This window comes from Longimicrobium sp. (assembly GCF_036388275.1).
Lineage (GTDB): Bacteria > Gemmatimonadota > Gemmatimonadetes > Longimicrobiales > Longimicrobiaceae > Longimicrobium.
Genome location: NZ_DASVSF010000051.1, coordinates 115,344 through 169,534, shown reverse-complemented (window position 1 = coordinate 169,534; position 54,191 = coordinate 115,344). Strand labels below are relative to the sequence as shown.

Below are 54,191 nucleotides of genomic sequence, written 5' to 3'. Positions count from 1 at the left end.
CGCCCGATGAGGCGGCCGCTTCCGTAACTATCTGCGCTGTGCTATCTTAGGTCCGGCTCGCGCCAGGGTATGGCGCGTGCATCCAGGGTTGCTGCTGAAGGGCAGCAATCTCTCGAGGTCATTCCGATGCGAAATCTACAGAAAGTCGCTGGCGCGGTGCCGGCCGAAGCATATGCCACCGACGCCGGCGCGGCGCTCGAGCAGCCCGGCGCGCCACGGCTGTCGCGCAGCGTGGCGTTCGTGTGGGGCGGCGAGGCGGCGCCTGCGCCGTCGCTGCCGTTCGGGCGCTGGAAGCCGGGCGCGCGCGCGGCCTGAGCGCCTCAAAATTTCGCGTTGAAAACGCCTCCCGGGGCGACTACGGCGGGTGAGCTGAACGCGGCTCACCCGCCGTTTCGTTTGTGTACCACAGAAAAGAAGGTCTCACGCAGAGACGCGGAGACGCAGAGAGAGACCGTCGATCCTCTCTGCGCCTCCGCGCCTACGCGTGATCCCCCGACGGAGCAAGGAAACCGATCAGACCGCGTCGGAGAGGGACGTGAAGGTGAAGTCGCGCGCCTTGATGGCGGGCACCATCACCGCGCCGCCGTCTCCGTCTTCCGAGGCGCTGACCCGCACCGGCTCGCTCATCGCCTCGATGTTGTTCAGGAGGAAGATGGGCGACTCGTTCCAGCGCAGGTTCTTGACGGCGGTGGTGATGCGGCCGTTCTCCACCAGGAAGGTGCCGTCGCGGGTAAGGCCCGTGAACAGGATGGTGCGCGGATCCACCGGGCGGATGTACCACATGCGCGTCACCAGCAGCCCGCGCTCGGTACCGCGGATCATCTGCTCCACCGAGGTGTCGCCGCCCGACATCAGGTAGGTGCCCGGGTTGCCCGTGGGCTCGCGGTTGCTGCGCTGCGCCCAGAAGCGGTTGTACGCCAGGTTGCGCAGCGTGCCGTTCTCCACCCACACCTGCCGCCGGTTCGGCAGCCCCTCGTTGCCGAACGGGTTGGCGGCGATGCGCGGGTCCGCCGGGTCGGAGATGATGGTCACCCGCTCGTCCAGGAACTTCTCGCCCAGCTTGTTGCCGCCGCCCTGCTTGCTGAAGAACGAGCGGCCCTCGTCGGCCGTGCGGGCGTTCAGCGCAAACGCCATCAGGTTCACCATGTTGGCCACGGCGGTGGGCTCCAGGATCACCGTCCACTCGCCCGGCTCCACCGCGCGCGGGTTGCGCGACAGCTCGGCCTTGCGGATGGCGCGCTCGCCCAGGGCCGCCACGTTCAGCCGCGACCAGTCGTTCTCGCCGCCGCCGGCCCAGCCGGAGCCGGTGCCGTCGGGGGTGCGCACCGTCGACGTCAGGCTGACGCCGGTGGAGCGGGCGTAGGCGAACAGGCCGCGCTTGGTGGCCACGGCGTTGCTGCCCGTGGAGTGCACCAGGAACCCGGTGGAAACCAGGTTCTGCCGCGCCGCGGGCCCGGCGATCTGCATGACGGCGCGGGCGCGCTCTTCGGGGGTCAGGTTGGCGGTGGCGTCGAAGTACGGCTCCGACTGCACGTACTGCTGCGGCCCCAGCTCGCCCAGGTACTCGGGGTCTTCGGGAACCAGCCGGGCCAGCCGCTCGGCCGTCTGCACCACCTGGCGAAGCCCCTCGTCGTCGAAGCGGTTCGTGGTGGCCGAGGCCACCTTCTTTCCGAAGGCGGCGGTGACGGTGACCGTGGCGTCGTACGAGTCGCCCGAGGTGCTCACCTGGTTCATGGCCCACCGGGTGTTGCCGGTGGTGGAGCTGTTCAGGTTCACCCGCGCCTCGTCGGCGGTGGTGAACGAAAGGACCTTCTGCGCCAGCGCCTCGGCGTCGGCGCGCGACAGGTAGCGGGGTTCGGCCATGCTCAAGCCCTCCGACCGGTGTTGATGACGTTGACCCCGCGGAAGCGCGCGGCCGGACAGCCGTGCGACACCGCGTTGACCTGGGAAGGCTGCCCCTTGCCGTCGAAGAAGGAGCCGCCGATGAAGTACGTGCTTTGCCCGCCGATCAGGTCCATCCCGTTCCAGAACTCGGGCGTGCGCATCTGGTAGGCGACGTCCTTCAGGTCGCCCACGATGCGGCCGTTGCGGATTTCCTTGAACACCTGCCCGCCGAACTGCGCGTTGTAGCGCTGCTGGTCGATGGAGAACGAGCCGTCGCCATCGATCAGAATGCCGTTCTCCACTCCGCCGATCAGCTCGTCGAGCGGCACGTCGCGCGTGGGGTGGGGAAGCAGGTTCACGTTGGGCATGCGCTGGAACTGCACCACGTTCCAGTTCTGCGCGTAGCTGTTGCCGTGGCTGCGCACGGGCTTGCCCGTCTGCCGGTACCAGTCGGCCAGCATGGGCGCCTGCTCGCGGGTGGTCTGCAGGTCGTTCAGGATGCCGTTCTTCACGATCAGGTACTCGTCGGGCTTCACCCCTTCGTCGTCCCAGCCGATGGACGACAGGCCGCCGGGGGTGCTGCGCTCGCCCTGGATGTTCATGAAGTCGCGACCGTAGCGGAACTTGCCCAGGAAGTCGGCCACCGGGGAGATGAACGACGTGCCGGCGTAGTTGGCCTCGAACCCCATGATGCGGTCCAGCTCGGTGGGGTGCGCGATGGACTCGTGGATGGTCAGCCACAGGTGCGTGGGAAGCAGCACCAGGTCGTACCGCCCCGGCTCCACCGGCTTGGCGGTGAGCTTGCGCACGGCCTCTTCGGCCCAGCGCCCGGCGTTGCCCGGCAGGTTGGCGTCGCGGACGTGCTCGTACCCCATGGCGCGCGGCGCCACGTCGGTGCTGGCCCGGCTCTGGAAGTCGCCGTCGGCGCCCACCGCGGTGATGTTCATCTGCGGGTAAGAGCGGTACAGCGTCTGCTCGATGTACGACCCGTCGGTGGACGCGAACGTCTTGTCGATGCGCAAGAAGTTCATCGACGAGGTGACGAACCGCGCGCCGTTCACCTTGAGCGCCTCGGCGTTGGCGCGCAGCAGCAGGTCTACCTTCTCCTCGATCGGCACGTTGAACGGGTCGATCTCCAGCGGCGACGACCAGCGTCCGTTGGGCACGGCGTCTACCGGGGCCAGCTCCAGCGGGCGCTGGCGGGCGGCGGAGTTGGCGCGCGCCTGGGAGGCCGCCTGCCGGGCCACCCGCACCACCTCGTCGGCGTTCACCTCGCGGCTGGCGGCGAAGCCCCAGGCGCCGTTCACGATCACGCGCACCCCGAAGCCGGTGCTTTCGGCGTCGTTGAAGAAGACGATCTGCCGCTCGCGCGTGCCCAGCGCCTGCGAGCGGTTGCCCGAGATGCGGACGTCGGCGTAGCTGGCCCCGGCGGCGCGGGCGGCCTCGAGCGCGCGCATGGCCAGGTCGCGGCTGACGGCCGGATCCATGGGATCGATGGGCGCGGCGGCCGCCAGCCGGGGCAGAATGGCCGATCCCGCGCCGAGCGCAGCCGTCGCGGCGGCGCCGTGCAGGAGGAACTCTCTCCGCTTCATGGGTTCTCCGTCATGGAGGTGGTTGGGATGACCGGCAAACTAGAACGAGCGTCCGTACGCCGCAACGCCGCGCGGGCGCGGGGGTTGCGGATCGGGAGCACATGAACGGACCTCGATTCGCCGCCGCCGTCGTGGGCGCCGGCCCCGCCGGGCTGGCCGCCGCGCTGCGCCTGCAGGGGCTGGGCGCGGCGGTCACCGTCTTCGATTCCGCGCCCGCCGCCGGGGGGCGCGCCTGCACCGACTCCGTCGCGGGCTTCCACGTAGACCCGGCCGTCCAGCTGCTCAGCTCTGGCTACGCCTCCACCCTTCGCGTGGCCCGGGCCGTGGGCGCCGACCGCCTGCTCCAGCGCTCGCCTGGGCGCGACGCGCTCTGGCGCAAGGGGCGCGCGCACGAGGTGGTCTACGGATCCCCCGCCAGCATGCTGGCCTCGGGCGCCCTTCCGCTCGCCCTGAAGCTGCGGATGGGTGCGCAGTACCTTCCCTTCCTGCAGCGCCACGGGTCTGCGTTGGACCTGGCGGCGCTGGAGCGCGCTGCGGGCGCCGGGCTGGACGCCGAGTCCGCCGCGGCGTGGGGGCAGCGCGAGCTGGGGTCCGACTTCGTGGACCTGCTGGTCGCTCCGCTGCTGGCCACGCTGTACGGCACCGGCGCCGACGAGGCCAGCGCCGGCTTCTACCACGCCCTCGCTCACCAGGGGATGAACCTGCAGGTGATGGCGCTGGCCGGCGGCGTCGGCGAGTTCGGCCGGGCCTGCGCCGAGCGCATCGCCAGCGGGGCGGGGTCCCTTCGCCTCGGTACGCCCGTGCACGCGGTGGAGACGGACGGCGCGCGCGTGCAGCTCTCCGGCGACGGGTGGACGGAATCGTTCGATGCGGCCGTCCTGGCCATGCCCGCGCCCGCCGCCCTGGGCGTTGCTAAATTTCTGACACCCCAGGCCGCGGAAAGGTTGGCGCGGGTGCGCGTGCGGCCCGCGGCGTCTCTCGCGCTGCTCTTGGACCGCCCCCTGGGGGTGCGCTGGTTCGGACTGTCGTTCGCGCGGGGCGAGTCGCGTGTGGCGGCCGCGCTGTGCGCCGAAGAGAACAAGGTTTCCGGGCTGGTGCCTCCCGGCAAGGGGCTGCTGGTGGTCTTCGCCCAGCCCCGCACCGCCGAGCGCCTGGCCGGCGCCGACGCGGCGGAGGCCCTGCGCGAGCTGATGCCCGACGTGGCTCGCGTGTTTCCGCGCATCGAGAGCACGGTGCAGGAGACGCGGCTGTACACCTGGAGGCACGGGTGGACGGTGTTCTATCCTGGCCACCTGGGCGCCCTTCCCGCGCTTCGCAGTGCCGCATTCGACGCCGCCGGCCGTGTGGCGCTCACGGGCGACTATCTCTATGCGCCCACCGTGGAGGGCGCCGTCACCTCCGGCCTCGCCGCGGCCGAGCGCTTGGCCTCGCGTATCGTTCCGAATCCCTGACAGTCCTGAGTTTCACACGGAGGGCACGGAGGACACGGAGGAACAGAGGGAGGGCTCCTCTGTGACCTCCGTGCCCTCCGTGTGAGACCCGCAGTTTCGGCGCAGGGAACGCGGGGCTACCTTGTCGCGCCTTCGTGACGATGTTTCCCGGCCCGGATGCATGATGGAGTTTCCCGAGCTTTTCGACCCGGACCTGTGGTGCCCGCTCACCGACCGCGAGCGCCGCGACCGGCTGGCCGCCGCGCTGCTCGCCGAGCTGGGCGATGCCCCCGGCGTGCTGGACACGCGCATCGAGGTGGGCACCGTCGACCGGCCGTACGACTACACGGGCGTGGTGGAGACGGACGTGGGCGACATGAAGACGCCGCTCTGGTCCCACGCTCGCGCCACCGTGTTCTGCGATCCGTCCATCCATTCCGCCAACCGCAAGCAGCTCGCGCCCGGGCTGGAGGTGCAGCGAGCCGCCGTGCGACTTCGGACGCGGCTCGACGTGCGGTTCGCGCTGGAAACCCGCGGACTGACGCTGACCCTCTCACCCGAGCCGGGAGTGGAGCGCACGTGGACGGCGGAAAAGGCCCGCTTCCGCGACCGGACCGCGGTCACGCGCGAGGACGTGATCGCCAAGGCGGGCGACGTGGACCTGCGCGACCTGCTGGCCCACTTCTACACGGGCCCCTCGCTGCGCGTGGTGGGAGAGGACGGCGCCGCGTTTCTTCTTCCCGCCGCCAGCGAAGAGGAAGGTCGTCTGGTGACTCTCTGCCCGGCCTGCCAGCACTGGCGGGAAGGGTCGACCGCCACGTGCGAGAAGTGCGGGGCACCGGCGGATACGGTCCTGGCTGCCCGGCCAGGGCGACGGTAGGGCAGGGGCGAGGTTCGAGGATGAGGTGAGGCCTCGGCCCTGCTGGGGCGGTTGAAACCGCGGCAACAAAGGCCCGAAGTCCGCCTTCGCGGACTGCATCCGCGGGGTTGGTGAGTTCGAGCGAGAATCGCGCATTCCGCCACTGGGGAGGAACGCATGCGAAGCCCTTGGACACAGCTGTACCTGCACTTCACTTGGGCTACGTGGGACCGGTATCCTTTTCTGACCGCGCCCGTCCGCACCCGAGTGTACCAGTGCATCCAGGCCGAGTGTGGTCGGATGGGTGCCGAGGTGATCGCCATCGGGGGCATCAAGGATCACGTTCACCTGCTGGTTCGGGTTCCGGCCACGCTGGCGCCCGCGAACCTCGCGAAGCAGGTGAAAGGCGCGTCGTCGCACCTGATGAACCACGAGATCGCCCGCGGCGAGACGTTCAAGTGGCAGGGCGGATACGGCGTCTTCAGCGTGTCGAAGAGCGATGTGCCAAGGATTCGTGACTACGTCCTGCGGCAGGAGCAGCACCACCGGGAAAAGCGCCTGGACCCGGAACTGGAGCCCACGATGTCCGAAGCAGCCCGGCCATCGATGCACTGAACCACGTTGACGCACCGAAGCAGCCGGTTCAGTCCGCGAAGGCGGACTTCGGGCCGTAGTTGCCGCGAATTCATTCGCCCCAGCGGACTTGGCGCCCGGGCGATTCCTCAGGAATGGAGCATAGATGACTGATCCATCGAACACCGGCATCAGCGGCGCGAACACCACGTTCGGCGGGGCCACGCACCTGGAGTGCACCCGCTGCGGCGCCATGTACGAGAGCGAGGTGCTTCACCGGCTTTCGCCCTGCTGCGAAAAGCCGCTGTACCCCCGGTACGCGCTCGACCTGATCGGCGGGCGGCTGCGGCGCGGCGACCTGGCCGGGCGCTCGGCAGACCTGTGGCGCTACGCCGAGCTGCTGCCGGTGCGCGACCCCGCCAACGCCGTCCGCCTGGGCGAGGGGTTCACCCCCATGATCGACGCACCGCGGCTGGCCAGCCGGCTGGGCGTGGCGCAGTGCTGGGTAAAGGACGAGGGGCAGAACCCCACCGCGTCGTTCAAGGCGCGCGGTCTGTGCATGGCCATCTCGCGCGCCAAGGAGCTGGGCGTCACCGAGGTGGGCATCCCCTCGGCGGGCAACGCGGGGAGCGCCACCGCCGCCTACGCCGCCGCCGCGGGGATGACGGCCCACGTCGTTGTTCCCAACGACACGCCGCACCCCATCATCGAGGAGATGCGGGCGCTGGGTGCAGACGTCGAGCTGCTGGCGGGGCTGATCACCGACTGCGCCGCCCGTGTGGCCGAGGGCACGCGCGATCACGGCTGGTTCGACCTGTCCACGCTCAAGGAGCCGTACCGCGTGGAAGGCAAGAAGACGATGGGCTACGAGGTGGCCGAGCAGCTCGGGTGGACGCTGCCCGACGTCATCGTCTATCCCACCGGCGGCGGAACCGGGCTGGTGGGGATGTGGAAGGCGTTCGACGAGATGGAGCGGCTGGGGTGGATCGGCCCGGAGCGCCCGCGGATGGTGTGCGTGCAGGCGGAAGGCTGCGCGCCCATGGTCCGTGCCTTCGAGCAGGGCACCGAGTACGCCGAGCCCTGGGTAGACGCGCACACCTACGCCTCGGGGCTGCGCGTTCCCCGCGCCGTGGGCGACTTCCTGATTCTGGACGCGCTGCGCAGCTCCGGCGGCGCCGCCCTGGCCGTCAGCGACGACGAGATGCGCGAGTGGACGCGCATCGTGGGCGCCGACACGGGCGTGTTCTGCGCGCCGGAAGGGGCCGCCACCGCCGTGGCCACCGCGCGCCTGCGTCAGCTGGGTGCCATCCGCCCCGACGACCGCGTTGTGCTGTTCAACACGGGGAGCGGGCTCAAGTACGTCGTCTGAGCGTGAAACATCCGGCGTGCTCCGTCCGTTCTGGATCAACGGCGGGGCAACGGAGGTATCAGTAGGACAGCCGGCGCACGGGGCGCGGCGCAACGCGGAGACGAAGCGGTGTTCGAGTACGCCAGCGGGATCAAGAAGCCAGGCCGACGGGGAACGCTGGCGGCGGCGTTGTCCGCCGCCGCGCTGCACGTCGTGCTGGTCGCTCTCATCCTGTGGATGGGCCACTCCGGCGTGCTGCTGGCGCTGGAGCCCACGGGCACCGGGCCGGTGCTGGCGTTTCCCGAGGGTGGCGGCGGTGGCGGGGGCGGCAGCGCGGGGACGGAGCTGGTGACGTACGTCGATATCGCGCCCCCCGCGCCCACCGTCGAACCGGAGCCCGTTCCGGAGGTGGTGGAGGACGTGCTGGTGCCGCCCGAGCCCACGCCGGTGCCGCCGCCGCCCACGCCCGCCCCGGCGGAGGCGCAGCCGCGTCCGCCCGCCCCCACGCCGCCCGTCTCCGCGGGCACCGGCGGGGGAACGGGCGCGGGGCAGGGACCCGGCGAAGGGCCGGGGCAGGGACCGGGTGTGGGGCCCGGCTCCGGCGGCGGATCGGGCGGGGGCACGGGCGGCGGCATCGGGTCCGGCGTGGGGCCGGGAACGGGCGGCGGGGCGAGCCGCATCCGCCCGCCCGCCACCGACCTGCTGCTGATTCCCCCCGACAAGCCGCGTGGAGTGGCCAGCCAGGAAGTCACCATCCGCTTCCGCGTGGACGTGCGGGGCAGGGTGCGCGAGGCAAGGCTGCTGACCAGCACCGGCAACCGGGGCTACGACGAGCGCATCCGGCGCTGGGGGATGGAGCTGCAGTTCCGCCCCGCCGTCAGCCTCGACACCAACCGGCCGGTGGAGGCGGAGACGGAGATCACCATCTCCGTCTAGCACGGCATCGGCCCGAAACCAGAAGAGCCCGCCGCGATCGAGGATCGCGGCGGGCTCTTTCCATCGGTGCGCCATCCGGCTCAGGCGGCGGCGAGCACTCCGGCGCTGGACGCGTTTCCTTCCATCAACTGCAACCACACCTGCGCGTCGGGGCCGGGCTGTGCGTCGGCGGCGGGATCGTGGCGCTGGCTCAGGCGGCCGGCGTGCTCGCTCTCGCCCAGGCGAAGGAGCGCGAACACGATGCGCTCGCGGAGCGGACCCTCGCCCGCGGCGTCGAACATCCACCCCAGCTGCTGGGCGGCCATCTGCTGCTGCCCGGCCTTGCCCGCGGCCTCGGCGTACTCCCAGACGCGCGCGGCGGCCTGCTCGTGGCGGCCGGCGGCGATGTCGATCCAGCAGAGCGTGCAGCGGGCGCGAACGGCCTCGGGGTGCACGTGCAGGATCATCCGGCAGATCAGCCCGGCGGCGGCGGTGTCGCGCAGTTCCAGGTACTGGTCTACCGCGCGGCCGTACCACACCAGGGCGCGGCGGCCTTCGCCCATGCTGGCGCACAGGTCCCCGGCGCGCTTCAGCAGGATGCCGCGGGTGCGCGGTGCCGCGGTTTCCAGCGATCCCTCGATCGCCGTGAGTCCCGCCTCGAGGGCGGCCGGGAGGTCGTTCTGTCGCCGGTTGCGCACTGCTGGTCCTTCCACTTCAGGGCCTGCCGAACAGGCGGCCACCCCCTGGGGTGCGGCCGGTAGAACGGCCGTTTACCAATGCAACGCCCGTTCCACTGATGCGGACATCCGTTGCAGTAAACGTTTGTAGAATGTTGTTGCCGGCAGGGGGCAGGCGGTTACGCATCGCCACCCGGCGGGAAGGGAACTGTCCTTCAGTCGAACTCGCCAGCCGGGAGCACTTCGTCGATCACCTCGCGGATGGTTTCTCCGCCGAAGCCGCGGCGCGCGAGAAAGCCCTGCAGCCTGCGCCGGGCGGGGTCGCGCTCCTCGCCGGGGCGTGTGCGCCACTTTTCCGCCGCGCGCAGGGCCAGCTCCCGCTCGTCGGTGCCCTCGCCCTCCAGCGTGTCGCGGATGGCCTCGCGCGCCACCTCCTCGTCCACGCCCTTGGCGCGCAGCTCGCTCTGCAGCCGCCGCGCGCCGGAGGGGCGCAGGCGCACGCGGTCGCGCACCACCGTCCCCGCGAACGCCGCGTCGTCGATCATCCCCAGCTCGCGGAGGCGTTCGATGACCTCGTCCGTCACCTCGGGCTCGTAGCCCTTCATCCGCAGCCGCCGGGCAAGCTCCACCGCCGCGCGCGGGCGCACCGCCAGCAGGTGCAGCGCGGCCTCGCGCGCCTGCCATCCCCGGTCGCGCCGCTCCACCTCGGCCAGGCGCGCCTCGGTCACCTCGCTGCCCACGCGCAGGTGGGCGGCGTGGGCGATTTCCATCGACACGCCCATGCGGAACTCGCCGTCCACGAACACGCTCACCCGATCGGGATCGTGCTTCTGCGGCTCCATGGCGGTGATCTTCATCCGGCTCGTTCGTCTCGCTGCGGGCTTGTGTGGGCTGGGACGCGGGGATTATGCTAGCGCCATGCACAATCCGAAACCCGGTTGAGCCCCATGGCCCTCTCCACGGCCCCGCCGCAGACGGACTTCCGCGCGCTTCGCGACGCCGAGTTCGAGTACGTCGCCAGGTCGCCGTACCTGAACGCGGCCTCGGTGGGGCCGCTTCCCGAGCGCGCCCGCCGCGCCATCGACGCGTACAACCTGCGGCGCTCCAATCCGCACGCCCTGCGCGGCGCCGACTTCGAGCCCACGCTGGTCCGCTGTCGCCGTGCCGCCGCGGGACTGATCGGCGCGGGCGAGGACGAGATCGCGCTGCTGCCCAACACCAGCTTCGGCGTGAACCTGGCCGCGCAGTGCCTGCCGCTGGCGGACGGGCAGAGGGTGATCGTCAGCGACCGCGAGTTTCCGGCGAACATGTATCCCTGGCTGGCGCTGCGGCGGTTGCGCAACGTGCAGGTGGACGTGATCCCGGCGGACGCACGCGGCAACCCCGACGAGGCGCGCATCCTGGAGGAGCTGGCGCGCGGCGACGTGGGGCTGGTGGCGCTCTCCGTCGTGCAGTTCACCAACGGCTGGCTGGCGGACGGCGAAACGATCGGCCGCGCCTGCCGCGCGCGGGGGGCCTGGTTCGTGGTGGACGGCATCCAGGCGCTGGGCCAGCTTCCCCTGGCCGTGGCCGCGTGGAACGCCGACGTGCTGGCGACGGGCGGGCAGAAGTGGCTCTGCTCGCCCTTCGGCACGGGGTTCACGTACGTGCGGCGCGAGCTGGTCGGCCGGATGGAGCCGCGGGTGGTGGGGTGGACGTCCATGGCGGCCTCGGCAGACCTGGAGCGCGTGCTGGACTACCGCGAGGAGTGGGTGCCCGGCGCGCGCCGCTTCGAGGTGGGGGCGCAGCCGTGGCAGGACTACGCGGGGATGGCCGAGTCGCTGGAGCTGCTGGAGGAAGCCGGTCCCGCGCAGATCCGCGCGCACGTGCTGGCGCTGCTGGACCCGCTGGCGGCGTTCCTGGAAGAGCGGGGAGTGGAGATCGTCAGCGACATGCGGCCGGAGCGCCGGACGGGGATCATCTCCTTCCGCCCGGCGGACGCGGCCGGCGCGTTCCGGGCGCTGTCGCAGGCCGGCGTGGGATGCGTGCTGCGCGAGGGGGCCGTCCGGCTTTCCGCGCACCTGTACAATCAGCCCGAGGACGTGGCAACGGTGATGAACGTGCTGGATGGGTGGATGCCGCGATGAGGGCTGCGGTGGACGACGTGCAGATGCTGGTGCAGGAGGTGCGCGACCGGCACGCGCCCGACCCGCGCACCGCGGTGTTCGAGGTAGAAGTGGAGGTGCGCGGCGACGCGGTGAAGTTCCTGGGGTTCACCTCCGAGCCCGATGCCGCGCTGGAGCTCCATCGCCGCGCGGCGGAGCTTACGGCTTGGCGCGAGGTGGTGGACGCCGTGCAGGTGCTGCCCGAGGCGCACCCGGAAGAGATGGTGCACGCGCTGGTCACCTCCGCCGTGGCGCCCATGATGGGCGGACCCGCCGTCCGCAGCACGCAGGTGTCGCAGGCCGTGCTGGGCAGCCGGCTGATCGTGTTTCGCCGCGAGGGGCGCTGGCTGCAGTGCAAGGGCCCGGACGGCTACATCGGCTGGATCCACGCGGGCTACGTGGCGCTCAAGGACGAGACCGCGGCCCGCGGGTGGGAGCTGGGGGCGGATGGGGACGTGTGGATTTCGCTGGGTGCCGACGTGCTGGCCGACGACGGCGAGGTGCTGATGCGGCTGCCGTGGAACTCCCGGGTGGTCCGCGATTCCGAGGGGCTCGCGCTGCTTCCCGATGGCCGCAAGGGACACGTCCGGGGCGAGCTGGTGCCGCTGGGGGCGCGGGCGCTGGGATTTCCGGCGGACGGCGCCGCCGTGGCGGAGTCGTCGGCCCGGTGGATGGGCGTGCCGTACCTGTGGGGTGGCGTGACGATGGGCGGCGTGGACTGCTCGGGCTTCGTGCAGGCGCTGTACAAGCTGCACGGCCACGCGCTGCCCCGCGACTCCGACCAGCAGTCGCGCACAGGGGCCGAGGTGGAGCCGGGGGACGACTTCGCCAACCTGCGCGCGGGCGACCTGCTCTTCTTTGCGGAGGAGCCCGGCCGATGCACGCACGTGGCTATGTCCACCGGCGGCCCGCACATCATCCACGCGTCGCTGGGCAACGGCGGCGTTGCGCGCAACGACATGTCGGGCCGCCGCAGCTACGAGCGCGAGCTGCGCCGCATCTTCCTCTGGGCGCGCCGCATGGTGTAAGGTCGGCTTTGCGGCATCTGCCGTCCAGATGAGCGACACTTTGTCATCCAGAGGCGCGCCATCTGTTCTGCAGACGAGTGCGACTCTGTCATCCAGAGACGCCCCATCTGTTCTGCAGACGAGCGCGACTCTGTCATCCAGAGGCGCAAGCGCACCGAACCGGCCCATGCGCCGTCTTGGGCGCGCCGAAGGATCTACCCGTGGCCGCACGAAGCATGGGCGCGGCAGCGGTCACACAAGCCGAGGCCTCGGACCCGCGGGCGAATGAATTCGCTGCAACGACCACACGAAGTCCACCTTCGTGGACTGGCTTGCCTTCGTGCGAGGTCGGCATTGTGGCGCGACCGGACCTGGTGCAGTTCTCCCCCTCTCCCGCTTGCGGGAGAGGGGGCCGGGGGGAGAGGGCAGCCGGGGGAATGCACGGCCGTTCTCGAAACGCCCTGCTGCTCGCCAGGGTCCCAGCCGACGCGCGGCAGCGGTCACACAAGCCGAGGCCTCGGGTTCGCGGGCGAATGAATTCGCTGCAACGACCACACGAAGTCCACCTTCGTGGACTGGCATGCCTTCGTGCGACGGCGGCATTGTGGCTCGACATTGAACTTTCTCCAGCGTCCATGAAAGCACCTGCTCCGGAACTGCCCATCATCCTGTTCGACGACCAGGCCGCGTGGGCCGCGTGGCTCGACGAGCACCACGAGGCGTCGCCTGGCGTGTGGCTGCGGCTGGCCAAGAAGGGCGCGCCCTACGCCTCCGTCTCGTACGCCGAGGCGCTGGACGTGGCCCTGTGCTACGGGTGGATCGACAGCCAGAAGAAGATCTTCGACCAGCACTCCTTTCTCCAGAAGTTCGGTCCTCGGGGCGCCAGGAGCATCTGGAGCAAGGTGAACCGAGAAAAGGTCCACGCGCTCACCGAGGCGGGGCGGATGAAGCCGGGCGGCATCCAGGCCGTGGAAAGCGCGAAGGCGGACGGCCGCTGGGACGCCGCGTACGACCCGGCGAGCACCGCCACCGTGCCGGACGACCTGCAAGCCGCGCTCGACGCCAATCCGAAGGCGAAGGAGTTCTTCGCCACGCTCAACGGCGCCAACCGCTACGCCATCCTCTTCCGCGTGCAGACCGCCAAGAAGCCCGAGACGCGCGCCAAGCGCATCGCCACCCTCGTGGAGATGCTGGAGCGGAACGAGAAGATCCACGGATAGCGGCCGCCGCGCCGGAGCCGATCCCCGGTCAGCGCCGGAAGATCTCGCGGATGACGGCCAGGAGCGCGCGGGGAAGCTGGTCCACGCGGTTCAGGATCACGTGCCCCGTGGAGCCGAAGATCCGCGGCAGGTAGGTGCCGCCCTCCGCATCCACCGTCAGGCAGAAGGGGTGCACGCCCCGGGCGCGCGCCTCGATGATGGCCTGCCGCGAGTCCTCTACCGCGTAGCGGCCCTCGTACGCGTCGTCGTCGTAGGGCTTGCCGTCCGAGAGGATCAGCAGGAGGCGCCGCCCCGCCGGCTGTGCCACGAGGGCGGCCGTGGCGTGGCGCACCGCGGCGCCCAGCCGCGTGAATCCTTCCGGCTCCAGCGCGTCTACCCGGCAGCGGACGGCGTCGCCGTTGCGCTCCGCGAACCCCTTGATCCGGCGGATGCGCACGTTGTCGGAGGTGCGCCCGGAAAAGGCGAGGACGGCGTACGGATCGCCCAGCGCGTCCAGCGCCTCGCCGGTGAGAAGCACGGCCCGCTTTTCCACGTCCACGATGCGATCGCTCCCCACCGTTTCGGAGGTGGAGCCGCTGATGTCGACCAGCAGGAGGATGGCCACCTCGCGGCGCCGGGGAAGCACCGACGCGTACAGGCGGTCGTCGCCCCCGTGGCCGGCGCGCAGCTCGCTGAGCATGCGCACGCACGCCGCCAGGTCCAGGTCGTCGCCGCGGGTCTGGCGCGGGATGGTCACCCGCCGGGCGCGCAGCCGCTCGAACTGCTGGCGGATGCGGCGGGCAACGGCCGCGTGCGTCTCCAGCACCCCGCGCGACCACGTTCCGTCGGCCTCGCTGAACGGGTGGATGCGCACGACCGCCCCGGGGGTGCGGTACCCGCCCGCGCGGACGTCCCACTCGGGATACACGTAGTTCTCGCCCCCGGCCTGCTCCGGCGTCTCGTCCGGCTTGGTGCTGGAGTGGCCGGATGCGCTGGCGCCCTTATGTCCCTCGGCCGGCTCCGCGTCCGGCTGTCCCTCCGGCGCGTCGGGGTTCTCCGTGCCGTCTTCGGACGAAGGCGCCGGGGCGGCGTCGCTCATCGGGGCGGAGCGGGCGTTCGCGTCCGCATCCTGGGGCGCGCTGAACTGCATCGGGTCGTCGCTGGGCAGCGCGTCGGGGGCGGCGCCCTCGGCGGCCGGCAGCAGGGAGCCCCAGTGCGCCACCGGAAGAATGCCGCGGTAGCGCCCCGCCGCGCGGATCTCCGTGGCCAGCTCGCGGGCGCGCCGCAGCGAGCTGGCCGGGGTGCCGCACCCCGCCAGCGCGGGCGGGGGCGTGGCGGGCTCGGCCTCCAGCAGCTCGCGCACGAGGGCCTCCACGCGACGGTTCGCGGCGCCGCGCGGTTCGCGGGCGCGCCGGGCCCGTTCCGCCGCGCGCTCCACCGCGATGCCGGCGGCCAGGCGGGGCATCCGCTCGGTGATGGCCGCGTCCACCGCGGCGCCCTCGATCAGCAGGTACAGGTCGCGCTCCAGCGCCTCCCGGGGCGGGGGCGCGAGCCCCGCCGTGCCGCGCGCGATCCGCTCCGCCTGCTCCACTGCCATCAGCCGGTAGCGCGCCAGGGCGTCGCCGCCGCCCTGCAGGGTGGCGGGCAGGAGAATGCGCTCGCCATCGTTGGCCGCCGTCGGGGCCGTGGTCCGTCCCCACCCCCGGCCCGGGACCGCCGGCGTGATGGGAATGTGGCGGCCGTACAGGGCAGACACCACCAGCTCCAGCCTGCGCCGGACGTCCGCGAGCTGCGCCCCCTCGGCTGCGGGGGGCTGGGTGGACGCGGCGAGAAGGCGGCGGCCGCGGCGGCGGGCCAGGAACGCGCGAAGCACGTGGGTCAGAGGGTGGCGGCAACCAGGTCGGAGATGGCGGCCACCAGGTCGGGATCGTCGGTGAGGGGCGCCACGAACGCGGCCCGGCACGCCGCTTCCGCGCCGATTCCGCCCGCCATCAGCCGCGCGGTGGCCACCAGCAGGCGCGTGCTGGGAACCTCCGCCAGCCCCTGGTCGCGCAGGCGGCGCACCGCGGCGGCCAGGCGCACGAGCCGCCTCGCCACGCCCGCGTCCACGCCGCCCTCGTGCGCCACGATCTCCGCCTCGCGGTCCGCCGGGGGAAAATCGAACTCCAGGGCGACGAAGCGCTGGCGGGTGCTGGGCTTCAGGTCCTTCATGGCGTGCTGGTACCCGGGATTGTACGAGATCACCAGCTGAAACCCGGGCGCCGCCTCGATGATTTCCCCCGTCTTGTCGATGGGAAGGAGCCGCCGGTCATCGGTCAACGGATGGATCACCACCACCGTGTCCTGCCGCGCCTCCACCACCTCGTCCAGGTAGCAGATGGCGCCGGCGCGCGCCGCCGTCGTCAGCGGCCCGTCCACCCACACCGTTTCGCCGCCGCGGATCAGGAAGCGCCCCGTCAGGTCGCTGGCGGACAGGTCGTCGTGGCACGCCACCGTCACCAGCGGTCGCCCCAGGCGCCACGCCACGTGCTCCACGAAGCGCGTCTTGCCGCACCCGGTAGGCCCCTTCAGCATCACCGGAAGTCCGCGCGCGTGGCAGCGCTCGAAGAGCACCACCTCGTCGCCGCTGGGGACGTAGAAGGGCTCGGCGGCCGGGGCGGGGCGAAGGGCGCGGGCTTCTGCGGACATCGGTGGTACAGGGTGAGGGATGGATGCGCTGCGCGGCTCCAGGCGAGTGGCTATGCTACACGTCGCGCGCGGTCCGCGTCAAACGGCGGACCCAACGCACGTTTCAGAGCGTACACACCCCCACGCGCGGATCGCCAGGACGATGGATGCGCGACGAGAAGCATTCCCGCGGGACGACGATCATGCCGACTTCCCATACCGGCCGACGAGTGAAGATCTCGGGCGCCACCGCTGCCCTGGCCGCGCTCGCCGCCTGCCAGCAGCCCGGCGCGGACCCTCCCGCATCCGCATCCCGCGCGTCCGACAGCTCCGCCGCGGCGCCCTCCGACACGGTGCCGCCGTACGAGCCGGCGCTCGCCGCCGCCATCGCCGCCACCCGGCCCTACGAGGTCCCGGGTCGGCCGTGCCTCGCGAAAGTCGACTCGTGGCCCGCCATCACGCCGGACCAGCGGCCGCGGATTCGCGAGATCCAGTCTGACAGCCACTGGCTCAACCGCTACGTCCGCGAGCGATACGGCGACCGTCTGGCGTTCACCGGCCTGGATGCACGGGGAGGGCGATACCGCCACGTCGTCGCGCTGACGGGAACGGAGCCCGTCCCGCCGCTGAAGCTCGCCGGCCGCGCGGCGGACGTGCCCGTCATCATCACATACGATGCGCCGTGGAGCCTGAAGGAGGTGGAGCGGCGGCGGGTGCAGGCACACGCGACGATGATGCGGCTCGTTCCCGACGCGCAGGGCGTCGGGTTCATGGAGAGCCCGGACGGCGGGTGGGTCAACATCGATGTCTCCTCCCCCGACGGACAGCCCCGTGCGGACGTGCTGGCCCACTGCGACGCGCTCCGCCGCGCGTACCGGCTGCCCGTGCTCCTGGAGTTCAATGCGGGCAAGGTGTTTCCCACGAACGACCTCGCCCCAACGGTCGACCCCGCCCTCCCGCGACCCCAATGAACATGGAGGGGTGCACCGTGCCGCGGACGAGCGCCGCCCGAGGACCCGTCGGCGCCGTTGTCCTGCTCCTGGCTCTGGCTGCGTGCGAGCCGGCCCGGACGCATCGCGGGGAGTCGGGATCGCGCCTGGAGCGCGCGACCGCGGACACCACGCCGAAGCCGTACGCGCCGGCGCTCGCCGCCGCCATCGCCGCGACCCGGCGTCTCGAAGCGCCGGGCCGGCCCTGCCTGGCGGACGTGCGCTCGTGGCCCGCGATTACGGACGAGCAGAGGCCGCGCCTGCTGGAGATTCACGCCGCCAGCCGCGCGTTCAACCGCACCATTCGTGAGAAATACGCGGACCGGCTCGCCTTCAACGGGCTGGATCTGCACGACGGCCGGTACCGCCACGTCATCGCGCTGGCGGGAACCGACCCCATCGCCCCGCTCAAGCTCCGGGGCCGCGCGGCGGACGTGCCGGTGGTGGTCACCTACAACGCACCGTGGACGCTGCGGGAGGTGCACGAGCGGCTGCGGCAGGTGCACGCGCAAGGAACGCTGCAGCGGCTGGTTCCCGACGCGCAAGCCGGCGCCGCGTACCAGGAGAGCCCTGATGGGGGGTGGATGCTAATCACTGTCCATTCGCCCGACGGGCAGCCCCGCCCGGACGTGCTGGCCCACTGCGATGCGCTTCGCCGCGCATACCAGCTGCCGGTGCTGTTCAGCTTCACATCCACCAGGCTGTACATGGCCCCCGCCGAGGCCCGGCCGAAGACCGACGCACCTGAATGAACATCGATCGCCGCACCTTCCCGCAGGCCAGCGCCGCCCGTGCGCTCGTCCCCCGGCGCGCCACTTTGCTTGCAGTCATGCTGTTGCTTGCTTGTGGTGCGCCTGAGACAACGAATCAGAAGGGCAATGCAGTCAGGCTCGACACAGTCGCCGGCTTCAGGCTGGGAATGCTCCTGCCCGAGGCGAGATCCGTCGCGGATGTTCGGGGTGAGGGCTTGAGGTGCGAGCGTCCGGCCGAACGACTGTCGAAGCACGAGGAAATCGCCGACTCGGTGCTGCGATTCTTCTCCGCGATCGAAAACTGTTATCCTGCGGATGGCCCATACCGGTACAGCCTTCAATTCCGCAAAGGCACTCTCCACCAGGTGAGGCTGGGTATGTCGGAGGACTGGGACCTCATCCCGGTCGATACGCTGGTGAGTCGTTTTGCGCGGGTCTATGGCCCTCCCTCCGTTACGGACGAGACGGACCGGGATGAGGGAGGCAAATACTTCAACTACTACTGGGAGCGGGCCAGTTCTCCAGCGGTGCTCCAAATACGCTGCCCCGATCGCGAGCACGCGAACCAGTGCGACGTGGAGTATTATCTCAGCCGGCGCACATAGGCTTCGCAGCCGCCGGCGGAAGCCGAACCAGGCGCCGCCGGCAAAGCAGGCCGGAGCATCCCCCCAGAAACGAACCCAGTTCCGCTGCCTGACCCGATGATGAACCGACGCACTTTCCTGCAGGCCGGGGCCGCCCTCGCGCTCTTCCCCGAGCGGAGGATCTGGGCGGCGCAGCCCGGGTCCGCCACGCACGTGCTTCGCGGCGCCCTGCTGTACGACGGCACCGGCGCGCCGCCGCGCGAGGCCGACGTGGCGCTGGACGGCGCACGCATCGTGGGCGTCGGGCCGCGGCTGCAGGTGGGGCGCGTGGAAGAGACGGACCTGCGGGGGCTGGCGCTGGCCCCCGGCTTCGTCGACATCCACTCGCACACCGACCTGAACCTGCTGGTGAACCCACGCGCTGAGAGCAAGGTGCGGCAGGGAGTCACGACGGAGGTCACCGGCCAGGACGGCGGCTCCATCGGCCCGTGGACGGACGCCCACTACCAGGAGATGCGGGCGGAGTACCGGGGCCGCGGGTTGGACCTTCCCTTCCGCGACCTGGCCGGGTTCTTCGGGTGGATGGACGAGCACGGGGCGGCCGTGCACGTGGCCAGCATGGTGGGCCACGGAACCATCCGCGCCCGGGTGATGGGCCACCAGGACCGCCCCGCGACGGACGCCGAGCTCCGCCGGATGAAGGACGAGGTGGCGCGCGCGGTGGCGGCTGGTGCCTGCGGCCTTTCCAGCGGGCTGGAGTACACACCCGGCGCCTTCGGGAGCACGGCGGAACTGGTGGAGCTCGCCACGGCGCTCGCGGGCACGGGCCTGCCGTACGCGTCGCACATGCGCAACGAGGACGACCGGCTGTTCGCCGCCGTCGAAGAGGCCATCCACGTAGGGCGCGTGGCCGGGGTGCCGGTGGAGATCTCGCACCTCAAGGCGCAGGGCGGGCGCAACTGGTGGAAGGCGGGCTCCACGCTTCACGCCATCGAGCAGGCGCGCGCCGCGGGGGTGGACGCCGCGTTCGACGTGTACCCGTACGTGGCCTACAGCACGGGGCTGGCGAACCTCTTCCCGGTCATCGCGCGCGATGGCGGAACGGATGCCTTTCTCGCCCGCCTGCGCGACCCGGCCCAGCGCGGCCGGCTGGAGCGCGCCGTCCGCGACAAGATCGCGCAGCTGGGCAGCTGGAACTCGGTCCAGGTGACCTCCACCGGCTCCGACGCCCTCGCCTGGGCGCGAGGCCGCAGGCTGGGAGACCTGGCGACGGAGCGCGGCGTGGAGCCGTTCGCCCTGCTCGTGCAGCTGATCGTGGAGGACCGCAACCGGGCGGGGATGGTGGGCTTCGGGATGAGCGAGGAAAACGTGGAGCGCAGCCTGGCTCATCCGCTCTCCGCCGTCTGTTCGGACGGGGGAGCGTGGGCGCCCTACGGCCCGCTCTCCACCGGCGTTCCCCATCCGCGAACGTACGGCACCTTCCCGCGCGTGCTGGGCCGCTACGTCCGCGAGCGCAAGCTGATGCCGCTGGAAACGGCGATCCACAAGATGACGGCGCTCCCGGCCAGCCGGGTGGGGCTTCACGACCGCGGCACCGTAACCCCGGGCGCGGGGGCGGACCTGGTGGCGTTCGATCCGGACACGGTCATCGACCAGGCCACGTTTGAGCGGCCCCACCAGTACCCGCTGGGCATTCCGCACGTGTGGGTGAACGGGGTCGCTGTCATCCGCGGCGGCGAGCACACCGGCGCGCGCCCCGGCCGCAGCGCCCGTCCGACGCCGCGTCCGGGGTGACCGCGGGCGCCGATCCTGCACCGAACAAAGAAAAGAACCGTTTCACGCAGAGGACGCAGAGAAGACGGAGAGGACGCAGAGGGCCCGATGATGTTCCTCTGCGCCCTCTCTTTTCACCCCTGCGTCCTCTGCGTGAAACATCAACATTCCTTCACCCACACCGGGATCGTCTCGATGAACCGGATTGCAGTCCTGGCGCTGCTCGTGGCCGCCACGCCCGCCGCCGCGCAGGAGCCCGCCGCCTGGGGAGAAAGCCTGAGCTTCAGCACCTTCTCCATCGCCGCGGTAGACCCCGCCACGGGTGAGGTGGGCGTTGCCGTCACCACGCGCGTGCCGTGCGTGGGCAACGCCGTGCCGCACGTGCGCGCCGGGGTGGGCGCCGTCGCCACGCAGGCCACCACGCGGGTGGAGTACGGGCCGCAGCTGCTGGCCCTGCTGGAGCGCGGGGTGGCGCCGGAGGAGGCGCTTCGCCAAGCGCTCGCGGGCGACACGCTGGAGGCGCGGCGGCAGGTGGGAGTGATCGGCCGCGACGGGCGCTCGGCGCAGCACACGGGAACGGGCACCACCGCGTGGGCCGGGCACCGCGCCGGCCGCAACTTCGTCACGCAGGGCAACCTGCTCGTGGGGCCGGCGGTGCTGGATTCCGTGGCGGCCGCCTTCGAGGCCAGCGCCTCCAGCGGCCGGCACCTGGCCGACCGGCTGATCGACGCCCTCGCGGCGGGGCAGGCGGCGGGCGGCGACGCGCGGAAGGGCCGCGCGCAGTCCGCTGCCGTCGTCGTCGCCGATCCCCGGCCCGGCCGCTCGCGCCGGCCCGACGGCACCACGGCGGACATCAACGTGTGCGAGCACGCCGAGCCGGTGGCCGAGCTGCGCCGCATCTACAACACCATTTCCGAGACGCTGGGATTCCGCACCCTGCAGCAGCAGGCCGGATCCGACGTGTGGCAGCTGAAGCTGATGCTGCACGCGCTGGGGCACTACCGGGCCGCGGAGCCGGAGCTGGCCCGCGACAGCACGGCGTTCGTCTACACGCAGGAGGCGGTGGCGGCGGTGGATGCCTTCCGCCGGGCGGAGGGGCTGGCGGGCCCCGACCTGGGCTCACCGCCGGGGCTGGTGGATGGGGAGACGGTGGCGCGGTTGTGGGCGGCGCTGGAGCGCGCCGGCAAGGCCGACGCGGTGCGGCGGATGATCCACGACCTCACGGCGGTGCGCCGCTGATCCGCCCCGGCTCGTCTTCTGCATCGGCGGGCGGCATTTCGTGAACCGGAACCGAGGGGAAGAGACGTGGATTTCACCGCAACCGTGCTGCTGGCCTCCATCGACCATACGCTCGCCTCCGTGCGCGCCGCCCTGGCCGCGGCCGCCGATCCCGAGCAGTATCCCGAGGCGACGAACGAGTTGGCCGGGATGGCCGGCTCCAACATCGCCGTGCTGACGCACTCCGCACTCACCAACGAGTGGCAGGGCATACCCGAAGGCGTGTTCGAGGCCATGCGGCAGGCCCAGGTGGCGGCGCAGGACAACGATCTCGACGAGGTGGAGCGCGTTTTGGCCGGCGCCCGCGAGCAGATCGGCGGGCGCTCGGCGTGAACCCGCGCCGCGCACCCACCTGTCACGATGAGCGAGAGCCTGTCATCCTGAGGCCCAGGCGCACCGCACCGGCCCGTAGCACACCCGTCGCGGGCCGAAGGATCTAGCCGCGGACAGGTAGTAGGCCGGGCGCGGCAGCGGTCATGGAAGCAGAGGCCTCGGCTCCGCGGGGGCCCTCACCCGTCCTCGCTTATGCTCGTCCACCCTCTCCCACAAACAGCGTGGGAGAGGGGGTACACTTCGGGTCGAGGTGCGATCGCGGGCACAGAATAGAGGCCCCGGCCCTGCTGGGGCGACTAAAGTCGCGGCAACAACGGCCCAAAGTCCGCCTTCGCGGACTGCACGCGCAGTCGAGTGCGCGGGGCCAGCCCGAGCGCAATCGAATTCTCCCTTTCCCCTGCTTGCGGGGGAGAGGGCCGGGGAGAGAGGGCGGCCAGGGGCATGCGCCGAGTCACCCGAAGCGCACCGTTCCAGGCTCGCGTTCCCTGTGGGCAGCACCAGACCGGCCGAAGCGCGATTCAGGTCTCCCCCTCCCCTGCGCAGCGGGGGACGGGGGCCGGGGGGAGGGGGCTCCCAAGGGCTGCGAGGTACTCTGTCGAGCCTCGATCGAAGTGCCCCTCTCTCCCGCGCAGTTTGCGGGGGAGAGGCCGGGAGAGGGGGGCGGCCAAGGCATGCACCGGCAGTCCATCGAACCCCGATCGAAGTTCCCCCCTCTCTCGGCGCAGTTTGCCGGGGGAGGGACCGGGGGAGGGGCCCACCCGCGGATCGCACCGGGGGGCCGGGGGTGTGCCGCACAGGGTGGGGCGCCTTGCGACCGCGCGACGTCCCGAATACCGTACGGGCGAACCCAGCGCCCATGCCCGTACTCGCAATGCCCCAGCGCTCCGCCGATTCGCCTCCGATCTCCATCCGCCGCGGCACCCCGGCCGACGCCGCCGCGCTGGCCGAGTTTGCCGCGCGTACGTTCCAGGAAAGCTTCGGCGTGATGAACGACCCGGTCGAAGTCGCGGCGTACCTGCGCCACGCCTACGGCCCGGCACAGCAGGAGGCGGAGCTTCGTGATCCCGACCACGTCACGCTGCTCGCCGAACGGGACGGCGAATTGGCCGGATACGCGCAGCTCCGGCGCTTTCCCACGCCGCCCTGCGTCACGGGGCCGCACGCGGTGGAACTGCGCCGGTTCTACGTGGACGCGCCCTTCCACGGCCGGGGGCTGGCACAGCAGCTGATGGCGGAAGCCGTCTCCACGGCGCGCGGGATGGGCTTCGCCACCCTCTGGCTGGCCGTGTGGGAGCACAACCCGCGGGGAATCGCCTTCTACCGCAACAGCGGATTCACCGACGTGGGCTGGCAGCCGTTCCTGCTGGGCGCCGAGGTTCAAACGGACCGTGTGATGGCCCGGGCCATCCAGGAGTAGCGCCGAACCGTGTTCACCCTGCGCCTCGCCACACCCGCCGACCTGCCCGCCATCCGCGAACTGATCCCGCGATCGGTCGAATCGCTCAGCGCCGGCTTCTACACGCCGGAGCAGGTGACGAGCGCCATTTGCTACGTATTCGGGCCCGATACGCAGCTGATCGCCGACGGCACCTACTTCGTCGCGGAGGTGGAGGGCGACATCGTGGCCTGTGGCGGGTGGAGCTGGCGGCGGACGCTGTACGGCGGCGACCAGATGAAAGCGGCGGACGATCCACCGCTGGACCCCGCCCGCGAAGCCGCCCGCATCCGTGCCTTCTTCGTCCACCCGGCGTGGGCGCGGCGCGGCATCGCGTCCGCGATCATGAAGGCATGCGTCGACGCGGCGCGCGCGGCCGGCTTCCGGCGACTGGCCCTGATGTCCACTCTACCCGGAGCCGCTGTACCGCGCGTTCGGCTTCGCGGCTGGCGAGCGCATCACCGATACGCTCCCCGACGGCGTCGGCGTGCCCTTCGTACCGATGGAGCGGGAGATCGGATGACGGATTCCGCCAGCGATCCCGAGCTTGTTCAGCTACTCGAGCGCACAGAGGATCTGGAGTCGTTCCTGCGCTTCGTTTCCGCACTGGAGCGTGATTTCGCCACACATCGCGGGGAGTGGCAGAACTGGAAGATCCATAGGTATCTTGAAGCGGCGGTGGCGTGGGCGCGCGATTCGGGGCAGTTGCCGGAGCCTGCGTCGTGGCGCTCCTTCGCCGAATTCCTGTATGCAGGTAAAGTGTACGAGTAGTCGCACGGCGATCGGCAGGTTGAAACGATGAACCGTTCGCGGAGGTCCCTCATGCAACGTCCCGCCCTGCTCATGCTGGTGCTGCTGGCCGGCTGCGCCACGCGCCAGCCGCCACCACCCGCCCACGACGCCGGGAAGCTCGTCCGTCTCTCCATAGTACCGAGCACCACCACGAAACTCGCGATCACCTCGATCGGTGGATCGGCGTGCCAGACGAGCGACCGCATGCCCAACGCGGTCAGCGGGCCGAGCCCGTCCACGCTGGTGATCCCACGATCCGAATCGACGGGCACCCCGGTTCCCATGCCGAACGCCTGTCCCGTGACGGCGCGGACCGGGAGGAATGCGAAAGTCGTGACGTACCAGCGGGACAGCGCGAACGCGGCACCCGAGCCGCCACGTTGAGCCAGCTTCCGCACGCCGCCCGATGACGAAGCGCGCGAACGAGAGCGCCGGGATGCTGCTGTTCCGGCGCGGTCCGGACGAGCTGGAAGTCTTTCTCGCCCACCCCGGCGGCCCGTTCTGGAAGAACAAGGACGCAGGCGCCTGGACCATTCCCAAAGGCGAGGTGAACGAGGGCGAAGAGCCGCTGGCGGCGGCGCGCCGCGAGTTCCAGGAAGAAACGGGGGTCGTGCCGGCCGAGCCGTTCCTGCCGCTGGGAGCCATCCGGCAGAAGGCGGGAAAGACGGTTCACGCCTGGGCGTGGGAGGGCGACGCAGACGCGGAGGCCGTCACCAGCAACGAGATCCGCACCGAGTGGCCGCGCGGCTCGGGCCGGTGGCTGACCTTTCCCGAAGTGGACCGCTGCGCCTGGTTCACGCCGGACGCCGCGCGCGAAAAGATCAACCCCGCGCAGGCCGAGCTGATCGGCCGGCTTCAGGCACTGCTGGACGCCCCGTGAAGGAGAACGCGCGCGGCTGCTACTGCGGCGACGGCGACACCAGCTGCGGCACCTGCGAGCGATGCGGCGGGGCGGGGCACACGCGGCACTTTCCCGGCCCGGTGCCGTACACCGGCGCGTGGTGCGACCGGTGCTACCGCATCGTCGGCTGGACCCACCCCACCCGCCTGCTGACGCACATCATCATCCCCCTGCTCGCGCTGATCGTCCTCTACCAGTGCGTGGGCTGACTCAGGCGGCCAGGTGCAGCACCGGCTCGAAGTGGCAGCCGTAGCACACCAGCGGATGCGGCGATGCGATCCGCGAGCCGGGCTTGATCTCGATGGGCTTGTTGCAGCGGGGGCAAGCGCCGTGGAATGCGGTCACCCGGAACCTGGCCCGCCAGCTTCTGAACGTCATCACGGCGCCCACGAAGAAGGGCATGAGCGTCATGAACGGATCGAAGACGGTGATGAAGAACGTCGTCACGGTCGACACGAACCACGTACACGCCCACAGCATCGTCCGCGACAGCCGTGACCAGCGCGAGAAGCGCTCGAACGTCAGGTGCGCCGGCGCGTCGGGGTGGCCGGCGAGGATGATCCAGGCGTTCGGCCGCTCGACAGCGGAATTGTCCATCATCTGCATCTCCACGAGCGGGCTGTGAGCGCGAAGGCATCCATCACCTGCTCCCTGACAATACCCTCCAGCACCTCCCCACGCGCATAGGAGAAGCTCCCGAACCTCCGTCGGGATTTGCCCCACGCGCGCCGAACTGCGCTTCGGCTCCGTCCGCAGCGACAGCAGCTCGCCGCGAAGTTGCGCCGTGGCGTCTTCGGATAGCGGCGTGAAGGGGAGTCAGTCCGCTCGTTTCGCCCCAGAATCATTGCTCCTTCCGCCTGGGGAGTCGTATGATGCGCGCGACGCTGGACGAAGCACCTTCATTCAGAAACCCGCCTCATAGCTCCCTGCGATGCCTCTCTATTCCTGTCCCGTTTGCCTGAACCCCGTCAGCGGGGCCGCGCCTTACTGCCCCAGGTGCGGTCATCCCATCGCGGCGGCACGTCGGAATCAGGGCGCGAGTGTCGCCGGAATCGCGAAAGGGGTTTTCCTCGGCCTGGCGGGGTGCTTCGTGCTCCCCTACCTCATCGCGATCGTAGCCATGGTGCTACTCGGAACGTGCGAGGCCGCGGGCCTGTAGCCCCCATCGGCCTGCACGAATGAAATCGGCAGCCGCGGACAGGATCGTCCGCGGCTGCCGATTTCCATCTACTGACTGTGTTCGTGCGCCTGACGGCGGCGCGCGGACCGCGTCAGTCGTTCGGGTCCAGGATGTCGCTGATCCGGTTGATCGCGCCCTGCAGGTGCAGCGTGGTGGCGCGGTCGCCCGCGCGCGGCAGGCTGCGCGTCAGCTCCGTGCGCAGCGACACCAGCTCGCCGCGGAGCTGCGACTTGGCGTCTTCCGACAGCGGAAACACGCGCGGCGCGCCCGGGAACTGCGGCTGCGGCGTGGCGCCGGCCGGGGTCTCGGGCGGGTTCAGCTTGCGGTCGATCAGCGCCAGGTAGTCCATCTGGAGCTCGCGCCGGTACGGGTCGATCACCGGGCGCGCCGTGCCGATCTCCGACCAGATGCCGCGGCGCACGTCGCCCAGCATGTTCGCCAGCGGGTACACCAGGTCGCGCGTGCGGCCCAGGGCTTCCTGCTCCAGCAGGCGGTTCAGCCGGCCGTCGTCCAGCAGGGTGTTCAGCACGCGGAACTGCGCGGCGTTGATGCGGTTGATCATCCCCCCCGCCTCGATGCGGCTGGCGATGTCCGGCCGGATCAGGTACTGCGGGGTGCGGAAGACGTTCTCGTTGAGGAACCGCACCGCTTCCATCTGGCGCGCCGCCGGCATCGGCGCGTACACCGCGCCGGGCTGGCTCCCCGACTTGTACTGCACGGTTCCGCCGGCCACCATCGTCGCCACGTGGTTGGCCTCGGTGGACCACTGCTGCACGGTGCGGTCGTACAGCTCGCGCATGTCGGAGTTGTCCTCACCCGGGCGCGTGCTGGCGCCGGGGATGTAGCCGACGACCCGGGCGATGTTGCGGAAGCCGAGCGCCGTGGACTTCACCGGGTCCGCGTCGCCCACCGCCTCGCTCTGCGTGCCGAAGGCGCCGTACTCATTGTTGGCCGAGAAGCGGTACCAGGGCACCGTGTCCTGCATCCGCGACCACCGCTCCAGCGTGGGGCGCTCCTCGTCGCTGGTGCGCGCGCCGGGGATGGGCTTGTACCCCCACATGATGGCGTAGCGGTCGTACGGCCCCACCCGCGGAATGATGTGCTCCAGCGGAATGTTGTCTTCCGGCTGCGCCACGTAGTTGAAGCGCGAGTAGTCCATGATGCTGGGCGAGTGCCCCATCTTGGCGACCCACGTGGGGCTGCGCACGCTGTCCGCCGGGTACGTGGAGCTGCCGATCTGGTCGTGCTGCAAGCCGATGGTGTGCCCGATCTCGTGCGCCACCACGAACTGCAGAAGCTTGCCCATCAGCGAGTCCGGCATGGGAAGCATGCGGGCGCGCGGGTCGATCGCCGCTGCCTGCGTGAAGTACCACGAGCGCTGCAGGTTGAGGATGTTGTGGAACATCCGCACCGAGCCGTTCAGGATCTCGCCCGTGCGCGGGTCGTGCACGTGCGGGCCCACCGCGTTCTCGGTGGTGGACGGAAGCCAGCGGACCACCGTGTGGCGGATGTCCTCGGGCGACCAGTCGGGGTCGTTCGCCGGGACCTCGCCCGGAATGATCCCGTCCTTGAACCCCGCGGCCTCGAAGGCCTGCTGCCACTCGATGATCCCGGCGCGCACGAACGGCTTCCAACGGTCGGGCGTCGCCGGGTCCACGTAGTACACGATGGGCTTCTTGGGGTAGCAAAGGTCGCCCTCGCGCCGCTCCGAGCACTCCAGCCGGTAGCGGGTGATGTAGCGCCGCTGGGCCGAGCGGTGCTCGTCGGTGCCAAAGTCCACCTGGTTGATGGAGAAGAAGCCGACGCGCTCGTCGAAGCGGCGCGGCATCATGGGCACCTCGGGAAGGCGCACCAGGCTCCAGTGGGCCAGGATGCTCTGCGCCAGCCGCGGCGGGGCGTTCGGCCCCTGCGGCGCCGAGCCGCCCGCACCGGCGGGGGTGGGCACGCCGGTCTGGGTGGCCTCGATCTCCACGTTGTCGGGGAAGGCGACGGCGCGCTCCACGTACGACCGCGAAGCATCGATGGTCCCGCGGATGCCGGCGATCTCCGGAACGCTGGTGGTGAAGAGCCGCGTGACGTCGACCACGGCGGCCGAGTCGGCGCCGTACGCTTCCACGTTGAGCACGGCGATGATGGGCGCGTAGTTCGACGACTCCACGGCGCGGTACACCGAGAGCGAGGTGTCGGCGGTGATGTCGAACTGCGGCGAGCGGAGGATCACCCGGTTGCCGTTGCGCTCCCAGCGCATGGTGCGCTCTACGAACTGGTCGCCGCCGTAGTTGCCGAACTGCCCAGGGGGCAGGTTGGGCGGGGTGGCCGCGGCGCGGGCGTAGCGCCCCACCAGCAGCATGTCCTTGTTCAGCTCCGCCCGCGGGATTTCGAAGAAGAGCTTGTCACCCACCTGGTGCACCCCGAACATCCCGCGGCGCGAGCGCGCCTCGGAGGTGATGACCGACGAGTAGGCGCGGGGGCGCGCCGCGCGCATGCCTCCTCCTCCCCCGCCGCCCGCGTCGCCGCCGGCATCGGCGCCGTCCGGGGCGGGTGCACCGGTGCGCGCGCCGGGTGCACCACCGGGCGCGGGGGTTGGGCCGGACGCGGGCGGCCGGGGTGGGGTGCACCCCGCCACCAATGCGGCCGCCAGTACCACGGTAAGGCTGTACTTCATAGGGTTGTCGCTCCGGGAATGGATGCTCGGCGGCCGTGCGGCGGCCTGCTAAAAGCGTAGCACCCCGGAATGCGGACGGCAAGCGCCGCCGCCTCCGATCCGTGCCACGGGGGACGAATCATGCCGGGTGCGCCGGATGCGGCCGGCCTCCCTTTGTCAGAGACGGGGGGCGTCGGGCGTTGCGATCCTGGTGGGCTTTCATGGCCTGGTGCCGCGCCGCGTGACGGGCGAGGGCCGTTCATCGTCAGCTCCCGTGCGGTTTCCCGCAAGCCCGGGGCGTCCGCAAGCGTCGTTCCGTCGAGCGCTTTTCCGCGGACACGCCGGGGTGGAACGAAGAATTGCTCGGGTGTATTCTGATCCGGTCCCCGGGGGAGGGGACACGGAGGAAAAACGTATGAACGTGATGAAGACGCTGGCGCTGGACCTGGTGCTCGTCCTTGCTGTGGTGATGATGGCGGGACTGGTGCTGGACGGCGGGTATCACCTGTACCGGCACCTGCGCCGCCGCCGTCACAGCCGCGGCGGGGCCGTGGGCGTGGTGATCGATCGCGAGGGGCGCATATTGGGAACGTACCTGGACCCGTTCGCGCACCCCTGGCGGTCGGCCCGCATGCACGGCCCCGAGTCGCCGTGGAGCAAGCCCGGTCCGTGGGGCGAGCCCGCGTCTGCCTGGGAGGGGTTCGGCGAGACGGAGGAAGAGGCGTTCATGCACGCCAATCGGCTGCGCCGCAGGCAGGTCCAGCTGTTCGGCCTGCTGGAGCCCGACGAAGACGACGGGCGCCCGGACTGGATGACAGCCAAGGCGGAGTAACTTCGGTAACCAACGGAACGCGCCCCGAGCATCATGCCCGGGGCGCCCCGCTTTGAACGAAGCTTCACCTGCACGCGCACCGCACCTGCCGAAGCGCACGATGTCATCCCGATGGAGCGACTTCGGAGAGCCCTGCCCGCACACCATCGATAGCAGCGACTGAGGGATCCGCCACACAGCCCGCGACCCTGCGCCGGGACGGCAGACACATAATTGCCGGGGTGCCGTTCGCTCGTCAGCGGTTACACGCCTGAAAACAGCGGTCCGGCTCAGGCTACGGCCGGCAGCCGTTTCGCAGCGTGTGTGGCGGATCCCTCGGTCGCTGCGGTCTACGTCGCGGGGGCCGTTTCGGTGTGGCCGCTCCGTCGGGATGACAGAAGGCGCCGCGCCGGCCGAAACGCGACTTGTCATTCCGATGGAGCGACCTCGGAGAGCCCTGCCCGCACACCATCGATTGCAGCGACTGAGGGCTCCGCCACACACTTCGCTCTGGACGCCGGGGCCGCGGCTGCGCCGGTCCGCATCCGCCACGAATGAGTCGATCAGACCTGCGGCTCGGCGTCCACGGCGCCCACCTCGCCGGTCACGTCGTCGTCCGCCACGTCCTCCACCTCGTTCTCCGAGACGCCGATCACGGTGCCGTCCTCGAACTGCACCATGAACCCGTCGCGCCCATCCTCGTTGTTGTCGGCGCCCCAGTGGCCGATCACCTCGCCGGTGCGGCCGATGAACGGCTCCGACTGGTCATAATACGAGCGCACCACGCGTACCCTGTGCATCGCGGCCTCCGCGGTGAATTTCCTCAAAATCAGAATCTTGGCCGGTGCAGGAAACGCACAAGCCGCGCCCATCCCCCCTTACCCCGTTGCTCACTCCGCTCCCAACCCCCGCGCCCGCAACCAGTTACCACCGGCCCGGCCCGGGATGTGCATTGGCCGCGTCCCTTCATCGAACCCAGGGAGGAGGACGCGGGTGGCGGAGCGCAACGAAACGGGAAGGCCGCAGCCGTGGCCGGTCATCGGCCAGGAGCACAAGGGCGATTTCGAGATCTTCAGCGCCCGGGCCATCCGCGCCCGGTCGCCGGACGACGGCTCGGAGTACACCTTCCACATCGCCGACGCGCCGGACGCGGTGACGGTCATCGCCATCACCTCGAACGACGAGCTGGTGATGGTGCGGCAGTGGCGGCACCCGGTGCAGCGCGTGACGCTGGAAACGCCCAGCGGCATCATCGACGAGGGCGAGACACCGGAGGAAGCCGCCGCCCGCGAGCTGCGCGAAGAAACCGGGTACGCGGGCGACGACCCCGAGTGCATCGGCTGCGTGGTGCTCAACCCGTCGTGGCAAACCACTCGCGTGTACGCCACGGTGGTCCGCAACGCGCGCCGCGCCGGCGAGCGAGACCTGGACGAGGGCGAGGACACGCGCGTGTGCCTGCTGAAGCTCGGCGAGGTGAGGCGGCGCGTGCTGGAAGGCGAGATCGACACTTCCAGCGTGGTCGCCGCCCTGGCCCTGTGGGACTGGCGCACGGGCGCGACGGGAGCGGGGGCGGGCGGTGAGAACCGCGGGGCGGAAAACAGATGAGTGCTTGCGGAGAAGCCGCGCGCCGCTTACTTCTCCACCCGGGTCCGAGCGCGCGAAAGATCAGATGTTTGTGTTCATCTCTCACCTTACCGTACCCGAAGCCGACCGCGGAGAGCTGGAGCGCCACTTTCGCCAGCGCTCCGGCCTGGTGGACGGCTTTCCCGGATTTCTGTACCTGCAGCTGCTGCGGCCGCAGGCCGGCGAGGCCACGCACACCTTTCTCACCGCGTGGGAAAGCCGCGAGGCCTTTCGTGAATACATGCGAAGCCGCGAGCACGCCGTGTCGCACGCGCGGGAGCCGGGAGAGATCATGGGCCGCACCGAGGTGCGGCACGAGGCGTTCGAGGTGCTGATGGATTCGCGCGCGCAGCCGGAGTGGCTGGCATGACGCCGGGCGAGCGCGCGGCCACCGTCATGCTGGACCGCCTGGGCGAGATCGCCCGGGCGGTGACCGAGGCCATGTACCGTGAGAATCCGGGGCTGCTGGCCCGCTACGGCGAGCGCGGGCGCGCCAAGTGCCTTCAGGACATGCGGTACAACCTGGAGCACCTGGCCCCCGCCGTGGAGCTGGACGATCCGCCCTGCTTCGCGCGGTACATCGCCTGGTGCGACGAGCTGCTGCGCTCCCGCGGCGTGCCCACCCGCGACCTGGCGCGCTCGCTGGAATTGATGGATGACGAGCTGCGCGCCCGGCTGGCGCCGGACGAGGCCGAGGCCGCCACCGTGAGTCTCCGCGCGGGGCTCGCGATGCTGCGCCCCCGGGCGGCGGCGTGACGCTGGACGAGGCGCGCGAGCGCTACCTGGCCGCCGTGCTCGAGGGAAGCCGCAGGACGGCCTTCGGGGTGGTGGACGAGGCGTTCCGCGACGGAATCGGGCTGCGCGAGCTGTACCTGGGGGTGTTCCAGCCGGCCATGCGCGACATCGGCCGGCTGTGGCAGGAAAACCGCATCACCGTGGCCGACGAGCACCTGGCCACGGCCATCACCCAGGCCGCCATGGCGCGGCTGTACGACGAGCTGTTCCGCGGCGGGGGAGCGGCCGGGCCGCTGCTGATCGCCGCCTGCGCCGACACCGAGCGGCACGAGCTGGGGCTGCGGATGATCTGCGACGTGCTGGAGATGGAGGGCTGGGACACGGTGTTCCTGGGCGCCACCGTGCCCATCGAAGACCTGGTGGCGATGGTGCGCGAGCGGCGGCCGCACGTGGTGGCGCTCTCGGCGAGCATCTCGCCGCACCTGCCGCGGGTGCGCGCGACGATCGACGCCATCCGCGAGGCCATGCCCGGCGCCGCCCCGCTGATCGCCGTCGGCGGGCGCGCCTTCGCCGACGATCCCGGGCTGGCGGAACGCCTGGGTGCCGACCTCACCGCGGCGGACGCGGTGCAGGCGGCCCGGCTGCTGAAGGAGAGAGTATCGGTATGACCTCGGCCACCACTTCGGGCCTTCCCCCCGTGCTGCGCGCCTTTCCGGGCGCGGTGCTGGCGCTCGACCGTGCCGGGATGGTCCTGGAATCCAACGGCTACCTGGAACGCGCCCTGGAGCGCGGCGTGGGCGGGCAGCCCTTCGCCACGGTGCTCGACCCGGCGTCGCGCCGAAAGCTGGACGCCATCCTCGCCCGCGAGCCGCGCGCCGGCCAGGACCCCGCCGCGGTGCCGGCGTGGGAGCTGATGCTGGCGGGGCGCGACGCCCTGGAGCCCCGCTCCTTCTACCCCGTGTGGGACGAGGGCGGCGACCGGGTGTGGCTGGTGGAGTGCCCCCGCGACCCGCGCTTCGACGCGCTGTACGAGGAGCTGGCCGCCGTCAATTCCGAGCAGGCCAACACGCAGCGCCAGCTGGCCAAGGAAAAGGCCCGCCTGGCGCGCGCCCTGGCCGAGCTGGAGCGCGAGCTGACGGAGAACGAGCGGCTGTCGCGCGCCCTGCAGGGGCAGAACGAGGAGATGGAGGCGCAGAACGAGGAGCTCCTGGCCATGACCGAGGAGCTTCACGCCGGGCAGGACCAGCTGCTGGCCACCAATCAGCAGCTGGAGCGCCGCACCCGCGAGCTGCAGATTGCCCTGAACGCGCGCAACCGGTTCTACTCGGCCATGAACCACGAGCTGCGCACGCCCATCAACGCGGTGATGGGCTACAACGACCTGCTGCTGGCCGAGGTGTACGGATCGCTCAGCGAACAGCAGGAGCTGGCGGTGGAGCGCTCGCAGCGCGCGGCCCGGCACCTGCGGGAGCTGGTGGACGACGTGCTGGACCTGTCGCGCCTGGAGCTGGGCAAGGCCGAGCTGGCCACGCAGGACGTGGACGCCGCCGCCCTGGTCGACGACATGCTCGAGACGCTGCGCCCCGTCGCCGCGCAGGCCGGGGCCGAGATGCGCCGGGTGGATGGCGAGCCGGTGCGCGTGGTCACCGATCCGCGCCGGCTGCGGCAGATCGTGCTGAACCTGCTTTCCAACGCACTGAAGTACGGCCAGGGCGCGCCGGTGTGGGCGCGGGTGGCGCGCGGCGCCGACGGCGGGCTGGTGCTGGAGGTGACCGACGGCGGGCCGGGGATTGCGCAGGAAGACCTCGGCCGCATCTTCGAAGAGTTCGTGCAGCTGGCGCGCGAAGACAACACCGAGGCGGCGGGCCGCGACGGCACCGGGCTGGGGCTTTCCATCGCCCGGCGCATGGCCCACGCGCTGGGCGGCACCCTGGAAGCGGCGTCGACGGTGGGCGTAGGCAGCACCTTCCGGCTGACCTTGCCCCCGGCGGCCGGCCGCCCGAACGACCATCCACGACCCTAAGAGTACGGCCACATGGCGGAGCAGCAACCCGAACCCAGGCAGGGCGAGCGCGCAGGCGACCGCCGCGGCCTCGAACGACGCAGGTCCGACCGCCGCACCCCCGTTCCCCCCTGGCGTCGCTCCTGGGCGCTGGTGGGGTACGGCGTGGTGGGCGCGCTGCTGCTGATGATGATGTTCAACTCCCTGGGCGATGGGGAGCCGGAGGGCCCGCCCGACGAGAAGCTGGTGTCGCGCAACGCGCCGCCCGAGACCACGGTCCGCGAAACCGAGGCCCCGGTCACCGCGCCCGAGGACGCCTACGGGGCCGCCGGCTTCGCGCGCCTGGTGGTGCAGGGCGATTCCGCCATCGGGCGCATCGTCCGCGCGGAGCTGTTCTGCGAGGCCCCGGGAAACTACACCGTCGTCTCGGCCGACACCGTCAGCCGCCTGGTGGCCAGCCTCATCCAGGAAGGCCGCGTACCCGCCGCGGAGTGCAAGTGGGGACCCTCGGGCGAGGCGCAGCGCGAAGACTTCCTGCTGCTCGTGCCTCCCGCTCTGGCCGCGGAGTTCGCGGCCACCCCCATGGTTACCGATGCGTTCGTGGAGCGCCACCGCGTGGTCGCCGAGTTGGAGTGGGTGGGCCGCTCCAAGGCCCTTGCCCTGCGCACGGCCGGCGTGTTCCGCGGCCTGGCCGACCGGTGATCCATCTTCCCATCGCCCCGTCCGGAACCCGCATGAACTCTCGTATCGGTGTGGCCGCCGCCCTGCTGGCGGCCTCGTCCGCCGCGCTTCCCGCCGCCGCGCAGGAGGCGCCGGACCCGCTGCTGCAGCGGGCTTTGCGCATCCACCGAACCGCACCGCTGGTGGACGGGCACAACGACCTGCCCTGGGAAATCCGCGAAAAGGCGCAGGGCGACCTGACGCACATGAACTTCCAGGGCGCGCTCCCGCAGCAGCACACCGACGTGCCGCGGCTGCGGGCGGGGGGTGTGGGCGGCGTGTTCTGGGCGGCGTACGTCCCGGTGGAGCGCATCGGACACGGGGCGGCGGCGTTCGCGCTGGAGCAGATCGGGCTGATCAAGCGGATGACCGACCATTCGCCCGACCTGGTGCTGGCGCGCACGGCCCAGGACGTGGAGCGCATCCATGACGACGGCAAGGTGGCGTCGCTGATCGGCATCGAGGGCGGGCACGCCATCGAGAACTCGCTCGACGTGCTGCGCCAGTTCCACGAGTTGGGCGTGCGCTACATGACACTCACGCACTCCAGCACCATCGACTGGGCCGACGCCGCCACCGACGCGGAGCGCCACGGCGGGCTCACCGCCTTCGGCGAAGAGGTGGTGCGCGAGATGAACCGGCTGGGGATGCTGGTGGACCTGTCGCACGTGTCGCCGGGGACGATGGCCGACGCCATCCGCGTTTCGGAGGCGCCGGTGATCTTTTCGCACTCCTCCGCCCGTGCCCTGGCCGACCATCCGCGCAACGTGCCCGACGAGGTGCTGCGGATGATGCCGGCGAACGGCGGGGTGGTGATGATCAACTTCTACTCGGGCTTCGTGGAGCCCTCGGCGGCGGCGCAGATGCGCAACATGTTCGACGTGCAGCGCCGTTTCCGCGAGCAGCACCCGAACGACGCCGAGGCGGCGCGCCGGGCCTACAACGAGTGGCGGGCGGCCAACCCGGTGCCGCGCGGCACCGTGGCCACCCTGGCCGACCACATCGACCACGTGGTGAAGGTCGCCGGCATCGACCACGTGGGGCTGGGCTCCGACTACGACGGCGTGACCTCGCTGCCGGTGGGGATGGAGGACGTCTCGCGCTTCCCCTACCTCACGGCCGAGCTGCTGCGCCGCGGCTACAGCGACGACGACGTGCGCAAGGTGCTGGGCGGAAACGTGCTGCGCGCCATGCGCCGCGCGGAAGTCGTTGCCGAGCGCATCCAGCGCGAGCGCGGCCCGTCGCAAGCGGTGATCGACGTGATGGACCGCCGGCCGGTGCAGCGGGGCAGGGAATAGGCAGCTCGCGGCGGCTGAAAGGTCCGCGACGCACTACACCGAAAGCACCGGAGCAGACAGGCTGCCCCGGTGCTTTTTGTCTTGCAGGCCTGTGTCTCGTCCGGGCCGGATCACCACTCCCATTCCCGATCGTCCCACTCCGGCGAGTCCGCGAACTCCCGATCGAGAAGCGCGTCGTCCCCAGCCTCGGCCATCGCTTGAAAGGCGGCGTCCCAGCCGGCACGGGGGCGGTTCGCTGCCCGGATGATGATCTGGTGGGGCCGGGCCTCCAACTCTACTTCGCCTCGAAGTCCGCTCTCTTCGAGGAGTGGTTTGGGGATGCGGATTCCATGCGAGTTGCCGATGCGAACGATGCGGGCTTTCATCCATGCCTCCCCTGGTGTGATCGCAATGTAAGCACGAGAGAGGCGTGGCCGAAGCCCCGAGGTGAAGGAAACGGGAAGGGGCGGGCGCCACGCGGCGCCCGCCCCTTCTTCCATCCGAAAAGCCGAGATCAGTCGCGGCTCTGCAGCTTCATGAGCAGGCGAAGGATCTCCAGGTACAGCCACACCAGTGTCACCATCAGGCCGAACGCGGCGTACCACTCCATGTAGCGCGGCGCGCCGTGCTCGGCGCCCTGCTCGATGAAGTCGAAGTCCAGCACCAGGTTGAGCGCGGCGATCACGATCACGAACACGCTGAACACGATGCCCATGGTCCCGGCCGAGTGGATCATCGGCATCTGGCCGCCGAACATCCTCATCACGAAGCTCGCCAGGTACACCAGCGCGATGCCGCCCGTGGCCGCCACGACGCCCAGCTTGAAGTTCTCGGTGGCGCGGATCAGCCCCGAGCGATAGGCCAGCAGCAGCGCGAACAGCGTTCCGAAGGTGAGCGCCACCGCGGGGATCACCACACCGGGGAACTTCGTCTCGGCGAGGGCGGAGACGCCGCCCAGGAACAGGCCCTCCATCACCGCGTAGAGCGGCGCGGTCACCGGCGACCACTGCTTCTTGAAGATGGTCACCAGCGCCAGCACGAACCCGCCGACCATGCCGCCCACCATCAGCGGCATGATGGACGCCGGGTCCCACGCCGTCATCGCCTTGTTCCAGATCCACGCCGCGGGCGCCATCAGCAGCAGGAGCATCAGCCCCACCTTGTTGACGGTGCCCTCGATGGTCATGCCCCCGGTGCCGTCCCACTGGCCCGCGAAGGTCTTGTCGTTCAGGGTAGGATTGGAGGTTCGCATCTGCTCGCGGTTCCGAAGGTGAAGGTTGGGTCTGGCGTATGATACGCCATTGAGGGCCGCCGGTTTCGTTTGACTACCGGCGCCATGTGAGCTCGATGGTGCTTACCGGGTGTCCGCCCGGCTCTTCGCGGTACTCGCGGGTGCGGGTGAGCACCCGGAACTCCGCGCCGAACCGGCCACTCGCCACGCCGACGCCCCAGCCCCGGCTGCCGACCAGGAGCTCGCGGTGCACGCGCGCGGGCTGGCTTCCAAAGGTGTTGCCGTCCAGGAACAGGTTGCGCAGCACCGCCTGTCCCGACGCCGTGGCGCTCAGGTACACCGAGGTGCCCTGGGGGGCGCGCGCGGCCCACGGGTGGCGCAGGTCGTATCCCACGCGGGCGCGGACGCCGGCATGCGCGCCCGTGTGCACGTTGCCCAGCGTGGCCCCGGCATCGGCCACCACGTCGGCGATGCGGCCGTCCCCCGCCCGAAGCTCCGCCCGCTGCTCGGCGCCGTACCGCAGCACCACGCCCGGCTCGAAGCCCAGCTGGTGCCTCCAGCCGACGACGTCCCGGAAGCCGGTGACCTCGTGGAAGCTTTCCATCACCGTCCGCCCCAGCGAGGGTTCCCCGGTAATGCCTACTTCGATGCCGTACGTGTGCCGCACGGGCCCTTCCACCACCCGGCCTGTCGCCGCCGCGTAGAGCCATCCCGCGTAGGGCCGCTCTCCCTGGATGGCTACGTACGAGTCGTTGCGCGGCATGTACATCCGCTGCCCGAACTCCAACGTGGTCGACACGCACCCCGCCTCGGGATCCGCCTGCACCGCGTCGCTCCCCTCGCGCGTGCAGGGCGCCAGGTTCTTCGCGAGCCCCGCCCACCCCGGCGCTCCCTCCAGCTCCGCCGCCAGGCGCAGGCCGTTGGAGTACTCGTAGTCCGGCCGCACGGCGAACGGAATCCAGAAGTTGTACGCGTCGTTGTCCGACGTCAGCTCCAACGAGCGAACCTGCGCGGCCAGCGGCGCGGCAATGCACGTGGACGTTGCAGCCAGGCCCAGGACCAGGCGAAAGAGGACGGAAAGGCGCATGCAAGACGGGAACGGCGGGGTGGCGTTGCAGCGGCAAATCTAATCGGCGACGGGCGGGTGCGACATCCCGGCATACTGGTCGGCGAGCGCCATGAACGCGAGCGTCAAACGTGATCTTCGGGTCATGCGCAGGTGGACGGTCTGGAAATGTGCGCGGTTCTTGCGCTCACCCGCCCGCGGGGCGCCCTTACCGACTCACGCGGAGGCTGCGATGCCGCAAGGCTGGAGTAAGCACGACAACAAGATGTACGAAACGATCAGGGAAAGCTCCATGGACCGCGGGATGGATCCCGCCCAGGCCAAGGAGATCGCCGCGCGCACGGTGAACAAGCACCGGCGGCAGGAGGGCCGCACGCCCAACAAGCGCACCATGGGCACCGGCAACCCGCGCAAGCCGCTGGAGGAGCACACCCGCGACGAGCTGTACAACCTGGCGAAGGAGCACAAGATCGAGGGCCGCAGCAAGATGCAGAAGGACGAGCTGATCGCCGCGCTCAACGACGTGTAGCGCCGGTCCCGACTCCATCACGACGCGGGGACGCGGGGCGCGGAGGAACCTCTCCACGCCTCCGCGTCCCCGCGTCGCTTCTATCCGCGCCTCACGCCGCCAGCGCCGGGATGGACGTCATCCCCAGCAGTGCGCGGCGCACGTAGACCGGGACCATGGCGCGGCGCCAGTCGGGGTCTACGATGATGTTCTCCAGCGGGTGGCACTGCTTGAAGGCCTGCTGGGCCACCGCATCGGCCACGTCGCCCAGGCGGTGCCCCGCGGCCAGCTTGTCGAGCCCTGACACCACGCGCGGCCGCGATCCCAGCGCGGAGACGACGACGGAGAGCGTGCGCACCCGGTCGTCCCCATCCAGGTCTGCCACCGTGGCGATGGAAAGCAGGGGAAAGTCGATGGAGTTGCGCTGGCGCACCTTCTGGTAGCCCATCCGCACCCCCGGGCCGGGAAGGGGAACGCGGACGCGGGCGACCAGCTCGTCGGGCCGGCGCACCGTGTTCCACTTGCCGTCGGCGATGAAGAACGCGTCCACGGGCAGCGTCCGCTCGCCGTCCGCCGAGACCAGGTCCACCACGGCACCGAGGGCGATCAGCACGGGCGCGGTGTCCGACGAGTGGGCGGCCACGCACTTCTTGCCCGTGCGGGTGACGTGGCAGACGTCGCCGTCCTTCTTCAGGCAAAAGCCCAGCGCGTTGCGCCAGAAGAACGACTGGTTGTAGTAGGTGCAGCGCGTGTCCAGGCACAGGTTGCCGCCCAGCGTGCCCTGGTTGCGGATCTGCGGGCCGGCCACCTTGCCCGCCGCCTCGGCCAGGGCGGGGAGCGCCTCGCGCACCAGCGGATGGCGCGACACCTCGGTCAGCGTCGCCGCGGCGCCCATCACCACCTGCGCCGCCCCGGCCGACCCCGCCTCCACCGCGCGTCCCTCCGCGTCCGCCAGGCCGATGCCGTGAAGCTCGCCGATGCCCTTGAGCGCCACCAGGTGGCGCGGGGTGAACAGGCGGTGCTTCATGTTGGGCATCAGGTCGGTGCCGCCCGCGATGGGCATGGCGTCCGGATGCTCGCGCAGGAACGCGGCGGCCTCCGCGAGCGTGCTCGGGCGGTGGTACGTGTATTCGTGAAGGCGCAGCATCGGCGGTTCGGCGGTCGACGATCTCTCGAACGAGCGTTCAAGATACGGGGCGGGGACCCGAGATTCCAGATGGAGTGCGGCAGCGGTCACCGATGCGTGGGCCTCGGCCGCCGTGGGGCCCTCACCCGGCCGCGCTGACACGCGTGCCACCCTCTCCCACAAACAGCGTGGGAGAGGGGGTACACACCAGAACTCGGCGTGGTGCATCCGGTGCCGACGTCGCGCCGGGGCCTGTCATCCTGAGGCCCAGGCGCACCGTACTGGCCCGCAGCACATCCTATGCGGGCCGAAGGATCTAACCGCGGACACGTACCAACCCGGGCGCGGCAGCGGTCACCGATGCGTGGGCCTCGGCCGTGCTGGGGCGAATGAATTCGCGGCAACAAGGGCCCAAAGTCCGCCTTCGCGGACTCCACGCAAGGCCGAGTGCGCGAGGCCGGCCGAAGCGCGGTTCAGGTCTCCCCCTCCCCTGCGCAGCGGGGGACGGGGGCCGGGAGGAGGGGGCTTCCAGAGGCATGCGGCAACAGCCATTCGAGCCGCGAGCGAAGTGCTCCTCTCTCCCGCGCAGTTTGCGGGGAGAGGCCGGGAGAGGGGGCTCCCAAGGCATGCGCCGGCGTCAGTCGAGCCGCGATCGAAGTTCTCCCCTCTCCCGGCGCAGTTTGCCGGGGGAGGGGCGGGGGAGGGGCCTGCCGCGGGATGCACCGCCGTGAGTCGAACCCCGAACGAATTCTCCCCTCTCCGCACGGGGTTTGTGCGGGGAGGGGCCGGGGGAGGGGCATCCGAGGCCCAGGGCCTCGTGACCGCTGCCGCGCCCGGGCTTTTACGTGTCCGCGGCAAGATCCTTCGGCCCGCCTGGGGTGTGCTACGGGCGGGTGACGCTCGCCTGGGCCTCAGGATGACAGGCTTTGGCGCTCCTCCCGATGACAGGCTTGGGCGCTCCTCCCGATGACAGGCTTTAATGCTGGTTCTCGACGGAGTGCCTACGCGGGGAGCCGGACCACGAACTCGGCTCCCTCGCCGAACGTCCCGCTCACCGTGATGTCTCCCCCCAGCTTGCGCGCCAGCTGCCGCGCGATCGTCAGCCCCAGCCCAGTACCACGGGTGGCGGAATCGGTACGCGCCTCGCCACCCACCTGCTCGAACGGGCCGAAGATCCGCTCCCGGTCCTCCGGGTCGATCCCCGGGCCCGTGTCGCGGATGGAAATCTCCAGCCAGCGCCCCTCGCCCGCCATCCGCGCTCGCAGGCTCACGACGCCGCGCGTCGTGAACTTGATGGCGTTCGAAAGCAGCGCCGTCACGATCTGGCGCAGCCGCTCCGGGTCCGTGTCGATCGGCGGCAGGCCGCCGGGAACGTCCACCTGCAGGTCCAGCCGCTTGGCCTCGGCCTGCTGGCGAAGGTGGGGAAGCACCGAGTCCAGGAACGGGGCCAGGCTCACCGTGGCCGCGAACACGGGGAGCTTGTCGATCTCCACCGTGGTCAGCAGCAGCACGTCGTCCACCAGCCGCGACAGGTGCTCGGCGCACACCCCGGCACGCTCCGACGCACGCATGGCGCCCGCGGGAACGTTGCCGTAGGTGTTGGTGGCCAGCAGGTGCGTGTAGCCGACGATGGCGTTCAGCGGGGTGCGCAGCTCGTGGCTGACCGCGGCGAAGAAGCGGCTCTTGGCCCGGCTGGCCTCCTCGGCCTCGGCGGCCAGGCGCGCCAGCTCCACCTCCTTGGCCAGCCGGTCGGTGACGTCCTCGAACAGAATCGACACGCCACCGTCCGGAAGGGGATGCGTCCACACGTCGAAGCGGCGGCCGCGGTACAGCTTGCCCCGGGGATGGATGGCCTCCAGGTGCCGCGGCCCCCGCTCGCGCATGGTCCAGCGGATGGCGTTGACCACCGCGCGCGGCTCCTTGGGGAGCAGCGGCCACACGTCCACCCCCGCCGCGCGGCTGCGCCGGACCGAGAGCAGGGTCTCGGCGGCGCGATTGACGTACGTGATCCGCCAGTCGCGGTCCACCGCGATGAAGCCGTCGCGGATGGATTCCAGCAGCTGCTCGTACTGCGCGGCCAGCCGCTGCTCGGCCGTGGCGTCGCGAAAGTGCAGGGCCAGCCCGCCGCTTTCCAGGGGCGACGCGTGCACGGCCAGGTGCCGGGCGAACAGCTCGCGGTCCGAAAGCAGCGTCAGGTGGAGCATGGCCCCTGCACCGTCCGCCCGGGCCAGGCGCTCGCGCAGCTCCGAAGCGCCTTCGGCGGGGAGCAGGTCCCACACCTCGCGCCCGAGCGCGTCCCGGCGCGGAACGCCGAACAGGCGCTCGGCGGCGGCGTTCCAGTAGGTTACGCGGTGGTCTGCGTCCGCCATGCAGAACCCCTCGGCGAGTGCCTCGAGGGCCGCGTGGGCGGAACGCTCCAGCGATTGCGACACGGCGGTGGATGCGGCGCGCTGCGGGGCGGCACCCCCGGCGGGGGCGCACGGAAGCGGTCCCCGCGCCGCACGCCGCGTGCCCGCAATTTCGGCGAGAGATATTTTCGGCCACCCGCCGTGCTGTCCCGCGGGTGGCCGAAAGAGGGCGGGCAAGCTCTGCCGGGCTAGGGTTCCACGGTCCAGTAGAGTGGGATCTCCACAAATACGGCGACCGGCCTGTTCGTCACCCGCGCAGCGTCGAAACGCATCATCCCGGCTACGCGGATGGTGGCTTCGTCCAGGCGGCGGCTGGTGGAGGACGTGACGTGGACGCGGGTGGGAACCCCGTCAGCTCCGATTCGCATCCTCACGATGACCGTTCCCGAGCTGGCGTCTTCGGCTAGCAGCGAGTCGTATTCCGCCTCCATTGCACCGGTGATCGCCTTCTCGTTCTTCAGCCGGGGCGCCACCTCCACGGAGTTCACGTCGTACGTGCCGACCGCGCCCGGATCCGGAGGCGAGTTGGCCAGGCGCCATGCGGCCTCCAGCTCGGCCGCGGCGTCGGCCGGGGATGCCTGCCGCGACCGCCAGTCCAGCGGCAGCTCCAGGCGCACGTTGGCGGCCCGCCCGTTCACCTGCCCGGGCGAAAACCGCAGGCGCGACACGGCCGCAAGCGTCGGCTGCACGAACGCCGTATCGTCTCCGCTGATCATCCGCACGTCGAGCGGACTCCCGTCTGGCGCCACCACCAGCGAGACGGTGACGCTGGCACCCACGCCAGCCTGGCGCCGCGCCTGCGGATACGTCTCGTTCATCGCCTGCGCCACCTCCGACGCGTTCAGCACCACGGGCTGCACCTGCGCGTGCGCGGAGGTGAACACGGTGTCCGACGCGGGTGCCTGCGCCACGAGCGGAGCGCCGCACCACAGCGCGCCGAGAACGGCCAGAATGGAGATCGTCTTCATGGGGGTACAATGAATGTTTCGGGGGGCGCGGCCGAGCCGGTCACGCTTCGAAGCTCGCCACTCCGGGCGAGGCGGGCAACTCCGGCCCGCGCGTCAGCCGGCCGCGAGGGAGAAGCGGCCGGCCTCGTCGCGCACGCGCCCGGTGCTCCGCAGGTGATGGAGGATGGCGCGCAGCGACCCCTCCGCGGCGCGGCGCAGCCCCGGATGGAGCTCCGCCCCGTACACGCGGTCGATCAGCTCGCCCGGACGCGCGGGGCCTGCGCCCAGCGCGCGCTCCACCTGGGCGATGCGCTCCGCCCGGTGCGCACGGTAGCGGTGGATGGCGGGTAGCGGATCCCGGATCGTGGGTCCGTGGGCCGGGTGGATGGCGGACGGGTTCAGCCCCTGCACCCGGTCCAGCGACCGCAGATACTCGGTCAGGTCGCCCTCGGGCGGGGCCACCAGTGTGGTGTCGGCACCGCCCATGAACAGGTCGCCGGCGAAGAGCGCGCGGTCGCCCTCCCCCCCGTTCGCTTCGAGGAGAAAGGCGACGTGCTCCGGCGCATGTCCGGGCGTCTGCACCACGCGCAGCACGCCGGCGTCGGTTTCCACGCGATCCCGCTCGCCGATCCACCGGACGGCGCCCTCGAACAGGCGGGGACCGGCGGCGCCGCGGGCCATCATCACCGGCGCGCCGGTGCGCCGGGCCAGCTCCGGGGCCGCGTCGGCGTGGTCGGGGTGCGCGTGGGTGAGGAGGATGGCGACCGGAGGATGTCCCTCCAGCGCGGCGGCGAGGGCGTCCAGGTGCGACGGGTCGGCCGGTCCGGGATCGATGACGGCCGGCCGCTCGCGCCCCACGAGAAAGGTGCGGGTGCCGTCCAGCGTCATCGGTGACGGGTTGGGGGCCAGCAGCGTGCGGATCATCTCTTCGGCACGGGATGGAGCCGGTTATGGACGAAACGGGCGGGGATCAAGGAGATCCACGCCCGTCGCCGCCCTGCTCCTTTTTATCAGAGTCCGCCTTCGCGCGCGAACCCGGCTGGTGCACCTTGTTCAACAGGTCGCGCGAGGACTGTAGCAGGTCGCGCGACTTGCGGAGCATGCTCCGCGTGCGCTCCACCACCTCGTCGATGGTGCCGTCGGCCGGCGGCCCTGGCGGGGGCGATTCGTTGTCGCTCATTCGGTGGCGGCTTGGGTGGCGGGAAGGGGCTCGGGGGCGAGCTCCGGCCGGGGCCGGCGGTCGGGGCGGGGCGCGACGGGGTCGGCGGTCATGCACAGGGCCAGCAGCTCCGGCTCGCCCAGCGCCTCCCAGTCGGCGCTGACCGGGTGAAGGCGGCGCTTTTCGCTGCCGCACTCGAAGCACAGCCAGCCCTCGGCCATGGATTCGGGGAGGAACAGGTCCGACTTGCGGCTGGGCGTCACGCTCCAGACGTTCCACTCGCGTCCGTCGGGGTCGAGAAAGCTCCGTACCGGCATTGCCTCACCGCGTTCTGGTGCCCGGCATTCCTTGGCCGCCGGCACAACGTAGGGTCCCGCGGGCGTGGCCCGCAACGTGCTTCGCCACGAGCAACTTCCAGCCCGGCCCGGACGCACGACCTGCGATGGACATAAACATCAACTGCAAGCTTGCCGCCGTGCTGGCGGAGCGCATGCGCGGCGAGCGGAACGACCTCACCCGGCGCTGGCTGGACCGCATCGTCGCGCGCGTCGACATCGACCCCAACACCGTATTCCCCACCGACGAGCTGCTGAACCACGTTCCGCTGCTGATGGACCGCATCGCCGACTACCTGGAAAACCCGGCCGTCGACATCGTGGCCGAGTCGCCGGTGGTGGGCAAGGCCATGGAGCTGGGCGAGCTGCGCTACGCGCAGGGCTTCGACGTCCACGAGATCCTCAAGGAGTACGAGCTCCTGGGCGGCGTGCTCTTCGCGTTCCTGGTGCGGACGGTGGAAAACATCGACGACCCGTGCACGCGGGCCGAGCTGCTGGCCTGTGCCCACCGGCTGTTCCGCGCCGTGTCCATCATCCAGCAGCTCACCACCTCGCAGTACCTGCGGCTGGCGTCGGAGCGGGTGCGCGAGCGCGAAGACCGGCTGCGCGGCTTCAACCGCACCGTCACCCACGAGCTGAAGAACCGCATCGGCGCGGTGCTGGGAGCGGGGCAGCTGCTGGAAGACCCGGACATCTCGGCGGACCCGGAGCGCCGCGCGCGCTTCGCGGCCATGGTGGTGCAGAACGCCGAGGGGATGCAGGACGTGCTGCAGAACCTGCTGGAGCTGTCGAAGATGGATAGCGACGCGCGCCACCAGCGCAACGTTCCGCTGCCCCGCGTGGCGGCCGAGGTGTGCCGGCAGCTTCGCGAGATGTCGAGCGCGCGCAACGTGCGGGTGGTGATCGAGGACATGCCCGACGTAGAGGTGAACGCCGGGGCCATGGAGCTGTGCCTGACCAACTACGTGTCGAACGCCATCAAGTACTCCGACCCGTCGCGCTCCAACCGCTGGGTGCGCCTGAAGGCCGACGTGCGCCAGGGGGACGGCGGAGCCGACCTGGTGATCGCGGTGGAAGACAACGGGCTGGGGGTTCCCGAAGAGGCGCGCGAAAAGCTCTTTTCCCGCTTCTACCGCGCCCACGGCACCATCACTGGGGTAGAGGGCACCGGCCTGGGGCTCAGCATCGTGCGCGACACGGTGGAGTCGCTGGGCGGCCGCGCGTGGGCCGAGTTCGACGCGCCCGCCGGCTCCCGCTTCCTGCTGGCCGTCCCCTGCCGCCGCGCGGCGGACCGCGAGCGGCGGGGCGGGGCGGCCACGGCGCCGGACAGGTAACCGTCCGTGGGCCGCGCGCCGGCGCACCCTTTCACGCATTCGTCATTCGTTCTAACTTATTCGTCCCGGGGAACACCCCGCCGTTCCCGCCGGTAGCACAATTCAGATGTTTATCGGCAATGTTCCGCCCCGCCCGCCCGCGCGCGACACCCGCGGGCGCTGGCCCCTGAGCAGCCCTCTCCCCGCTGGCCGATGCCCACGACACCCCTGAAAGTGCCCGATAGCCTGACGCAGCCCATGGACACGGGCCGCCGCAACACGCGTGTGGAAGCGCTGAAGCGCGAGGTGGAGTCGCACGTGCGCTACACCCTGGCGCGCAACCTGGCCTCGGCCACGCCGCGCGACGTGTACATGGCGACGGCGTGGACGGTGCGCGACCGCCTGGCCGAGCGCTGGGCCGCCACCAACGCGCGCTACGAGCAGGGCGACGTCAAGCGCGTGTACTACCTGTCGCTGGAGTTCCTGATCGGGCGCACGCTGGGCAACGCGCTCATCAACCTGGGCTACTCGGGCGCCGCCGACGAGGCGCTGCAGGAGCTGGGGTACGAAATGGAGGAGCTGCAGGAGGGCGAGCCCGACGCCGGCCTGGGCAACGGCGGCCTGGGGCGCCTGGCGGCCTGCTACCTGGACAGCATGGCCACGCTGGAGCTGCCGGGGATGGGCTACGGCATCCGCTACGAGCACGGCATCTTCCGCCAGGCGGTGGACGAGCGCGGCCGCCAGGTGGAAAAGCCCGACAACTGGCTGAAGGACGGAAACCCGTGGGAGATCGCCCGCCCCGACCGCACCTACACGGTGCAGTTCTACGGGCGCGCGGAGCCGCGCCGCGACGCCGCCGGGCGCCTTCACTACCACTGGGTGGATACCAAGGACGTGCAGGCGATGGCGTTCGACACGCCGGTGCCGGGTTTCTGCAACAACACGGTGAACACCCTGCGGCTGTGGGCGGCGCGGGCCACCGAGGAGTTCGACCTGGAGGGCTTCATCCGCGGCAACTACATCGCCGCGGTCGAGGCCAAGACCCAGACCGAAACCATCTCCAAGGTGCTGTATCCGCCCGACGACACGGGCGCGGGCAAGGAGCTGCGGCTGAAGCAGCAGTTCTTCTTCGTGAGCGCCACGCTGCAGGACATCATCAAGCGGTACAAGACCGAGCGGTCGAGCTTTGCCGACTTTCCGGACAAGGTGCAGATCCAGCTGAACGACACCCACCCCGCGGTGGCCATCCCCGAGCTGATGCGCCTGCTGATGGACGACGCCGGGATGGAGTGGGACGTGGCGTTCGACATCGCGCGGCGCACCTTCGCCTACACCAACCACACGGTGCTTCCCGAGGCGCTGGAAACCTGGGGGCTGGACCTGTTCGGCCGGCTGCTGCCGCGCCACCTGGAACTGATCCGCGAGATCGACCGGCGCTTCCGCGACCGCGTGGCCGAGAAGTTTCCCGCCGACGCCGCGCGCGAGGAGCGCATGGCCATCGTCGGCAACGGGCAGGTGCGGATGGCGCACCTAGCCATCGTGGGCAGCCACACCACCAACGGGGTGGCGGCGCTCCACACCGAGATTCTCAAGGACCGCATCTTCCGCGACTTCGCCGAGCTGTGGCCCGACCGCTTCACCTCGGTGACCAACGGCATCACGCAGCGCCGGTGGATGCTCAAGGCCAACCCCGAGATGTCGGGGCTGATCACCGAGGCGCTGGGCAGCGAGAAGTGGGTGACGGACCTGGAGCGGCTGCGCGGGCTGGAGCCGTACGCCGACGACGCCTCGTTCCGCGAGCGGTGGATGACGGTCAAGGCCCGCAACCGCGCGCGGCTGGCCACGATCGTCCACGACATCACGGGCGTGGCCATCGCGCCGGGAACGATGATGGACGTGCAGGTGAAGCGCATGCACGAGTACAAGCGCCAGCTGATGAACGCGCTGCGCTGCGTGGACACCTACCTGGAGCTCCTGGATTCGCCCGAGCGCGACATTCCCGTGCGCGCGGTGCTGTTCGGGGGCAAGGCGGCGCCCACGTACTGGTCGGCCAAGCTGATCATCCAGCTGACGAACGCCATCGCGCGCCACGTGAACGCCGACCCGGTGGCGGGGCGCAAGCTGCGCGTGGCGTTCCTTCCCGATTACCGGGTGTCGCTGGCGGAGCGCATCTTCCCGGGAAGCGACCTGTCGGAGCAGATTTCCACCGCCGGCTTCGAGGCGTCGGGAACGGGGAACATGAAGTTCGCCCTGAACGGCGCGCTCACCATCGGTACGCTGGACGGCGCCAACGTGGAGATCGCCGAGAACGTGGGCCTCGACAACATCTTCATCTTCGGGATGACGGCCGACGAGGTAGAGGCGCGGCGGGTGGCGGGGTACAACCCGCGGGCGGAGTACGAGGCCAGCCCGCGGCTGCGGCGGGTGCTGGACTTCGTGGCCAGCGGCATGCTTTCGCCCGAGGACCCCGGCCTGTTCCGTCCGGTGGTGGAGCACCTGCTGACGGCGGACGAGTTCATGGTGCTGGCCGACTTCGACGCCTTTCTGGACGCGCAGGCCACGGTGGACCTGGCCTGGGCAGACCAGCACGCCTGGACGCGCAAGGCCATCCTGAACGTCGCCCGCTGCGGGTTCTTCAGCAGCGACCGCTCGGTCAAGGACTACGCCGAGCGCATCTGGAAGCTGTAGCGTTCGGCGGGAACGCTGGACGGCCCTCCTCCGCGGTGCGGGGGAGGGCCGTCTTCGTGGGGAGTACTTCGGGTGGGGCTCTCGGCGTTGCTCAGCGGTTGCGAATGGCGCCCACACCCAGCCCCACCACCCCGCCGACGACCGCTCCCACCCCGGCCATCGGCAGGATGGCGATCCCGCACATGGAGTCCGCTTCCCAGCAATTCGGGGACAGTGCGATGAGCGCGAGCCCGGCCAGCGCCCCCACGCCAACCCCGATCACCCCGTGCGCGGCGGTGGACGGCGGGCGGGCGGTGAGAGCGGTCGAGTGCGCGTACACGGGCGCCGGGGTGAGCGCCGGCGGCAGCGGCCGGAGCGCGGCGCTGGCAAGCGTGGCCGGAGCCTCGGCCGGACGGCTTTCGGCGCTGCCGGCCTGCTGGGCGTACGCGGGCGCGGCGAGCAGCGAGGCGAGGAGCACGGCAACGGCGTAGCGCACGAGGTTCATCGGAGTTCTTCCGGGAGACGGATGGTTCGGAGCGCTGGGATGCGAGCCGTGGTCGGCCGAGGCGTACCCGTTCACCGTGCGCCGGTTCCGGGTGTCCTCGCCCGTTCCGGCACGGGGCCGGGACGATCGGGGTTCGACGGGCTGCGTCGCATGCCGCGGGAGCCCCCTCTCCCCGGCCCTCTCCCCCGCTTCGCAGGGGAGAGGGAGAACTTCGTGTGCACGCCGCTGCCGGTCCGTGATGTCATCCCGATGGAGCGGCCACGCACAAGTTGCCGTGGCTCCATACTTTGCAGCGACTGAGGGATCCGCCACACACCGCGTGAAGACCACGTAGGCGGCTCGTCCCGCTGCCCGGCAGGTGGGTTACGACGCAGCGGCTTCCAGCAGGATCTCCGGATGCTTCTCGGCGACGCGCAGCAAGCGCATGGCGGGCCCGCTCGGATCGCGGCGCCCCTGCTCCCAGTTCCGCAGCGTCTTTACACTGATCCCCAAGGCATCCGCGAAACGATCCTGCGTCATGCCGAGCCGCGCCCGTATCTCACGAGGATCGGGCTCACCGAAGAAGTGAATCCGCTCGGCGGGAAGATCCAGATCGCCCCGCGAATGAGCGGCGGCTTCTTCCAGGCTGGCAACCAGCTCGTCCAACAGCTTTTCCTCCATCACTCACCTGCCTCGATTTGATGGACCAGCGCGGCCAATGCCTTCCGCATGGCGGGCGACAAGTCCTCTTCCACGTTCTTCGAATAAAGGTGCAGGAGATAGCAGCGAAACGCCGACGCGCGGACGTAGTAGATGACCCGCAATCCGCCTCGCTTACCGCGTCCTTCCACCTTCCAGCGCAGCTTCCGCACGCCGCCGGTGCCTGGGATCACCACGCCCGCGTCAGGCCGGGCAAGCAACACGGCCTGAAGTTCTCGCAGGCCGTCATCCGCCAGGTACTCCTTCCGAGCGCGTTCGAATAGACTCGACTCTACGAAGAGCATAGCAGGGATCAGCTTTCTACGCCAGAGGCGTAGCGGAAGGTCCAAGATGAACAAACGCGTGAAGGGCTGCATCGCGAACGAGCAGCCCTTCAGAAGATGTACACTCTGTGTTCTTATGGCAACGATTGCGTACACTCGGCTCACCCGCTGTTCATCTCCATTCTACCGCCCGAACCGTGATCGCTGCGGTGTCGCCGGCAGCAGGATCGCGGGTGCCAGTCCGTCGTTGGCGTATTCCTGGAGTAGTCATTCAGCTCCGTCGTTCGACGCGGGGCCAGGAATCGCTACCGTTGCCCCCGCGTCCCCACCCGGCGTACCTTCGCGGCAACCCCCATCCCGCGATGCCCATGATCCGCCTGCCGTCCGTCCTGCTCCTGCTGACTCTGGGCTGCGCCCCCGCCGCCTCCCCACCCACCGCCGCCTCCCCACCCACCGCCGCCCCGGTCCAGGCCCCCTCCGCCGCCGCAGACGGTCTGGACGCCGAGCAGCAGGCTTGGGTGGACAGCACCCTCGCGTCCCTCACCCTGCGGCAGAAGGCCGGGCAGGTGGTGTTCGGGTGGACGGGGGGCGAGTACGTGGCGGCCGACTCGCCGGAGATGGACCGGCTGCTGGAGATGGTGGAGCGCGACGGCATCGGGGGGCTGGTGATTTCGATGGGGCTGCCCCACAGCTACGCCGCCAAGCTGAACGCCCTGCAGCGCCGCGCCCCCGTGCCGCTGCTGGTGACCACCGACATGGAGAACGGGCCGGGGATGCGGCTGGCGGGCGGGTACGCGCTGCCGTCGCTGCTCCCCCTGGGCGGGGGAACGTCGTTTCCGCCCGTGATGGCGCTGGGGGCCATCGGCTCCGATTCGCTGGCGTACCAGGTGGGGCGGGTGATCGGGCGCGAGGCGCGGGCGGTGGGGGTTCACCTGACGTTCGGGCCCGTGCTGGACGTGAACTCCAACCCGCTGAACCCCATCATCAACGTCCGCTCGTTCGGCGAGAACGCGGGAGAGGTGGCGCGCCTGGCATCGGCCATGTCGCGGGGGATCCGCTCCGCCGGGCTGCTGTCGGCGGGCAAGCACTTTCCCGGTCACGGCGACACCGAGGCCGACACCCACATCGGCTTCGCCGCCATCCGCGCCGACCGCGCCCGGCTCGACTCGGTGGAGCTGGTGCCCTTCCGCGCCGCCGTGCGCGCCGGCATGGACGGGATGATGGTGGCGCACATCTCCATGACCGGCCTCGAGGGCCCGGAGGCGGCCCCGGCCTCGCTGTCGCCCGCCATCACCCGCGACCTGCTTCGCCGCGACCTGGGGTTCGGCGGGCTGGTGTTCACCGACGCCATGAACATGGGCGCGGTGATCCGGCGCTACGGCCAGCGCGAGCCCCTGCTGCTGGCGATGGAGGCTGGCGCCGACGTGCTGCTGCAGCCCATCGACCCCCGCGAGGCGGTGGACGCCGTGGTCGCCGCCGTACAGGCCGGCCGCGTCACCCCGGAGCGGCTGGACGGCTCCGTGCGCCGCATCCTCGCCGCCAAGGCCCGCGCCGGGCTTCACCGGCGGCGGACGACCGAGCTGGACAGCGTGGAAGCGGTCGTGGGGGCGCGCCCGCACGGCGAGCTGGCGCAGGCGGTGGCCGAGCGGTCCATCACCCTGGTCCGCGACGAAGCGGGACAGGTGCCCCTGGCGCCGGGTAGGCGGGTGCTGTCCATCACCTACGCGCAGCCGTCGGACATCATGGCCGGGCGCGCATTCGACCGCGAGCTGGCGGCGGGCGGGTGGACGGTGGCCAGCGCCCGCGTGGACGACCGCACGCCCGCGGACGAGTACGCCCGCCTGCGCGCGCTGGCCGACTCGGCGGACGTGGTGGTGGCGTCGGCGTACGTGATGCCGCGCGAACACAGCGGAACCGTGGGCGCGCGGGGCGGATTTCCCGCGCTGGTGCAGTCGCTGGCCACGGCGGGGCGCCCGGTGGTGGCGGTGTCGTTCGGCAGCCCCTACCTGGTGGAGGCGTTTCCCGCCGTTCCCGCGTACCTGCTGGCGTGGGGCGGCGCGGAGGTCAGCCAGCGCGCCGCCGCCCGCGCCCTGGCGGGCGAAGCGGCCATCGGCGGACGCCTCCCCGTGTCGCTTCCGCCGCGCCACCCGCTCGGCACCGGGCTGACACGCCCGGTGCGCACCGCCCCCGGCCACCCGTGACGCGCCATCGTGTGCACGCCGACCGTCGAGCAGCGCTCAGGCGTGCCATCCTCCCGATTACGATTTCGTAACTTTTGTCTTGTCAGCGAGGCCCGGGCGGCGTATCCTGTCCACCATCAACTCGGCTGGCGATCGGGCCTGGGGGCCGCCAGGCTCCCTCGCGCACGTGACGGACGCTTCGCATCCGCGCGCAACGCGGTCGCCGCCCCGCCGCATCATGCGAACGGGCGGGCCGCGGTTCCGGGCGCGCCCCACCCCCGTACCGGAGGAAGAACTCCCCCCGAATTTCGTTCTGGTCCGGTTCCCGATCCATCCACGAATAATTCACGATTTCAGGAGGACGAGATGGGCTTTCCCATCCAACGGAAGGGCTGGCTGAGGCTGGCCGCGGCCGTGGGGCTGCTGTGCGCCGCCGCGCCGTCGCTGGCCGCGCAGGGCGGCACCATCCGCGGCACCGTCGTAGAATCCGGCAACCGCCAGCCCCTGGCGGGCGCGACGGTGGCGGGCGGCGGCCGCAGCACGGTGACCAACGCCGCCGGCGAGTTCACGCTGTCGGAGGTGTCCGCGGGCCGGGTGCAGGTGCGGGCCACGCGGCTGGGCTACCAGGCCGGCGAAGCCTCGGTGTCGGTGTCCGCGGGCGAAACGGTGCGCGCCGACCTGGCGCTTGCCCCGGCCACGCTGGGGCTGGATGCCATCGTGGTGACCGGCACGCCGGGCGCCACCGCACGGCGAACGGTGGGCAACGCCATCACCCAGCTGGACGTGGAAGAGGTGACGGCCGTCACCAACGTGACCAACGTCGCCGAGATCCTGCAGGCCCGCACCCCGGGCGTGCAGATCGTTCCCAACGCCGGCACCCCGGGCGCCGCCCCCGACATCCGCATCCGCGGCGCCTCGTCGTTCCTGGGCAACCAGCCGGTGGTGTACGTGGACGGGATCCGCTACGACATCGGGTCGCTGGGCAACTTTTCGCCGGGCGGGGCGGGACTCACGCCCAACGGCAACTTCCAGACGACCTCGGGGCTGAGCTTCCTGAACCCGGAGGACATCGAGTCCATCGAGGTGATCAAGGGGCCCGCGGCGTCCACCCTGTACGGGGCCGAGGCGGCCAGCGGCGTCATCCAGATCATCACCAAGCGGGGCGGACGCGGCCAGCAGCGCCCCCAGTGGGGCTTCAAGTTCGAGGCGGGCCGCAGCGACCTGGCGCTGGACCTGCCCATCAACTACACGACCTGCGACTCGGTCAAGCAGGCCGACGCGGCGGGGTGGCCCGGGTGCGTGGGCGTGCCGCGCAACACGGTGCTCACCGACCGGCCGATGCTGCGCGACCCCGACGCGCTTCGCGACGGCAACCTGAACCGGGTGACGATGTCGGTGCGTGGCGGGGGTGACCGGTACTCGTACTACGTGGCGGGCGACCTGAACAACGAAGACGGCGTTCTCTACAACAGCTACAGCCGCTCCAACTCGGTGCGGGCCAACTTCGGGCTGAACCCCAGCTCGGAGCTGGATTTCCAGGTGAACACCAGCTACATCCAGGGCCGGCTGCGCCTGCCGGTGGGCGACGAGTCCGGCAACGGCCTGCTGCTGAGCGCGGTGCGCGGACGCCCCGGACGCGTGGCCACCAACGCCGACCCCC

General features: G+C 70.9%; 54 protein-coding genes (1 of these 54 only partly in view). 33 read left to right on the top strand and 21 right to left on the bottom strand.

Going from position 1 to position 54,191, the window contains the following annotated elements; translation table 11 throughout:
- Nucleotides 1–126: 126 nt before the first annotated feature.
- Complete coding sequence (locus VF632_RS10205) at nt 127–315, top strand: hypothetical protein (protein ID WP_331022777.1); 189 nt, start codon at nt 127–129, stop codon at nt 313–315.
- 198 nt (nt 316–513) lie between these two features.
- Here VF632_RS10205 and VF632_RS10200 read toward each other — a convergent pair whose 3' ends face one another.
- Complete coding sequence (locus VF632_RS10200; protein ID WP_331022776.1) at nt 514–1,863, bottom strand: TldD/PmbA family protein; 1,350 nt, start codon at nt 1,861–1,863, stop codon at nt 514–516.
- A 2-nt stretch (nt 1,864–1,865) separates the two neighbouring features.
- Complete coding sequence (locus tag VF632_RS10195; protein WP_331022775.1) at nt 1,866–3,476, bottom strand: TldD/PmbA family protein; 1,611 nt, start codon at nt 3,474–3,476, stop codon at nt 1,866–1,868.
- Nucleotides 3,477–3,577: 101 nt separating this feature from the next.
- Between VF632_RS10195 and VF632_RS10190 the strand changes: the two genes are divergently transcribed.
- The 5 genes from VF632_RS10190 (at nt 3,578) to VF632_RS10170 (ending at nt 8,622) form a co-directional block, all read left to right on the top strand.
- Nucleotides 3,578–4,927: a protoporphyrinogen/coproporphyrinogen oxidase gene (locus VF632_RS10190; protein WP_331022774.1), complete on the top strand. Its 1,350-nt coding sequence runs from the start codon at nt 3,578–3,580 to the stop codon at nt 4,925–4,927.
- Nucleotides 4,928–5,087: 160 nt separating this feature from the next.
- Nucleotides 5,088–5,786, top strand: a complete 699-nt coding sequence (locus tag VF632_RS10185) for a hypothetical protein (RefSeq protein WP_331022773.1) — start codon at nt 5,088–5,090, stop codon at nt 5,784–5,786.
- 156 nt (nt 5,787–5,942) lie between these two features.
- Nucleotides 5,943–6,380, top strand: a complete 438-nt coding sequence (tnpA, locus tag VF632_RS10180) for an IS200/IS605 family transposase (protein WP_331022772.1) — start codon at nt 5,943–5,945, stop codon at nt 6,378–6,380.
- Between the two features lie 124 nt (nt 6,381–6,504).
- Nucleotides 6,505–7,707: a threonine synthase gene (locus VF632_RS10175; RefSeq protein ID WP_331022771.1), complete on the top strand. Its 1,203-nt coding sequence runs from the start codon at nt 6,505–6,507 to the stop codon at nt 7,705–7,707.
- Between the two features lie 108 nt (nt 7,708–7,815).
- Entirely contained in the window at nt 7,816–8,622 is an 807-nt protein-coding gene (locus VF632_RS10170; RefSeq protein ID WP_331022770.1) for an energy transducer TonB, read from the top strand.
- Nucleotides 8,623–8,702: 80 nt separating this feature from the next.
- Here the strand turns inward: VF632_RS10170 and VF632_RS10165 are convergent, their stop codons facing one another.
- Nucleotides 8,703–9,299: a hypothetical protein gene (locus VF632_RS10165; protein ID WP_331022769.1), complete on the bottom strand. Its 597-nt coding sequence runs from the start codon at nt 9,297–9,299 to the stop codon at nt 8,703–8,705.
- Between the two features lie 194 nt (nt 9,300–9,493).
- Nucleotides 9,494–10,135 carry a regulatory protein RecX gene (locus tag VF632_RS10160; RefSeq protein ID WP_331022768.1) on the bottom strand — a complete coding sequence of 214 codons (642 nt, stop codon included), beginning with the start codon at nt 10,133–10,135 and terminating at the stop codon, nt 9,494–9,496.
- A gap of 90 nt (nt 10,136–10,225) precedes the next feature.
- On the opposite strand from VF632_RS10160, the gene VF632_RS10155 reads away from it, so the two are divergent.
- The 3 genes from VF632_RS10155 to VF632_RS10145 all read left to right on the top strand — a co-directional run bounded on the left by VF632_RS10155 (nt 10,226) and on the right by VF632_RS10145 (nt 13,649).
- Nucleotides 10,226–11,404, top strand: coding sequence for an aminotransferase class V-fold PLP-dependent enzyme (locus VF632_RS10155; protein ID WP_331022767.1), 1,179 nt, complete (start codon nt 10,226–10,228; stop codon nt 11,402–11,404).
- Nucleotides 11,401–12,450, top strand: a complete 1,050-nt coding sequence (locus VF632_RS10150; RefSeq protein ID WP_331022766.1) for an SH3 domain-containing C40 family peptidase — start codon at nt 11,401–11,403, stop codon at nt 12,448–12,450. The genes VF632_RS10155 and VF632_RS10150 overlap by 4 nt, the downstream gene beginning before the upstream one ends.
- Nucleotides 12,451–13,064: 614 nt before the next feature.
- The gene (locus VF632_RS10145) at nt 13,065–13,649 is read left to right on the top strand and encodes a YdeI/OmpD-associated family protein (protein WP_331022765.1); all 585 of its coding nucleotides are present in this window, start codon (nt 13,065–13,067) and stop codon (nt 13,647–13,649) included.
- Nucleotides 13,650–13,677: 28 nt separating this feature from the next.
- Here the strand turns inward: VF632_RS10145 and VF632_RS10140 are convergent, their stop codons facing one another.
- Both VF632_RS10140 and VF632_RS10135 read right to left on the bottom strand, forming a co-directional pair.
- On the bottom strand, nt 13,678–15,501 hold the full coding sequence (locus VF632_RS10140) for a nitric oxide reductase activation protein NorD (RefSeq protein ID WP_331022764.1): 1,824 nt from the start codon (nt 15,499–15,501) through the stop codon (nt 13,678–13,680).
- A gap of 5 nt (nt 15,502–15,506) precedes the next feature.
- Nucleotides 15,507–16,316 (bottom strand): CbbQ/NirQ/NorQ/GpvN family protein, encoded by an 810-nt coding sequence (locus VF632_RS10135; protein WP_331022763.1) that lies wholly within the window; start codon nt 16,314–16,316, stop codon nt 15,507–15,509.
- A 209-nt stretch (nt 16,317–16,525) separates the two neighbouring features.
- Between VF632_RS10135 and VF632_RS10130 the strand changes: the two genes are divergently transcribed.
- The 11 genes from VF632_RS10130 (at nt 16,526) to VF632_RS10080 (ending at nt 25,341) form a co-directional block, all read left to right on the top strand.
- Complete coding sequence (locus tag VF632_RS10130; protein ID WP_331022762.1) at nt 16,526–17,266, top strand: hypothetical protein; 741 nt, start codon at nt 16,526–16,528, stop codon at nt 17,264–17,266.
- On the top strand, nt 17,263–18,036 hold the full coding sequence (locus VF632_RS10125; RefSeq protein ID WP_331022761.1) for a hypothetical protein: 774 nt from the start codon (nt 17,263–17,265) through the stop codon (nt 18,034–18,036). The genes VF632_RS10130 and VF632_RS10125 overlap by 4 nt, the downstream gene beginning before the upstream one ends.
- A complete protein-coding gene (locus tag VF632_RS10120; protein ID WP_331022760.1) occupies nt 18,033–18,641 on the top strand; it encodes a hypothetical protein in 609 nt (202 codons plus the stop codon). Before VF632_RS10125 ends, VF632_RS10120 begins: the two co-directional genes overlap by 4 nt.
- Before the next feature lie 96 nt (nt 18,642–18,737).
- Nucleotides 18,738–20,414, top strand: coding sequence for a D-aminoacylase (locus tag VF632_RS10115; RefSeq protein ID WP_331022759.1), 1,677 nt, complete (start codon nt 18,738–18,740; stop codon nt 20,412–20,414).
- A gap of 174 nt (nt 20,415–20,588) precedes the next feature.
- Nucleotides 20,589–21,632: a DUF1028 domain-containing protein gene (locus VF632_RS10110; protein ID WP_331022758.1), complete on the top strand. Its 1,044-nt coding sequence runs from the start codon at nt 20,589–20,591 to the stop codon at nt 21,630–21,632.
- A 66-nt stretch (nt 21,633–21,698) separates the two neighbouring features.
- Nucleotides 21,699–22,004, top strand: a complete 306-nt coding sequence (locus tag VF632_RS10105; protein ID WP_331022757.1) for a hypothetical protein — start codon at nt 21,699–21,701, stop codon at nt 22,002–22,004.
- An 856-nt stretch (nt 22,005–22,860) separates the two neighbouring features.
- Nucleotides 22,861–23,421 (top strand): GNAT family N-acetyltransferase, encoded by a 561-nt coding sequence (locus VF632_RS10100; protein ID WP_331022756.1) that lies wholly within the window; start codon nt 22,861–22,863, stop codon nt 23,419–23,421.
- 9 nt (nt 23,422–23,430) lie between these two features.
- A complete protein-coding gene (locus VF632_RS10095) occupies nt 23,431–24,210 on the top strand; it encodes a GNAT family N-acetyltransferase (RefSeq protein ID WP_331022755.1) in 780 nt (259 codons plus the stop codon).
- Between the two features lie 51 nt (nt 24,211–24,261).
- Nucleotides 24,262–24,615, top strand: a complete 354-nt coding sequence (locus VF632_RS10090) for a hypothetical protein (protein WP_331022754.1) — start codon at nt 24,262–24,264, stop codon at nt 24,613–24,615.
- A 22-nt stretch (nt 24,616–24,637) separates the two neighbouring features.
- On the top strand, nt 24,638–25,111 hold the full coding sequence (locus tag VF632_RS10085) for an NUDIX domain-containing protein (RefSeq protein WP_331022753.1): 474 nt from the start codon (nt 24,638–24,640) through the stop codon (nt 25,109–25,111).
- Complete coding sequence (locus VF632_RS10080) at nt 25,108–25,341, top strand: hypothetical protein (RefSeq protein WP_331022752.1); 234 nt, start codon at nt 25,108–25,110, stop codon at nt 25,339–25,341. The genes VF632_RS10085 and VF632_RS10080 overlap by 4 nt, the downstream gene beginning before the upstream one ends.
- Nucleotide 25,342: 1 nt before the next feature.
- On the opposite strand, the gene VF632_RS10075 is transcribed toward VF632_RS10080, so the two are convergent.
- Nucleotides 25,343–25,732 (bottom strand): hypothetical protein, encoded by a 390-nt coding sequence (locus VF632_RS10075; RefSeq protein WP_331022751.1) that lies wholly within the window; start codon nt 25,730–25,732, stop codon nt 25,343–25,345.
- 671 nt (nt 25,733–26,403) lie between these two features.
- Entirely contained in the window at nt 26,404–28,977 is a 2,574-nt protein-coding gene (locus tag VF632_RS10070; protein WP_331022750.1) for a zinc-dependent metalloprotease, read from the bottom strand.
- Nucleotides 28,978–29,371: 394 nt separating this feature from the next.
- Between VF632_RS10070 and VF632_RS10065 the strand changes: the two genes are divergently transcribed.
- Nucleotides 29,372–29,788, top strand: a complete 417-nt coding sequence (locus VF632_RS10065) for a hypothetical protein (protein ID WP_331022749.1) — start codon at nt 29,372–29,374, stop codon at nt 29,786–29,788.
- Nucleotides 29,789–30,330: 542 nt separating this feature from the next.
- On the opposite strand, the gene VF632_RS10060 is transcribed toward VF632_RS10065, so the two are convergent.
- On the bottom strand, nt 30,331–30,567 hold the full coding sequence (locus VF632_RS10060) for a hypothetical protein (protein ID WP_331022748.1): 237 nt from the start codon (nt 30,565–30,567) through the stop codon (nt 30,331–30,333).
- Nucleotides 30,568–30,760: 193 nt separating this feature from the next.
- Here VF632_RS10060 and VF632_RS10055 point away from each other — a divergent pair, with 193 nt between their 5' ends.
- The 7 genes from VF632_RS10055 to VF632_RS10025 all read left to right on the top strand — a co-directional run bounded on the left by VF632_RS10055 (nt 30,761) and on the right by VF632_RS10025 (nt 36,145).
- Nucleotides 30,761–31,372, top strand: coding sequence for an NUDIX hydrolase (locus VF632_RS10055; RefSeq protein ID WP_331022747.1), 612 nt, complete (start codon nt 30,761–30,763; stop codon nt 31,370–31,372).
- A 64-nt stretch (nt 31,373–31,436) separates the two neighbouring features.
- Complete coding sequence (locus VF632_RS10050) at nt 31,437–31,760, top strand: antibiotic biosynthesis monooxygenase (protein ID WP_331022746.1); 324 nt, start codon at nt 31,437–31,439, stop codon at nt 31,758–31,760.
- On the top strand, nt 31,757–32,146 hold the full coding sequence (locus tag VF632_RS10045; protein WP_331022745.1) for a hypothetical protein: 390 nt from the start codon (nt 31,757–31,759) through the stop codon (nt 32,144–32,146). Before VF632_RS10050 ends, VF632_RS10045 begins: the two co-directional genes overlap by 4 nt.
- On the top strand, nt 32,143–32,793 hold the full coding sequence (locus tag VF632_RS10040) for a cobalamin B12-binding domain-containing protein (RefSeq protein WP_331022744.1): 651 nt from the start codon (nt 32,143–32,145) through the stop codon (nt 32,791–32,793). Before VF632_RS10045 ends, VF632_RS10040 begins: the two co-directional genes overlap by 4 nt.
- Nucleotides 32,790–34,148 (top strand): sensor histidine kinase, encoded by a 1,359-nt coding sequence (locus tag VF632_RS10035; RefSeq protein ID WP_331022743.1) that lies wholly within the window; start codon nt 32,790–32,792, stop codon nt 34,146–34,148. The genes VF632_RS10040 and VF632_RS10035 overlap by 4 nt, the downstream gene beginning before the upstream one ends.
- 12 nt (nt 34,149–34,160) lie before the next feature.
- Nucleotides 34,161–34,829: a hypothetical protein gene (locus tag VF632_RS10030; protein ID WP_331022742.1), complete on the top strand. Its 669-nt coding sequence runs from the start codon at nt 34,161–34,163 to the stop codon at nt 34,827–34,829.
- A 32-nt stretch (nt 34,830–34,861) separates the two neighbouring features.
- Nucleotides 34,862–36,145 (top strand): dipeptidase, encoded by a 1,284-nt coding sequence (locus tag VF632_RS10025; protein WP_331022741.1) that lies wholly within the window; start codon nt 34,862–34,864, stop codon nt 36,143–36,145.
- Nucleotides 36,146–36,255: 110 nt separating this feature from the next.
- Here the strand turns inward: VF632_RS10025 and VF632_RS10020 are convergent, their stop codons facing one another.
- The 3 genes from VF632_RS10020 to VF632_RS10010 all read right to left on the bottom strand — a co-directional run bounded on the left by VF632_RS10020 (nt 36,256) and on the right by VF632_RS10010 (nt 38,442).
- The gene (locus tag VF632_RS10020) at nt 36,256–36,510 is read right to left on the bottom strand and encodes an AbrB/MazE/SpoVT family DNA-binding domain-containing protein (RefSeq protein WP_331022740.1); all 255 of its coding nucleotides are present in this window, start codon (nt 36,508–36,510) and stop codon (nt 36,256–36,258) included.
- 128 nt (nt 36,511–36,638) lie between these two features.
- The gene (locus tag VF632_RS10015; protein WP_331022739.1) at nt 36,639–37,376 is read right to left on the bottom strand and encodes a Bax inhibitor-1/YccA family protein; all 738 of its coding nucleotides are present in this window, start codon (nt 37,374–37,376) and stop codon (nt 36,639–36,641) included.
- 73 nt (nt 37,377–37,449) lie between these two features.
- Entirely contained in the window at nt 37,450–38,442 is a 993-nt protein-coding gene (locus VF632_RS10010; protein WP_331022738.1) for a lipid A deacylase LpxR family protein, read from the bottom strand.
- A gap of 211 nt (nt 38,443–38,653) precedes the next feature.
- On the opposite strand from VF632_RS10010, the gene VF632_RS10005 reads away from it, so the two are divergent.
- On the top strand, nt 38,654–38,950 hold the full coding sequence (locus tag VF632_RS10005) for a Rho termination factor N-terminal domain-containing protein (protein ID WP_349263902.1): 297 nt from the start codon (nt 38,654–38,656) through the stop codon (nt 38,948–38,950).
- A 91-nt stretch (nt 38,951–39,041) separates the two neighbouring features.
- On the opposite strand, the gene VF632_RS10000 is transcribed toward VF632_RS10005, so the two are convergent.
- From VF632_RS10000 to VF632_RS09975, 6 genes are all read right to left on the bottom strand, one after another.
- A complete protein-coding gene (locus VF632_RS10000; RefSeq protein WP_331022736.1) occupies nt 39,042–40,076 on the bottom strand; it encodes an FAD binding domain-containing protein in 1,035 nt (344 codons plus the stop codon).
- Nucleotides 40,077–41,056: 980 nt separating this feature from the next.
- Entirely contained in the window at nt 41,057–42,487 is a 1,431-nt protein-coding gene (locus tag VF632_RS09995) for a PAS domain-containing sensor histidine kinase (RefSeq protein ID WP_331022735.1), read from the bottom strand.
- A gap of 164 nt (nt 42,488–42,651) precedes the next feature.
- Complete coding sequence (locus VF632_RS09990) at nt 42,652–43,431, bottom strand: TonB family protein (protein WP_331022734.1); 780 nt, start codon at nt 43,429–43,431, stop codon at nt 42,652–42,654.
- A 93-nt stretch (nt 43,432–43,524) separates the two neighbouring features.
- Nucleotides 43,525–44,334 (bottom strand): MBL fold metallo-hydrolase, encoded by an 810-nt coding sequence (locus VF632_RS09985; protein ID WP_331022733.1) that lies wholly within the window; start codon nt 44,332–44,334, stop codon nt 43,525–43,527.
- Between the two features lie 46 nt (nt 44,335–44,380).
- Nucleotides 44,381–44,590: a hypothetical protein gene (locus VF632_RS09980; protein ID WP_331022732.1), complete on the bottom strand. Its 210-nt coding sequence runs from the start codon at nt 44,588–44,590 to the stop codon at nt 44,381–44,383.
- A complete protein-coding gene (locus tag VF632_RS09975) occupies nt 44,587–44,886 on the bottom strand; it encodes a hypothetical protein (RefSeq protein ID WP_331022731.1) in 300 nt (99 codons plus the stop codon). Before VF632_RS09975 ends, VF632_RS09980 begins: the two co-directional genes overlap by 4 nt.
- A gap of 125 nt (nt 44,887–45,011) precedes the next feature.
- Here VF632_RS09975 and VF632_RS09970 point away from each other — a divergent pair, with 125 nt between their 5' ends.
- Nucleotides 45,012–46,238: a sensor histidine kinase gene (locus VF632_RS09970; protein ID WP_331022730.1), complete on the top strand. Its 1,227-nt coding sequence runs from the start codon at nt 45,012–45,014 to the stop codon at nt 46,236–46,238.
- 192 nt (nt 46,239–46,430) lie between these two features.
- Nucleotides 46,431–48,905, top strand: coding sequence for a glycogen/starch/alpha-glucan phosphorylase (locus VF632_RS09965; RefSeq protein ID WP_331022729.1), 2,475 nt, complete (start codon nt 46,431–46,433; stop codon nt 48,903–48,905).
- A 91-nt stretch (nt 48,906–48,996) separates the two neighbouring features.
- Here VF632_RS09965 and VF632_RS09960 read toward each other — a convergent pair whose 3' ends face one another.
- The 3 genes from VF632_RS09960 to VF632_RS09950 form a co-directional block, all read right to left on the bottom strand.
- Nucleotides 48,997–49,389 carry a hypothetical protein gene (locus VF632_RS09960; RefSeq protein ID WP_331022728.1) on the bottom strand — a complete coding sequence of 131 codons (393 nt, stop codon included), beginning with the start codon at nt 49,387–49,389 and terminating at the stop codon, nt 48,997–48,999.
- A 363-nt stretch (nt 49,390–49,752) separates the two neighbouring features.
- Complete coding sequence (locus VF632_RS09955; RefSeq protein WP_331022727.1) at nt 49,753–50,049, bottom strand: helix-turn-helix domain-containing protein; 297 nt, start codon at nt 50,047–50,049, stop codon at nt 49,753–49,755.
- A complete protein-coding gene (locus VF632_RS09950; RefSeq protein WP_331022726.1) occupies nt 50,049–50,372 on the bottom strand; it encodes a type II toxin-antitoxin system RelE/ParE family toxin in 324 nt (107 codons plus the stop codon). Before VF632_RS09950 ends, VF632_RS09955 begins: the two co-directional genes overlap by 1 nt.
- Before the next feature lie 341 nt (nt 50,373–50,713).
- Between VF632_RS09950 and VF632_RS09945 the strand changes: the two genes are divergently transcribed.
- Nucleotides 50,714–52,552 (top strand): glycoside hydrolase family 3 protein, encoded by a 1,839-nt coding sequence (locus tag VF632_RS09945; RefSeq protein WP_331022725.1) that lies wholly within the window; start codon nt 50,714–50,716, stop codon nt 52,550–52,552.
- 345 nt (nt 52,553–52,897) lie between these two features.
- Nucleotides 52,898–54,191, top strand: the 5' portion of a protein-coding gene (locus VF632_RS09940) for a SusC/RagA family TonB-linked outer membrane protein (protein WP_331022724.1). The gene runs 1,739 nt beyond the window's last position; the window shows 1,294 of its 3,033 coding nt (coding positions 1–1,294); its start codon is at nt 52,898–52,900; its stop codon lies off the right edge, out of view.

Coding starts and splice junctions, on each gene's coding strand:
- VF632_RS10205 (WP_331022777.1), top strand. CDS start 127: ATGCGAAATCTACAGAAAGTCGCTGGCGCGGTGCCGGCCGAAGCATAT.
- VF632_RS10200 (WP_331022776.1), bottom strand. CDS start 1,863: ATGGCCGAACCCCGCTACCTGTCGCGCGCCGACGCCGAGGCGCTGGCG.
- VF632_RS10195 (WP_331022775.1), bottom strand. CDS start 3,476: ATGAAGCGGAGAGAGTTCCTCCTGCACGGCGCCGCCGCGACGGCTGCG.
- VF632_RS10190 (WP_331022774.1), top strand. CDS start 3,578: ATGAACGGACCTCGATTCGCCGCCGCCGTCGTGGGCGCCGGCCCCGCC.
- VF632_RS10185 (WP_331022773.1), top strand. CDS start 5,088: ATGATGGAGTTTCCCGAGCTTTTCGACCCGGACCTGTGGTGCCCGCTC.
- tnpA (WP_331022772.1), top strand. CDS start 5,943: ATGCGAAGCCCTTGGACACAGCTGTACCTGCACTTCACTTGGGCTACG.
- VF632_RS10175 (WP_331022771.1), top strand. CDS start 6,505: ATGACTGATCCATCGAACACCGGCATCAGCGGCGCGAACACCACGTTC.
- VF632_RS10160 (WP_331022768.1), bottom strand. CDS start 10,135: ATGAAGATCACCGCCATGGAGCCGCAGAAGCACGATCCCGATCGGGTG.
- VF632_RS10155 (WP_331022767.1), top strand. CDS start 10,226: ATGGCCCTCTCCACGGCCCCGCCGCAGACGGACTTCCGCGCGCTTCGC.
- VF632_RS10150 (WP_331022766.1), top strand. CDS start 11,401: ATGAGGGCTGCGGTGGACGACGTGCAGATGCTGGTGCAGGAGGTGCGC.
- VF632_RS10145 (WP_331022765.1), top strand. CDS start 13,065: ATGAAAGCACCTGCTCCGGAACTGCCCATCATCCTGTTCGACGACCAG.
- VF632_RS10135 (WP_331022763.1), bottom strand. CDS start 16,316: ATGTCCGCAGAAGCCCGCGCCCTTCGCCCCGCCCCGGCCGCCGAGCCC.
- VF632_RS10125 (WP_331022761.1), top strand. CDS start 17,263: ATGAACATGGAGGGGTGCACCGTGCCGCGGACGAGCGCCGCCCGAGGA.
- VF632_RS10120 (WP_331022760.1), top strand. CDS start 18,033: ATGAACATCGATCGCCGCACCTTCCCGCAGGCCAGCGCCGCCCGTGCG.
- VF632_RS10115 (WP_331022759.1), top strand. CDS start 18,738: ATGATGAACCGACGCACTTTCCTGCAGGCCGGGGCCGCCCTCGCGCTC.
- VF632_RS10110 (WP_331022758.1), top strand. CDS start 20,589: ATGAACCGGATTGCAGTCCTGGCGCTGCTCGTGGCCGCCACGCCCGCC.
- VF632_RS10100 (WP_331022756.1), top strand. CDS start 22,861: ATGCCCGTACTCGCAATGCCCCAGCGCTCCGCCGATTCGCCTCCGATC.
- VF632_RS10090 (WP_331022754.1), top strand. CDS start 24,262: ATGCAACGTCCCGCCCTGCTCATGCTGGTGCTGCTGGCCGGCTGCGCC.
- VF632_RS10085 (WP_331022753.1), top strand. CDS start 24,638: ATGACGAAGCGCGCGAACGAGAGCGCCGGGATGCTGCTGTTCCGGCGC.
- VF632_RS10075 (WP_331022751.1), bottom strand. CDS start 25,732: ATGATGGACAATTCCGCTGTCGAGCGGCCGAACGCCTGGATCATCCTC.
- VF632_RS10070 (WP_331022750.1), bottom strand. CDS start 28,977: ATGAAGTACAGCCTTACCGTGGTACTGGCGGCCGCATTGGTGGCGGGG.
- VF632_RS10065 (WP_331022749.1), top strand. CDS start 29,372: ATGAACGTGATGAAGACGCTGGCGCTGGACCTGGTGCTCGTCCTTGCT.
- VF632_RS10060 (WP_331022748.1), bottom strand. CDS start 30,567: ATGCACAGGGTACGCGTGGTGCGCTCGTATTATGACCAGTCGGAGCCG.
- VF632_RS10050 (WP_331022746.1), top strand. CDS start 31,437: ATGTTTGTGTTCATCTCTCACCTTACCGTACCCGAAGCCGACCGCGGA.
- VF632_RS10045 (WP_331022745.1), top strand. CDS start 31,757: ATGACGCCGGGCGAGCGCGCGGCCACCGTCATGCTGGACCGCCTGGGC.
- VF632_RS10035 (WP_331022743.1), top strand. CDS start 32,790: ATGACCTCGGCCACCACTTCGGGCCTTCCCCCCGTGCTGCGCGCCTTT.
- VF632_RS10030 (WP_331022742.1), top strand. CDS start 34,161: ATGGCGGAGCAGCAACCCGAACCCAGGCAGGGCGAGCGCGCAGGCGAC.
- VF632_RS10025 (WP_331022741.1), top strand. CDS start 34,862: ATGAACTCTCGTATCGGTGTGGCCGCCGCCCTGCTGGCGGCCTCGTCC.
- VF632_RS10020 (WP_331022740.1), bottom strand. CDS start 36,510: ATGAAAGCCCGCATCGTTCGCATCGGCAACTCGCATGGAATCCGCATC.
- VF632_RS10015 (WP_331022739.1), bottom strand. CDS start 37,376: ATGCGAACCTCCAATCCTACCCTGAACGACAAGACCTTCGCGGGCCAG.
- VF632_RS10010 (WP_331022738.1), bottom strand. CDS start 38,442: ATGCGCCTTTCCGTCCTCTTTCGCCTGGTCCTGGGCCTGGCTGCAACG.
- VF632_RS10005 (WP_349263902.1), top strand. CDS start 38,654: ATGCCGCAAGGCTGGAGTAAGCACGACAACAAGATGTACGAAACGATC.
- VF632_RS10000 (WP_331022736.1), bottom strand. CDS start 40,076: ATGCTGCGCCTTCACGAATACACGTACCACCGCCCGAGCACGCTCGCG.
- VF632_RS09990 (WP_331022734.1), bottom strand. CDS start 43,431: ATGAAGACGATCTCCATTCTGGCCGTTCTCGGCGCGCTGTGGTGCGGC.
- VF632_RS09985 (WP_331022733.1), bottom strand. CDS start 44,334: ATGATCCGCACGCTGCTGGCCCCCAACCCGTCACCGATGACGCTGGAC.
- VF632_RS09980 (WP_331022732.1), bottom strand. CDS start 44,590: ATGAGCGACAACGAATCGCCCCCGCCAGGGCCGCCGGCCGACGGCACC.
- VF632_RS09975 (WP_331022731.1), bottom strand. CDS start 44,886: ATGCCGGTACGGAGCTTTCTCGACCCCGACGGACGCGAGTGGAACGTC.
- VF632_RS09970 (WP_331022730.1), top strand. CDS start 45,012: ATGGACATAAACATCAACTGCAAGCTTGCCGCCGTGCTGGCGGAGCGC.
- VF632_RS09965 (WP_331022729.1), top strand. CDS start 46,431: ATGCCCACGACACCCCTGAAAGTGCCCGATAGCCTGACGCAGCCCATG.
- VF632_RS09960 (WP_331022728.1), bottom strand. CDS start 49,389: ATGAACCTCGTGCGCTACGCCGTTGCCGTGCTCCTCGCCTCGCTGCTC.
- VF632_RS09955 (WP_331022727.1), bottom strand. CDS start 50,049: ATGGAGGAAAAGCTGTTGGACGAGCTGGTTGCCAGCCTGGAAGAAGCC.
- VF632_RS09950 (WP_331022726.1), bottom strand. CDS start 50,372: ATGCTCTTCGTAGAGTCGAGTCTATTCGAACGCGCTCGGAAGGAGTAC.
- VF632_RS09945 (WP_331022725.1), top strand. CDS start 50,714: ATGCCCATGATCCGCCTGCCGTCCGTCCTGCTCCTGCTGACTCTGGGC.